This is a genomic window from Streptomyces roseus (assembly GCF_001044425.1).
Lineage (GTDB): Bacteria > Actinomycetota > Actinomycetes > Streptomycetales > Streptomycetaceae > Streptomyces > Streptomyces roseus.
In genome coordinates this window covers 100,253-157,923 of record NZ_LFML01000032.1, presented here as the reverse complement: position 1 = coordinate 157,923, position 57,671 = coordinate 100,253, and the positions used below count along the sequence as shown (strand labels likewise).

General features: G+C 71.6%; 47 protein-coding genes (1 of these 47 cut by a window edge). 28 read left to right on the top strand and 19 right to left on the bottom strand.

The annotated features are described in order from the left end of the window. Nucleotides 1-2,269 carry the 3' portion of a helix-turn-helix transcriptional regulator gene (locus tag ACS04_RS40015; RefSeq protein ID WP_078864560.1) on the top strand. 782 nt of this gene lie to the left of the window's left edge, so the window shows 2,269 of its 3,051 coding nt (coding positions 783-3,051); its start codon lies beyond the left edge, outside the window; its stop codon occupies nucleotides 2,267-2,269. Here the strand turns inward: ACS04_RS40015 and ACS04_RS08990 are convergent. The 3 genes from ACS04_RS08990 to ACS04_RS08980 form a co-directional block, all read right to left on the bottom strand. Next, the gene (locus tag ACS04_RS08990) at nucleotides 2,235-2,411 is read right to left on the bottom strand and encodes a DUF6191 domain-containing protein (RefSeq protein WP_245236333.1); all 177 of its coding nucleotides are present in this window, start codon (nucleotides 2,409-2,411) and stop codon (nucleotides 2,235-2,237) included. The genes ACS04_RS40015 and ACS04_RS08990 overlap by 35 nt on opposite strands. Before the next feature lie 37 nt (nucleotides 2,412-2,448). Continuing rightward, a complete protein-coding gene (locus tag ACS04_RS08985) occupies nucleotides 2,449-3,681 on the bottom strand; it encodes a PQQ-dependent sugar dehydrogenase (protein ID WP_245236327.1) in 1,233 nt (410 codons plus the stop codon). A gap of 160 nt (nucleotides 3,682-3,841) precedes the next feature. After that, nucleotides 3,842-4,849 carry an aldo/keto reductase gene (locus ACS04_RS08980; protein ID WP_048475993.1) on the bottom strand — a complete coding sequence of 336 codons (1,008 nt, stop codon included), beginning with the start codon at nucleotides 4,847-4,849 and terminating at the stop codon, nucleotides 3,842-3,844. A gap of 79 nt (nucleotides 4,850-4,928) precedes the next feature. Between ACS04_RS08980 and ACS04_RS08975 the strand changes: the two genes are divergently transcribed. The 6 genes from ACS04_RS08975 to serA all read left to right on the top strand — a co-directional run bounded on the left by ACS04_RS08975 (nucleotide 4,929) and on the right by serA (nucleotide 14,703). Beyond that, nucleotides 4,929-5,876: a 2-hydroxyacid dehydrogenase gene (locus tag ACS04_RS08975; RefSeq protein ID WP_048475992.1), complete on the top strand. Its 948-nt coding sequence runs from the start codon at nucleotides 4,929-4,931 to the stop codon at nucleotides 5,874-5,876. A gap of 354 nt (nucleotides 5,877-6,230) precedes the next feature. Then, on the top strand, nucleotides 6,231-9,095 hold the full coding sequence (locus ACS04_RS08970) for a putative bifunctional diguanylate cyclase/phosphodiesterase (protein WP_245236332.1): 2,865 nt from the start codon (nucleotides 6,231-6,233) through the stop codon (nucleotides 9,093-9,095). Nucleotides 9,096-9,299: 204 nt separating this feature from the next. Next, the gene (locus ACS04_RS08965) at nucleotides 9,300-11,186 is read left to right on the top strand and encodes an acetolactate synthase large subunit (protein WP_209441663.1); all 1,887 of its coding nucleotides are present in this window, start codon (nucleotides 9,300-9,302) and stop codon (nucleotides 11,184-11,186) included. Nucleotides 11,187-11,208: 22 nt separating this feature from the next. Beyond that, nucleotides 11,209-11,733: an acetolactate synthase small subunit gene (ilvN, locus tag ACS04_RS08960; protein WP_030159104.1), complete on the top strand. Its 525-nt coding sequence runs from the start codon at nucleotides 11,209-11,211 to the stop codon at nucleotides 11,731-11,733. Nucleotides 11,734-11,841: 108 nt separating this feature from the next. Then, nucleotides 11,842-12,843 carry a ketol-acid reductoisomerase gene (gene ilvC, locus ACS04_RS08955; RefSeq protein WP_048475990.1) on the top strand — a complete coding sequence of 334 codons (1,002 nt, stop codon included), beginning with the start codon at nucleotides 11,842-11,844 and terminating at the stop codon, nucleotides 12,841-12,843. A gap of 270 nt (nucleotides 12,844-13,113) precedes the next feature. After that, a complete protein-coding gene (gene serA, locus ACS04_RS08950) occupies nucleotides 13,114-14,703 on the top strand; it encodes a phosphoglycerate dehydrogenase (protein WP_048476016.1) in 1,590 nt (529 codons plus the stop codon). 96 nt (nucleotides 14,704-14,799) lie between these two features. Here the strand turns inward: serA and ACS04_RS08945 are convergent, their stop codons facing one another. Next, nucleotides 14,800-16,338 carry an MFS transporter gene (locus ACS04_RS08945; RefSeq protein WP_048476015.1) on the bottom strand — a complete coding sequence of 513 codons (1,539 nt, stop codon included), beginning with the start codon at nucleotides 16,336-16,338 and terminating at the stop codon, nucleotides 14,800-14,802. A gap of 89 nt (nucleotides 16,339-16,427) precedes the next feature. Here ACS04_RS08945 and ACS04_RS08940 point away from each other — a divergent pair, with 89 nt between their 5' ends. After that, nucleotides 16,428-17,027, top strand: a complete 600-nt coding sequence (locus ACS04_RS08940; RefSeq protein ID WP_048475989.1) for a TetR/AcrR family transcriptional regulator — start codon at nucleotides 16,428-16,430, stop codon at nucleotides 17,025-17,027. Between the two features lie 50 nt (nucleotides 17,028-17,077). Here ACS04_RS08940 and ACS04_RS08935 read toward each other — a convergent pair whose 3' ends face one another. Beyond that, nucleotides 17,078-18,319, bottom strand: a complete 1,242-nt coding sequence (locus tag ACS04_RS08935) for a helix-turn-helix domain-containing protein (RefSeq protein WP_048475988.1) — start codon at nucleotides 18,317-18,319, stop codon at nucleotides 17,078-17,080. Nucleotides 18,320-18,517: 198 nt separating this feature from the next. On the opposite strand from ACS04_RS08935, the gene ACS04_RS08930 reads away from it, so the two are divergent. Further along, nucleotides 18,518-19,444 (top strand): proline dehydrogenase family protein, encoded by a 927-nt coding sequence (locus ACS04_RS08930; protein ID WP_048475987.1) that lies wholly within the window; start codon nucleotides 18,518-18,520, stop codon nucleotides 19,442-19,444. Nucleotides 19,445-19,475: 31 nt separating this feature from the next. Next, nucleotides 19,476-21,107 carry an L-glutamate gamma-semialdehyde dehydrogenase gene (pruA, locus tag ACS04_RS08925; protein WP_048475986.1) on the top strand — a complete coding sequence of 544 codons (1,632 nt, stop codon included), beginning with the start codon at nucleotides 19,476-19,478 and terminating at the stop codon, nucleotides 21,105-21,107. Between the two features lie 80 nt (nucleotides 21,108-21,187). On the opposite strand, the gene ACS04_RS08920 is transcribed toward pruA, so the two are convergent. Next, nucleotides 21,188-22,114 (bottom strand): quinone oxidoreductase family protein, encoded by a 927-nt coding sequence (locus ACS04_RS08920; RefSeq protein ID WP_048475985.1) that lies wholly within the window; start codon nucleotides 22,112-22,114, stop codon nucleotides 21,188-21,190. Nucleotides 22,115-22,202: 88 nt separating this feature from the next. On the opposite strand from ACS04_RS08920, the gene ACS04_RS08915 reads away from it, so the two are divergent. Beyond that, nucleotides 22,203-22,634, top strand: a complete 432-nt coding sequence (locus tag ACS04_RS08915; RefSeq protein WP_048475984.1) for a MarR family winged helix-turn-helix transcriptional regulator — start codon at nucleotides 22,203-22,205, stop codon at nucleotides 22,632-22,634. 3 nt (nucleotides 22,635-22,637) lie between these two features. Here the strand turns inward: ACS04_RS08915 and ACS04_RS08910 are convergent, their stop codons facing one another. Then, the gene (locus ACS04_RS08910) at nucleotides 22,638-23,339 is read right to left on the bottom strand and encodes a nitroreductase family protein (RefSeq protein ID WP_048475983.1); all 702 of its coding nucleotides are present in this window, start codon (nucleotides 23,337-23,339) and stop codon (nucleotides 22,638-22,640) included. 77 nt (nucleotides 23,340-23,416) lie between these two features. Here ACS04_RS08910 and ACS04_RS08905 point away from each other — a divergent pair, with 77 nt between their 5' ends. Then, entirely contained in the window at nucleotides 23,417-23,962 is a 546-nt protein-coding gene (locus tag ACS04_RS08905) for a GNAT family N-acetyltransferase (protein ID WP_048475982.1), read from the top strand. Nucleotides 23,963-23,966: 4 nt separating this feature from the next. Here the strand turns inward: ACS04_RS08905 and ACS04_RS08900 are convergent, their stop codons facing one another. Beyond that, complete coding sequence (locus tag ACS04_RS08900) at nucleotides 23,967-25,994, bottom strand: phosphocholine-specific phospholipase C (protein WP_048475981.1); 2,028 nt, start codon at nucleotides 25,992-25,994, stop codon at nucleotides 23,967-23,969. A gap of 119 nt (nucleotides 25,995-26,113) precedes the next feature. Beyond that, a complete protein-coding gene (locus ACS04_RS08895) occupies nucleotides 26,114-27,130 on the bottom strand; it encodes an NADP-dependent oxidoreductase (RefSeq protein WP_048475980.1) in 1,017 nt (338 codons plus the stop codon). Between the two features lie 101 nt (nucleotides 27,131-27,231). Here ACS04_RS08895 and ACS04_RS08890 point away from each other — a divergent pair, with 101 nt between their 5' ends. From ACS04_RS08890 to ACS04_RS08875, 5 genes are all read left to right on the top strand, one after another. Next, the gene (locus tag ACS04_RS08890) at nucleotides 27,232-28,137 is read left to right on the top strand and encodes a LysR family transcriptional regulator (RefSeq protein WP_048476014.1); all 906 of its coding nucleotides are present in this window, start codon (nucleotides 27,232-27,234) and stop codon (nucleotides 28,135-28,137) included. A 261-nt stretch (nucleotides 28,138-28,398) separates the two neighbouring features. Next, nucleotides 28,399-28,527, top strand: coding sequence for a hypothetical protein (locus tag ACS04_RS40010; RefSeq protein ID WP_280920981.1), 129 nt, complete (start codon nucleotides 28,399-28,401; stop codon nucleotides 28,525-28,527). Between the two features lie 92 nt (nucleotides 28,528-28,619). Next, entirely contained in the window at nucleotides 28,620-29,660 is a 1,041-nt protein-coding gene (locus tag ACS04_RS08885) for a 3-isopropylmalate dehydrogenase (protein ID WP_048476013.1), read from the top strand. A gap of 243 nt (nucleotides 29,661-29,903) precedes the next feature. Then, nucleotides 29,904-30,989: a branched-chain amino acid aminotransferase gene (locus ACS04_RS08880; protein WP_048475979.1), complete on the top strand. Its 1,086-nt coding sequence runs from the start codon at nucleotides 29,904-29,906 to the stop codon at nucleotides 30,987-30,989. A 381-nt stretch (nucleotides 30,990-31,370) separates the two neighbouring features. Further along, nucleotides 31,371-31,805, top strand: coding sequence for a hypothetical protein (locus ACS04_RS08875; protein WP_048475978.1), 435 nt, complete (start codon nucleotides 31,371-31,373; stop codon nucleotides 31,803-31,805). Between the two features lie 79 nt (nucleotides 31,806-31,884). On the opposite strand, the gene ACS04_RS08870 is transcribed toward ACS04_RS08875, so the two are convergent. Further along, nucleotides 31,885-33,321 carry a cytosine permease gene (locus tag ACS04_RS08870; protein ID WP_048475977.1) on the bottom strand — a complete coding sequence of 479 codons (1,437 nt, stop codon included), beginning with the start codon at nucleotides 33,319-33,321 and terminating at the stop codon, nucleotides 31,885-31,887. Nucleotides 33,322-33,477: 156 nt separating this feature from the next. Between ACS04_RS08870 and ureA the strand changes: the two genes are divergently transcribed. The 6 genes from ureA (at nucleotide 33,478) to ACS04_RS08840 (ending at nucleotide 41,003) form a co-directional block, all read left to right on the top strand. Continuing rightward, on the top strand, nucleotides 33,478-34,203 hold the full coding sequence (gene ureA / locus ACS04_RS08865) for an urease subunit gamma (protein WP_048475976.1): 726 nt from the start codon (nucleotides 33,478-33,480) through the stop codon (nucleotides 34,201-34,203). Beyond that, nucleotides 34,200-35,933 (top strand): urease subunit alpha, encoded by a 1,734-nt coding sequence (locus ACS04_RS08860; protein WP_245236326.1) that lies wholly within the window; start codon nucleotides 34,200-34,202, stop codon nucleotides 35,931-35,933. Before ureA ends, ACS04_RS08860 begins: the two co-directional genes overlap by 4 nt. A 28-nt stretch (nucleotides 35,934-35,961) precedes the next feature. Further along, the gene (locus ACS04_RS08855; protein ID WP_048475975.1) at nucleotides 35,962-36,999 is read left to right on the top strand and encodes an agmatine deiminase family protein; all 1,038 of its coding nucleotides are present in this window, start codon (nucleotides 35,962-35,964) and stop codon (nucleotides 36,997-36,999) included. 29 nt (nucleotides 37,000-37,028) lie between these two features. Next, entirely contained in the window at nucleotides 37,029-37,637 is a 609-nt protein-coding gene (locus ACS04_RS08850; protein ID WP_048475974.1) for a TetR/AcrR family transcriptional regulator, read from the top strand. 296 nt (nucleotides 37,638-37,933) lie between these two features. Next, complete coding sequence (gene cimA / locus ACS04_RS08845) at nucleotides 37,934-39,568, top strand: citramalate synthase (protein ID WP_048475973.1); 1,635 nt, start codon at nucleotides 37,934-37,936, stop codon at nucleotides 39,566-39,568. Nucleotides 39,569-39,653: 85 nt separating this feature from the next. Beyond that, nucleotides 39,654-41,003: a hypothetical protein gene (locus ACS04_RS08840; RefSeq protein ID WP_048475972.1), complete on the top strand. Its 1,350-nt coding sequence runs from the start codon at nucleotides 39,654-39,656 to the stop codon at nucleotides 41,001-41,003. Nucleotides 41,004-41,052: 49 nt separating this feature from the next. On the opposite strand, the gene ACS04_RS08835 is transcribed toward ACS04_RS08840, so the two are convergent. Continuing rightward, complete coding sequence (locus ACS04_RS08835; RefSeq protein ID WP_048475971.1) at nucleotides 41,053-41,661, bottom strand: YceI family protein; 609 nt, start codon at nucleotides 41,659-41,661, stop codon at nucleotides 41,053-41,055. Between the two features lie 265 nt (nucleotides 41,662-41,926). Between ACS04_RS08835 and ACS04_RS08830 the strand changes: the two genes are divergently transcribed. After that, entirely contained in the window at nucleotides 41,927-43,510 is a 1,584-nt protein-coding gene (locus ACS04_RS08830) for an acyl-CoA carboxylase subunit beta (protein WP_048475970.1), read from the top strand. A 21-nt stretch (nucleotides 43,511-43,531) separates the two neighbouring features. Continuing rightward, nucleotides 43,532-43,735 (top strand): acyl-CoA carboxylase subunit epsilon, encoded by a 204-nt coding sequence (locus ACS04_RS08825; protein ID WP_048475969.1) that lies wholly within the window; start codon nucleotides 43,532-43,534, stop codon nucleotides 43,733-43,735. Between the two features lie 96 nt (nucleotides 43,736-43,831). On the opposite strand, the gene ACS04_RS08820 is transcribed toward ACS04_RS08825, so the two are convergent. From ACS04_RS08820 to ACS04_RS08785, 8 genes are all read right to left on the bottom strand, one after another. Further along, entirely contained in the window at nucleotides 43,832-44,413 is a 582-nt protein-coding gene (locus ACS04_RS08820) for a GTP-binding protein (RefSeq protein ID WP_037792108.1), read from the bottom strand. Next, nucleotides 44,394-44,954 carry a DUF742 domain-containing protein gene (locus tag ACS04_RS08815; protein ID WP_048475968.1) on the bottom strand — a complete coding sequence of 187 codons (561 nt, stop codon included), beginning with the start codon at nucleotides 44,952-44,954 and terminating at the stop codon, nucleotides 44,394-44,396. Before ACS04_RS08815 ends, ACS04_RS08820 begins: the two co-directional genes overlap by 20 nt. A 93-nt stretch (nucleotides 44,955-45,047) precedes the next feature. Beyond that, nucleotides 45,048-45,461: a roadblock/LC7 domain-containing protein gene (locus ACS04_RS08810; RefSeq protein WP_008739857.1), complete on the bottom strand. Its 414-nt coding sequence runs from the start codon at nucleotides 45,459-45,461 to the stop codon at nucleotides 45,048-45,050. Between the two features lie 10 nt (nucleotides 45,462-45,471). After that, nucleotides 45,472-48,687, bottom strand: coding sequence for a sensor histidine kinase (locus ACS04_RS08805; RefSeq protein ID WP_048475967.1), 3,216 nt, complete (start codon nucleotides 48,685-48,687; stop codon nucleotides 45,472-45,474). A 333-nt stretch (nucleotides 48,688-49,020) separates the two neighbouring features. Then, nucleotides 49,021-49,602: a GTP-binding protein gene (locus ACS04_RS08800; RefSeq protein ID WP_048475966.1), complete on the bottom strand. Its 582-nt coding sequence runs from the start codon at nucleotides 49,600-49,602 to the stop codon at nucleotides 49,021-49,023. Further along, nucleotides 49,583-49,978, bottom strand: a complete 396-nt coding sequence (locus ACS04_RS08795; protein ID WP_048475965.1) for a DUF742 domain-containing protein — start codon at nucleotides 49,976-49,978, stop codon at nucleotides 49,583-49,585. Before ACS04_RS08795 ends, ACS04_RS08800 begins: the two co-directional genes overlap by 20 nt. A 150-nt stretch (nucleotides 49,979-50,128) precedes the next feature. Further along, nucleotides 50,129-50,542 carry a roadblock/LC7 domain-containing protein gene (locus tag ACS04_RS08790; protein ID WP_008739864.1) on the bottom strand — a complete coding sequence of 138 codons (414 nt, stop codon included), beginning with the start codon at nucleotides 50,540-50,542 and terminating at the stop codon, nucleotides 50,129-50,131. Nucleotides 50,543-50,551: 9 nt separating this feature from the next. Beyond that, entirely contained in the window at nucleotides 50,552-54,301 is a 3,750-nt protein-coding gene (locus tag ACS04_RS08785) for a nitrate- and nitrite sensing domain-containing protein (RefSeq protein ID WP_048475964.1), read from the bottom strand. Between the two features lie 566 nt (nucleotides 54,302-54,867). Here ACS04_RS08785 and ACS04_RS08780 point away from each other — a divergent pair. From ACS04_RS08780 to gltX, 3 genes are all read left to right on the top strand, one after another. Continuing rightward, a complete protein-coding gene (locus tag ACS04_RS08780; protein WP_048475963.1) occupies nucleotides 54,868-55,050 on the top strand; it encodes a hypothetical protein in 183 nt (60 codons plus the stop codon). Between the two features lie 98 nt (nucleotides 55,051-55,148). Beyond that, complete coding sequence (locus ACS04_RS08775; RefSeq protein WP_048475962.1) at nucleotides 55,149-55,937, top strand: fumarylacetoacetate hydrolase family protein; 789 nt, start codon at nucleotides 55,149-55,151, stop codon at nucleotides 55,935-55,937. Continuing rightward, nucleotides 55,930-57,405 (top strand): glutamate--tRNA ligase, encoded by a 1,476-nt coding sequence (gltX, locus tag ACS04_RS08770; protein WP_048475961.1) that lies wholly within the window; start codon nucleotides 55,930-55,932, stop codon nucleotides 57,403-57,405. The genes ACS04_RS08775 and gltX overlap by 8 nt, the downstream gene beginning before the upstream one ends. Nucleotides 57,406-57,671: the final 266 nt, after the last annotated feature.

Genomic DNA, 57,671 nt, shown 5'->3' with positions numbered 1-57,671 from the left:
CCAGAGGAGCGGCTGCCACGCGGGACTCACCGAGTCCCTGCGCGACCTGCTGCTCGTCCGCGTCGAGGTGCTGCCCGAAGAGGCCCAGCGCGTGGTGCGGATGGTCGCCGAGGGCGGCTCCACCGTGGAGTACCCGCTGCTGCGCGCCGTCGCCGGACTGGGCGAGGACGAGCTGATCGAGGCCCTGCGGGCCGCCGTCGGCGCCAACATCCTCCTCGCCACCCCCGACGGGGACGGCTACCGCTTCCGCCACTCGCTGGTCCGCGAGGCCGTCAGCGACGACCTGCTGCCCGGCGAACGCGCCCGCGTCAACCGCCGCTACGCCGAGGCGATGGAAGCCGACGACTGGCTGATCCGCGCCGAGGAGCGGGTCATCCGGCTGGCCAACTACTGGTACTGCGCCAACGACGCGGCCAAAGCACTGCCCGCCGTGCTCGCCGCCTCGGTCGCCGCCCGCCGCCGGCACGCCTACTCCGAGCAGCTCAACCTGCTCGAGCGGGCGCTGGACCTGTGGGAGAGCGCGCCGCGGGAGATCCGCGAGGCCCTGCGCCCGGTCGACTACACCGACGTGTACCCGCCGTGCGGCTGCGACCCCGCCACCACCCCGCTGAAGCGGCTCGACCTGCTGGCCGAGGCGACCGTCGCCGCCCGCTTCGGCGGCGAACGCGAACGCGCCCTCAAACTCACCAAGACCGCGCTGCGGCTGCTGGATGAGGACCAGGACCCGCTGCGCGCCGCCTGGTTCTGGACCGAGCGCTCCCGGCTCGTCTCCAGCCTCGCCCGCGGCGACGGCTGGGAGGAACTCGCCAAGGCCCAGGAGCTGGTCAAGGGGCTGCCCCCGTCCCAGGTACACGCCGAGGTCCTGGTCCGGGCCGCGGGCTGGGGCATGCTCCACAGCCCGGGCCCCGGCAACCTCGAAGCCGCGGAACGCGCCGCGGCCTACGCACGCATGCTCGGGGCCGAGGAGATCGAGCTCAACGCGCGGATCACGGTCGGCAGCCTGCTCACCGACGCCGGCGACCCCGAACGCGGACTCGCCGAGATGCTCGTGGTCCGGGAGCGGGCCGCCGAACTCGGCCTCGTCATGCTGGCGGGACGCGCACATATCAATCTCACCTCTCAGCTGGAAAGCATGGGCCGGTCCCGCGAAGCCGTGGAACTGGCCGAACAAGGGGTCGAACTCGTCAAGAAGTCACGGCTGCTGGACACCGAGGCCTGGCTCAGCGGGAACATGGCGGAGAGCCTGTACAGCCTCGGCCGCTGGGAGGAGGCTGCCGAAGCCGCCCGGCGCGGTCTGCGCGTCGGCCAGAGCGCGGCCCCGCGCGGCTCCGCCTCCGCACGGCTGTCCTACCTGGCGCTGGCGCGCGGCGAACTGGCCGAGGCGAGCGCCCGGCTCACCGCGGCCCACGCCCACTTCGGCACCCACGACAGCCAGCCCCAGCACCGCATACCGCTCTACCGCCTCGCCGTCGGCATAGCCGCCGAGGAGGGCCGGATCGCCGACGTCCGCGCGGAGATCTCCGACGCGGTCGCCTACGGCTTCCCGCTCGGCCACCACCGCTACGCCTGGCCGCTGCTGCTCGCCGCCGCCTCCGCCGAGGCCGACGCCCGGGGCCTCCCGGTCGCCGACGCCGGCCGCGGAGCCGCCCTCGACGTGCTCCGCGCCGCCGCCCGGGCCCTGGCCACCCCCGCTCCCGTGTGGGCCGCGCACGCCGACTTCCTCCGCGCCGAACTGCTGCGGGCCGAGGACCGGGACACCCCCGCGGACTGGGCCGGCGTCGAGCGGGCCGTCCGCCCGCTGGAGCGCCCGTACCTGCTGGCCCGCGCCCGCCACCGGCTCGCCGAAGCGCTGCTGGCCTCCGGCGGCGACCGCGAGAGCGCCGCGGCCCTGCTCCGCGAGGCCTACGCCACCGCGGACCGCCTCGGCTCCCGCAGGCTCCGCGAGGACCTGGCCCTGCTCGCCCAGCGCGCCCGGCTCCCGCTCACCGGGGACGAGCCCGCCGCCCCGCCCGCACCGGCCCCGGACCCCGTCGAGTCCCTGGGCCTGACCAGCCGTGAACGGGACGTCCTGGGTCTGGTCGCGGCCGGCAAGAGCAACCGCCAGATCGCCGAGGAGCTGTTCATCTCCCCGAAGACGGCCAGCGTCCACGTCTCGAACATCCTGGCCAAGCTGGGCGTCGCCGGCCGCGGCGAGGCGGCCGCCCTGGCCCACCGGCTCCGGCTGTTCGAGCCGCTCACTCCCGCGGCGACGGCTCCGCCGGGCGTATGAGCACCTTGCCGGATTCCAGGTCTATGGGACCGCGTCCCGGATCGCCGTCGTTCACCTCGGTCCGGGACAGCTCCAGCCGCTTCTTCTCCTCGTCCGTGTGCTTGCGTCCCGGGCTGAAGAGCTCCTCGATCATGTTGAACACCGCGTCCACCGTGCCTTTCGCCCCCACCGGGGTTCGGTCACCGCACTGTCAGGGTCAGGATCCTGTCGTCGCCCGCCTCCGGCGACCCGCGGCCGTCCGTCTCGCTCGTGACCAGCAGCAATCTGTCCCCGCCGAGGGCGATCACCGTGCGCAGGCGACCGTACTTCCCCATCAGGAAGGCCTCCGGCTCGGCCACCGGAACCGCCCCGGCCAGCGGGATCCGCCACAGCCGCTCGCCCTTCAGCCCGGCCATCCACACCGAGCCCTGCGCCCACGCGATCCCGCTCGGCGAGGCCTCGTCGGTCTTCCACACGGCCACCGGATCGCGCAGGCCCGGCTTGCCCGCCTTCCCCTCGGCCTCGGGCCAGCCGTAGTTCACACCGGGCTCGATCAGGTTCAGCTCGTCCCAGGTGTTCTGGCCGAACTCGGACGCCCACAGCCGTTTGTCCTTGTCCCAGGCCAGGCCCTGCACATTGCGGTGCCCGTAGGAATAGACGACCGAGTCGGCCTCGGGATTCCCGTGCACCGGCTGCCCGTCCGGGGTCATCCGCAGGATCTTGCCGCCCAGCGACTTCCTGTCCTGTGCGAGCCCGGTGTCACCGGTCTCGCCCGTCCCCGCGTAGAGCATCTTGTCGGGGCCGAAGGCGATCCGGCCCCCGTTGTGGATCAGACCCTTGGGAATGCCCCGCAACACCGTGTCCGGCGCACCCAGTTGCTGCCCCGCGTCCCGCTGCTCGTCGTACCGCATCCGGGCGATGCGGTTGTCGGACTCCGTCGTGAAGTACGCGTACACCATCCGGTCCGAGGCGTACGAGGGCGACAGCGCGAGCCCCAGCAGCCCGCCCTCGCCGCCCGGGGCCACCCCCGGCACCTTGCCGATCTGCGTCACCGCGCCGGTCGCCGCCGCGACCCTGCTGATCGTCCCCTTGTCCCGCGAGGCGACCAGCAGATCCCCGCCGGGCAGCGGGGCCACCCCCCAGGGCGACTCCAGGTCCTTGGCGATCTCGCCCGTCACCGTCACGGAGCCCCTGGCCGGCGGCGCGGCCTCCGGCGAGCCGGACGGGGTGCCCGCGGAGCCGGACCCCGACGAGGCGGGGGCCGGGCCCGGTGGTGACGTGCCCGGCCTGGCGGCCGGATGGCCCGCCGGAGCGCAGCCCGCTGCGAGCAGCGCCCCGCAGCCCGCCAAGGCGAACACGGCCAGCACCGGGCGGTTCCGGCCGCGCGGACCCCCGTACCTCTCGGACGCCTGTGCCTGTCCGTATCCCATCATCCTGCTCCCCTCCGGTCGGCGATCGCGCCTTTCACCTGTCTCAACAGCTGCGGCGCTCCACGAAGTTCCGGCGCTCGTACACCCGATCGAGTGGTTGTCCCGGAGCCGGAACCGGCTCGCGCCAGGGCTCGGTCCCCGGCTCACGCGGTCCCGGGCCCCCTCAGTCCCAGGCTCCCACCGCCGCCGGCAGGGACGCGATCTCGGCCAGGTCCCCGGCCGTCAGCCGCAGCCGCGCCGCCCCCGCGTTCTCCGCCGCCCAGTGCGCCCGGTCGGCCCCCGGCACCGGCACCACCTGCGGCCCCTGCGCCAGCACCCAGGCCAGCGCCACCTGCGCGGCCGTCACCTGGGGCCCGTGCCGCCGCGCCACCCGCCGCAGCCCCGCCACCAGCGCCTGGTTCCCCGCCATCGACTCCGCCGTGAACCGCGGGTGCCGGGCCCGCACGTCCTCCCACTCGAAACCCTCGCCCGGCCGGAGCGTCCCGGTCAGGAACCCGCTGCCGAGCGGCATCGCCGCCAGGAACCCCACCCCGCGCGCCGCGCACCAGGGCAGCAGCCGCCGCAGGGCCTCCCGGGACCACACCGACAGCTCCGCCTGCACCGCACTCACGGGGAACACCTGCTGGACCCGCTCCAGGTGCCCCAGGGTCACCTGGTACGCCCGGTCCCCGCGCCGCCCCGCCCCCGGCCCGGCGCCCGCCCCCAGCGCGCAGAGCCCCAGAGCCCGCACCTTCCCGGCACCCACCAGCTCCGCCATCGCCCCCCAGGTCTCCTCCACCGGGACGTCCGGATCCACCCGGTGCAGCTGGTAGACGTCTATGACGTCCGTCCGGAGCCGGCGCAGCGAGGCGTCGCAGGCCCGCCGCACGTATCCGGGCCGCCCGTCCGCCACCACGTGCTGCTCGCCCGCCCGCAGCCCCACCTTGGCGGACACGAACGCCTCGGCCCGCCGCTCCCGCAGCACCCGCCCCAGCAGCAGCTCGTTGGTGTAGGGCCCGTACAGGTCGGCGGTGTCCAGCAGGTTCGCCCCGAGGTCCAGGGCCGCGTGCACCGTGGCCAGCGACTCCTCGCGGTGGCGCCGCGAGGGCGCGTACGCCCAGCTCATGGGCATGCACCCGAGCCCGACGGCGCCCACCGCCAGCGCACCCGCCCCGATCGACCTGCGCTCCACCCGTGCGTCCCCCTCCCGGTCCGGCAAACAAACTAACGGCTTGATCAGGATCCTTTGGCCTTGGCATAGCCTCCTGGTCATGGATGCAAAGACCCCGGACGTCTGGCTGCCGTTCCCCGCCGAGGAGATCGGGGACCTCCCCGACGCCTTCACCTACCGGCACTGGGACGGCGAGGACGCCTTCCCGGCCGACCCGTCGGCCTGCGTCTTCTACGTCACCCCGTACATGAAGTCCCCCGAGGTGACCCTGCGCCCGCTGCCCGGCATGCCGCACCTGCAGGTCGTGCAGACCCTGACCGCGGGCATCGACCACGTCCTGGGCGGCCTCGGCCTGCTGCGTCCCGGCGTGCGGCTGTGCAACGCGCGCGGGGTCCACGAGGCGAGCACCGCCGAGCTGGCGCTCACCCTCACCCTCGCCTGCCTGCGCGGGATCCCGGGGATGGTCCGCGGGCAGGACCGCGAGGAGTGGCGCGCCGGCTTCTACGACGCCCTCGCCGACAAGTCCGTGCTGATCGTCGGGTACGGGTCGATCGGCGCGGCCATCGAGGACCGGCTCGCGCCCTTCGAGTGCGCGCGGGTCGTACGGGTCGCACGCTCGGCGCGCACCACCGCGCGCGGGCCCGTACACGCTCACGCCGAACTGCCCCGGCTGCTCCCCGAGGCCGACGTGGTGATCCTCTCCACTCCGCTGACGGCCGCGACGCGGGGCCTGGCCGACGCCGCGTTCCTGGCGCGGATGAAGGACGGCGCCCTGCTGGTGAACGTGGCGCGCGGCCCGGTCGCCGACACCGGAGCCCTGCTGGCGGAGCTGGAATCGGGCCGGCTGCGCGCGGCACTCGACGTCACCGACCCGGAACCGCTGCCCGCCGGCCATCCGCTCTGGCATGCTCCGAATGTCCTGATCACGCCTCACGTGGGCGGCAGCAGCACGGCGTTCGCGCCGCGCGCGCGGCGCCTGGTGGCCCGCCAGCTCCACCGGTTCGCCGCCGGGGAGCCGGTGGAGAACACGGTCCTGGTCACCGACTGACGCGCGGTTCCCACGCTCCGCATCCGTCCGGACGCGCACGGTGGCAGCAACTCCCCGCGTGGTAACGGAGAGTAGACCATCTATGTCCCTGAGTGACGAAAGTGGTGTATCGTCCGGAACAAGGGGCTGCAGCGCGTTCGTCTGGCGCTGGGGAGTGATCGGACACTTTGGGGGGCGACGGGCGATGTACGGCCAATGGACGAAGGATCCGATGCGGCACAGCCGCCGGAGGCGGCGCAGCCGGGACTGGGCTGCGCCGGAACCAGCCGGCGAGGGGGACCGGTGAGTGCCCCGGGGGCGGCGCTGCTGACCGGCAGGCCGCCCGTCGCGGGCGGCGGAGCCCGGAGCCTGGCGATGCAGCTGTTCCTGGCCGTGATCAGCGGCGGATACGCCGTCGGCGCCGCCCTCGGCTGGGGCTCCGGGGAACTCGCCGCGATCATGGGCGACTTCGGGCTCAGTGGCGCCGCGCTACTCGCCGCCGTCTCCTGCTACACGTACGCGCGGACGATCGACAGCCGCGAGCGCCCGGCCTGGCTGCTCTTCGCGTTCTCCTCCCTCATGGGCGCCTGCGGCAACGGCATCTGGGGCTGGTACGAGGTGGTCCTCGGCGAGGCCGTGCCGAAGCCCTCGCTCGCCGACTTCGCCTTCCTCTGCTTCGCACCGCCCGCCATCGTGGGCCTGCTCGTCCTCGCCAAACGCCCCGTCACCCGCGCCGGCTGGGTCTGCCTCGGGCTCGACTCCTGGCTCATCGGGGGCTCCCTGCTCACCCTGTCCTGGAGCCTGGCCCTCGCCCACGCGGCGCGGACCGCCCAGTCCGGGGCCCCCGGCAGCGTCCCGCGCGCCGCGCTCTCGCTCGCCTACCCGCTGCTGGACATCGCGCTCGTCTCCATGGTGCTCGTCCTGCACTTCCGGCGCTCCGAGGCCAACCGCTCGGCCGTCAACACCGCCATCGCGGCCCTGGCCCTGACCGTGCTCAGCGACGCCCTCTTCACCTCGCCGCTGCTGAGCGCCGAATACCAGTCCGGCCAGCTGCTCGACGCCGGCTGGTTCGCCGGCTCGCTGCTGCTCGCGTACGCGCCCTGGGGGGCCCGGCGGGCCCACCCGGAGCCGGGGCCGCCGGGGCCCGGCCGCAGCGAGCGGCCGGTCAGCCGCCCCATCACCGGCTCGCTGCCCGCCCTCACGCCCTACCTCGCGGCCGCCGTCTGCACCCTGGGCATCCTGTACAACGTGGTGGACGGCCGGAAGGTCGACCGCGTGGTCGTCTTCACCGGCTGCACGGTGGTCCTCGCCCTCGTCATCCGGCAGGGCATCATGCTCATCGACAACATCGCGCTGACGCAGGAACTCGCCCAGAAGGAGAACCACTTCCGCTCCCTGGTCCAGGGATCCAGCGACGTCATCATGATCGCCGCCCCCACCGGCACCCTGCGGTACGTCAGCCCCGCGGCCGCCGGGGTGTACGGGCGCGAGGCCGAGGAGCTCGTCGGCACGGAGCTGGCCACCCTGATCCACCCGCACGACCTGGGCCGCGTGGTCCACGAGGTGCGCCGCTTCCTGGCCGCGCCGCCCGCCGAGGAGCCGACCACCCGCATCGAGTGCCGCTTCAAGTCCGGCGGCGGCGAATGGCTCAACGTGGAATCGACCGTCAACCGCCACCAGGGCGGCCTCATCCTCAACAGCCGCGACGTCACCGAGCGGGTGCGCCTCCAGGCGCAGCTCCAGCACAGCGCCGAGCACGACCCCCTGACCGACCTGCCCAACCGCGCGCTGTTCACCCGCCGGGTCCGCCAGGCCCTGACCGGGAGGCGCGCCGGGGACCACAGCACGGCCGTGCTCTTCATCGACCTCGACGGGTTCAAGGCGGTCAACGACACCATCGGCCACCAGGCCGGCGACGAGCTGCTGATCGAGGCAGCGCGCCGGCTCCAGGACTCGGTGCGCGCCGGGGACACCGCGGCCCGGCTCGGCGGGGACGAGTTCGCGGCGCTGATCCTGGGCGACGGCAGCCGCGACCGCAGCGCCCGCGAGTACCAGGTGCACGAGATCGCGGACCGGCTGCGCACCACCCTCTCCCAGCCCTACCGGATCGCCGGGAGCGACGTACGGGTCGCCGCCAGCATCGGCGTGGCCTTCGCCGACCCCGGCATCACCCCTTCGGACCTCATGCGCAACGCGGACCTGGCGATGTACCGGGCCAAGGCGGGCGGCAAGGACCGGGTCGAGCTGTACGCACCCCAGATGCAGGCCGAGATCGTGCGGAAGGCGGAGATCGCCGGGCGGCTGCGCACCGCGCTCCACGACGGGGAGTTCGCGCTGCTGCACCAGCCCGTGGTCTCGCTGGCGACCGGCGAGGTCACGGCCGTGGCGGCGCAGGCCCGCTGGCGCTCGGCCCAGGGGATCCTGTTCACCCCGGCGGAGTTCCTCCGGGTGGCCGAGTACAGCGAGGGCGCCGCGACGGGGGCCGACGGCCGCTCCCGCCTCCCCGCGGGCATGCCCGCCCGGGCCGCCGAACTGGGGCACTGGCTGCTGGAGGAAGCCGTGGCGCAGGCCGCCGAGCGGCACCGGATCGGGCACGACGTACCCGTGGCCGTGCGGATGAGCGCCCAGCGACTGCTCGACCCGGGGACGGCGCCGGCCGCGGCCGGGCGAGCCGCGCCGCCGCCCGGCTCCGTGGAGGCCCTGCTGGCCCGGCACGGGCTGCCGTCGGGGGCTCTCGTGATCGAAATGACCGTGTCGGACCCCAGAGTCCCCTTCGACGAGCTGGAGCGGCGCCTGGCGGCCCTGCGCCGGTTCGGGGTCCTGATCTCCCTGGACGGCTTCGGCAGCGGCTACGCGGCCATCAGCGCCCTGCGCAGGCTCCCCGTCGACATCCTCAAGGTGGACCGGGGCCTGGTCGAGGGCGTGGTCGAGTCCGCCCGCCTCCACAAGATCACCGCTGGTTTGTTGCGCATCGCAAATGATTTGGGCATGCAGTCGGTGGCTGACGGGGTGGACCTTCCCGAGCAGGTCGCCGCCTTGCGCGCGATGGGGTGCACACACGGCCAGGGAGTGGCCTTTTCCGGCCCACTCGACGAGTACAGGCTGCGCCGCGCCCTCGTGCGCGGTACGTTCCCAGTACCGGGCGCGGCGGCCCAGCCCGCCTTGGCCGGTGGTTCGCCCGGGGGCTCGATGGCCATCCGTAGAGGCTCACATAATGAGACGCCCGTCCCACCCGCTTGACATCCCCCTCCCGCCGGAGGGAGGGTCAGTGCCATGCGCACCCGAATTCTCGTACTTGGAAAGCGCGTCGGCTGAAGCTGGGACCAGCATGTCCCTGCTCCACACGCCCGACGCGCTCCCCTCGCTTGCCTCCCGGCACGAGGGGTTTTTTGTTGCACTGGCACACCTTCGAATCCTCGTAAAACCCTCAGCTTCGAGAAGAGAATGTCGATGACCGAGCAGGCCACCGGGGCCCACCATCCGCAGCCGCGGCCCCGTTCCGGCGGACACCAGCCCGCCGCAGTTGAGCACGTCACGGGTGCGCAGTCCCTCATCCGCTCTCTCGAAGAGGTGGGGTGCGACACCGTCTTCGGTATCCCGGGCGGGGCCATCCTCCCGGCGTACGACCCGATGATGGACAGCACCAAGGTCCGCCACATCCTGGTCCGCCACGAGCAGGGCGCCGGCCACGCCGCGACCGGCTACGCGCAGGCCACCGGCAAGGTGGGCGTCTGCATGGCCACCTCCGGCCCGGGCGCCACCAACCTGGTCACCCCCATCGCCGACGCGCACATGGACTCGGTGCCGCTCGTCGCGATCACCGGCCAGGTCTCCTCCAAGGCGATCGGCACCGACGCCTTCCAGGAGGCGGACATCGTCGGCATCACGATGCCGATCACCAAGCACAACTTCCTGGTCACCAAGGCCGAGGACATCCCGAAGACGATCGCCGAGGCCTTCCACATCGCCTCCACCGGCCGCCCCGGCCCGGTCCTGGTCGACATCGCCAAGGACGCCCTGCAGTCGAAGACCACCTTCTCGTGGCCGCCGTCGCAGGACCTCCCGGGCTACCGGCCCGTGACCAAGCCGCACGCCAAGCAGATCCGCGAGGCCGCCAAGCTCATCTGCCAGGCCAAGCGCCCGGTCCTGTACGTCGGCGGCGGCGTCATGAAGTCCGGCGCGACCGCCGAGCTGAAGGTCCTGGCCGAGCTGACCGGCGTCCCGGTCACCACCACGCTGATGGCGCTGGGGTCGTTCCCCGACAGCCACCCGCTGCACGTCGGCATGCCGGGCATGCACGGCGCGGTCACCGCCGTCACCGCCCTGCAGAAGTCGGACCTGCTGATCGCGCTCGGCACCCGCTTCGACGACCGCGTCACCGGCAAGCTGGACAGCTTCGCCCCGTTCGCCAAGGTCATCCACGCGGACATCGACCCGGCGGAGATCGGCAAGAACCGCGAGGTCGACGTCCCGATCGTCGGCGACGCCCGCGAGGTCATCGCCGACCTGATCCAGGCCGTCCAGGCCGAGCACACCGAGGGCAACGCCGGGGACTACACCGCGTGGTGGAAGGACCTCAGCCGCTGGCGCGAGACGTACCCGCTGGGCTACGAGACCCCCGGTGACGGCATGCTCTCCCCGCAGCAGGTCATCCAGCGCATCGGCGAGCTCGCCCCCGAGCACACCATCTACGCGGCCGGCGTCGGCCAGCACCAGATGTGGGCCTCGCACTTCGTCGACTACGAGGAGCCCCGCACCTGGCTGAACTCCGGCGGCGCCGGAACCATGGGCTACGCGGTCCCCGCCGCGATGGGCGCCAAGGTCGGCATGCCGGACCGCACGGTCTGGGCGATCGACGGCGACGGCTGCTTCCAGATGACCAACCAGGAACTGGTCACCTGCGCGCTGAACAACATCCCGATCAAGGTCGCGATCATCAACAACGGTGCGCTGGGCATGGTCCGCCAGTGGCAGACCCTGTTCTACAACCAGCGGTACTCCAACACCGTCCTGCACGCGGACGAGACGGGCCACGGCACGGTCGGCTCCCAGCTCGGCGAGTCCACCGCCCCCCGCAAGGGCACCCGCGTCCCGGACTTCGTCAAGCTGTCCGAGGCCATGGGCTGCGTGGCCCTGCGCTGCGAGGACCCGGCCGACCTGGACAAGGTCATCGCCGAGGCCAACGCGATCAACGACCGCACCGTCGTGATCGACTTCATCGTCCACGAGGACGCCATGGTGTGGCCGATGGTCGCCGCCGGCACCTCCAACGACGAGGTCATGGCAGCCCGGGGCGTCCGTCCCGACTTCGGCGACAACGAAGACGACTGAGCCGAGAGAGAGAACGCCTCACATGTCCAAGCACACGCTCTCCGTCCTGGTCCAGAACACGCCCGGCATCCTCGCCCGGATCGCCGCGCTGTTCTCCCGCCGCGGGTTCAACATCGACTCCCTCGCGGTCGGCGTCACCGAGCACCCCGACATCTCGCGCATCACGATCGTCGTGAACGTCGAGGACCTCCCGCTGGAGCAGGTCACCAAGCAGCTGAACAAGCTCGTCAACGTGCTCAAGATCGTCGAGCTGGAGCCGCACAACGCCATCGAGCGCGAACTCGTTCTGGTGAAGGTCCGCGCCGACAACGAGACCCGCTCCCAGATCGTCGAGATCGTCCAGCTGTTCCGCGCCAAGACGGTCGACGTCTCCCCGGAGGCCGTCACCATCGAGGCCACCGGCGGCGCCGACAAGCTCGGCGCGATGCTCAAGATGCTGGAGCCGTTCGGCATCAAGGAGCTCGTGCAGTCCGGCACGATCGCCATAGGGCGCGGCGGCCGGTCCATCACGGACCGCAGCCTGCGCGCGCTCGACCGCAGCGCCTGAAACACACCCTGACGCCGCGTTGCCTCTCGCATCGCGAGACCAGGAAACTTCCCTATCGTTCCCCGCCGTACGGTGGGAGCAACACCAGCGCACCAAGGAGATATCCCAGTGGCCGAGCTGTTCTACGAGAACGACGCCGACCTGTCCATCATCCAGGGCCGCAAGGTCGCGGTCATCGGCTACGGCAGCCAGGGCCACGCCCACGCGCTGTCGCTGCGTGACTCCGGCGTCGACGTCGTCGTCGGCCTCAAGGAGGGCTCGAAGTCCAAGGCCAAGGCCGAGGAGCAGGGCCTGAAGGTCGTCCCGGTCGCCGAGGCCGCCGCCTGGGCCAACGTCATCATGATCCTCACCCCGGACCCGCTCCAGGCCGAGATCTACGAGGAGTCCATCAAGGAGCACCTCGAGGAGGGCGACGCGCTCTTCTTCGGCCACGGCTTCAACGTCCGCTACGGCTTCATCAAGCCCCCGGCCAACGTGGACGTCGCCCTGGTCGCGCCGAAGGGCCCCGGCCACCTCGTGCGCCGCCAGTACGAGGAAGGCCGCGGCGTGCCCTGCATCGCCGCCGTCGAGCAGGACTTCTCGGGCAACGCCTTCGCCCTCGCGCTCTCGTACGCGGCCGGCATCGGCGGCACCCGCGCCGGCGTCATCAAGACCACCTTCACCGAGGAGACCGAGACCGACCTGTTCGGTGAGCAGGCCGTCCTCTGCGGTGGCGCCTCCGCGCTGGTCAAGGCCGGTTTCGAGACCCTGACCGAGGCCGGCTACCAGCCGGAGATCGCCTACTTCGAGTGCCTGCACGAGCTGAAGCTCATCGTCGACCTCATGTACGAGGGCGGCCTGGAGAAGATGCGCTGGTCGGTCTCCGAGACCGCCGAGTGGGGCGACTACATCACCGGCCCCCGCATCATCACCGACGCCACCAAGGCCGAGATGAAGCAGGTCCTCGCGGAGATCCAGAGCGGCGAGTTCGCCAACACCTGGATGGCCGAGTACAAGGCCGGTCTGCCGAAGTACAACGAGTACAAGAAGGCCGACGAGGCGCACCTGCTGGAGACCACCGGCAAGAAGCTGCGCAAGCTCATGAGCTGGGTCGACAGCGACGAGAGCTGATCCGCACGCGGCGGGGCCGGGACGAGGGTCCAGGCCCCGCCGCGCACGACCGGCCGGATCGGCGGCTCCGTACGCGGCGCTTGTCCACCCCGGCCAACCCCGGAAGGGTGATCCTTCCGGACAGGCGGAATTCCCTGCGGAATCCGCCACTACACTGCTCAACACAACGCGTCAGGCCCACAGTGTCGTGCGTCTTCCACGCGGCTACCCCCTCCACCGCCTGCGGCCGTCGGGACGGCCGTCCGCACTGGACTTGTGAGGATGACCCACGTGAGCTCGAAACCTGTCGTACTCATCGCCGAAGAGCTGTCGCCCGCCACCGTCGACGCGCTCGGTCCGGACTTCGAGATCCGGCACGTCAACGGAGCCGACCGCGCGGAGCTGCTCCCCGCGATCGCGGACGTCGACGCCATCCTGGTGCGTTCCGCGACCAAGGTCGACGCGGAGGCCATCGCCGCCGCGAAGAAGCTGAGGGTCGTCGCGCGCGCCGGCGTCGGCCTCGACAACGTCGACGTCTCCGCCGCCACCAAGGCCGGCGTGATGGTCGTGAACGCCCCGACCTCCAACATCGTCACCGCCGCCGAACTGGCCTGTGGCCTGCTCGTCGCCTCGGCCCGCAACATCCCGCAGGCCAACACCGCCCTGAAGAACGGCGAGTGGAAGCGGAACAAGTACACGGGCGTCGAGCTCAGCGAGAAGACCCTCGGCGTCGTCGGCCTCGGCCGCATCGGCGTCCTGGTCGCCCAGCGCATGTCGGCCTTCGGCATGAAGATCGTCGCGTACGACCCCTACGTACAGCCCGCGCGCGCCGCCCAGATGGGCGTCAAGATGCTGACGCTGGACGAGCTCCTCGAGGTCGCCGACTTCATCACCGTGCACCTCCCCAAGACCCCCGAGACCCTCGGTCTCATCGGGGACGAGGCCTTGCACAAGGTCAAGCCGTCCGTCCGCATCGTCAACGCCGCGCGCGGCGGGATCGTGGACGAGGCCGCGCTGTACTCGGCCATCAAGGAGGGCCGCGTCGCCGGCGCCGGCCTCGACGTGTACGCGAAGGAGCCCTGCACGGACTCCCCGCTCTTCGAGCTCGACCAGGTCGTCTGCACCCCGCACCTCGGCGCGTCCACGGACGAGGCCCAGGAGAAGGCCGGAATCGCGGTCGCCAAGTCGGTGCGCCTGGCGCTCGCGGGCGAGCTCGTACCGGACGCCGTGAACGTCCAGGGCGGTGTCATCGCCGAGGACGTCCGTCCGGGCCTGCCGCTCGCCGAGAAGCTCGGCCGCATCTTCACCGCCCTCGCGGGCGAGGTCGCGGTCCGCCTCGACGTCGAGGTCTGCGGCGAGATCACCCAGCACGACGTCAAGGTGCTGGAACTCTCCGCCCTCAAGGGCGTTTTCGAGGACGTCGTCGACGAGACGGTCTCCTACGTGAACGCCCCGTTGTTCGCGCAGGAGCGCGGCGTCGAGGTACGTCTGACCACCAGCTCGGAGTCGCCGGACCACCGCAACGTGGTGACCGTGCGCGGCACCCTGTCGGACGGTCAGGAGGTGTCGGTCTCCGGCACGCTCGCCGGCCCGAAGCACCTGCAGAAGATCGTCGGCATCGGCGAGTACGACGTGGACCTGGCGCTCGCCGACCAGATGCTCGTCCTGCGCTACACCGACCGCCCGGGCGTGGTCGGCACCGTCGGCCGCATCCTCGGCGAAGCCGGCCTCAACATCGCGGGCATGCAGGTCGCCCGCGCCGAGGAGGGCGGCGAGGCGCTCGGCGTCCTCACCGTCGACGCGGAGGTCCCGGTGAACGTCCTGGCGGAGATCTCCGCCGAGATCGGCGCCGTCTCGGCGCGTACGGTCAGCCTCGCCTGACCCGCACGGCACAGGGAAGGGCCCGGGGAGCTCCCCGGGCCCTTCTGTCTTTTCCGCCGCCGCTCGCCCCCGCCGTACGGGTTGGGCGTACGGGGTTCAGGCCGCGAGGGCCGGCCCCTGGCCCGCGGGCTCCCCGGCGGGCGGTACCGCGGTGGCGCCGGGCCCCCGCAGCAGGGCGGCGGCGAGCAGGGCCGCCGCCAGCAGCAGGGCGGCGCCGCCCCAGGCCGCGTACTGCATGCCGTGGACGAAGGCCTCGCGGGCCAGGGCCAGCAGCTGCTGGCCGGCGGGCCCGCCGAGCTGCCCGGCGGTGGCCACGGCCCCGCCCAGGGTCTCCCGGGCGGCGGGCTCGGCGCCCGCCAGGTCGGAGCGGTAGACGGCGGTGCCGAGGCTGCCCAGGACCGCCATGCCGAGCGCGCCGCCGAACTCCTGTCCCGTCTCCAGCAGGGACGCGGCCGAGCCGGCCTTCTCCGCGGGGGCCGCGCCCAGCGCCATGTCGGAGACCAGGGACATCACGGTGACGATCCCGCAGGCCAGTAGGCCGGCGCCCGTCAGCAGCAGCCACAGGGAATCGCTGCCGACCAGCCCGATCAGGGCGAACCCGGCGGCGGCGAGGGCGAAGCCGCCGGCGATGACGCGGGCGCGGTCGGTCTTCCGGGCCAGGGCCGCGCTGACGGGGGCGGCGACGCCGACGAGGAACGAGGGCGCGAGGCTCCACAGGGCGGCCTCCAGCGTGCCCATCCCGAGCACCGACTGGAGGTACTGCGTGGTGAAGTAGGCCGAGCCCATCATCGCGAAGGCGGCGACGGTGTTCAGGGCGATCCCGGCGCCGAATCCGCGGCCGCGGAACAGGGCCCGGCCGATCATGGCGTCGTCACGGGTGCGCTGGCGGCGGACGAAGACGTACCCGAAGGCCAGGCCCACGGCGACGGAGGTGGCGTGGAGGGGCTCCAGGCCCTCGGCGGCGATCTCCTTGAGGCCGTAGACGACCGGGAGCACGGCGGCCGCCGACAGCGGGACGCCCAGCACGTCGAAGCGGCCGGGCGCCGGGTCCTTGAACTCCGGGACCAGCACCGGGACGAGGGCCAGCAGGAGCAGCATCGCGGGCACGTTGACCAGGAAGACCGAGCCCCACCAGAAGTGGTTCAGCAGCACGCCGCTCATCACCGAGCCGAGGGCGATGCCGCCGGCCATGGCCGCGGACCAGATGGCGATGGCCCGGCCGCGCTGCCCGTCGTCCTGGAAGAGGTTGCGCACGAGGGCCAGCGTGGAGGGCATCAGGGTCGCGCCGCCGATCCCGAGCAGTACGCGGGCCGCGATCAGCATCTCGGCGCTGGTGGCGTACGCGGCGCAGACGGAGGCGGCCCCGAAGGCGGTCGCGCCCATCAGCAGCAGCTTGCGGCGGCCGATCCGGTCTCCGAGCGAACCCATGGTGATGAGCAGGCCGGCCAGCGCGAAGGCGTAGCTGTCGAAGATCCAGAGCTGCTGGGTGGCGCTCGGGTCGAGCTCGCGGGTGATCGCCGGGATGGCGAAGTAGAGGACGGAGACGTCCATCGAGACCAGGAGCAGCGGCAGCAGGAGGACGGTGAAGGCGATCCATTCCCGGCGACCGGCGGGACGTGCGGCGGAGTTCGTCATGAGCAGCAATGTACAAGCGTCATAAACGTCTGTCTAGTACGACTGTATGGAACGGTCGTATAGGACGGTTGTCTTGGTACGGTGAGGGCATGGGACACCGCGAAGATCTGCTCGAAGGCGCCAAGAAGTGCCTGGCCGAGAAGGGTTTCGCGCGGACGACCGCGCGCGACATCGTCAACGCCTCCGGCGCGAACCTGGCGTCGATCGGCTACCACTACGGCTCGAAGAACGCCCTGCTCACGCAGGCGTTCCTCGCGATGGTCGAGGAGTGGGGCGACTCCTTCACGCCGGACGTCAGGGGAGCGGGCGGCTCGCTGGAGCGCTTCCGCTCGGTCTGGGACGGGATGAGCGGACAGCGTGACCGGGCGGCCCCGATGTGGGCGGCCAGCCTGGAGATCGCCATGGACCGCGACGGGTTGCCGGAGCTGCGCGAGATGGTCGTGGCCTCGGAGGACGAAGGGCGCAAGGGGCTGACCGAGATGTTCACGGGCATCCCGGAGGAGCAGCTCGAAGAACGGGACGTCCGGACCCTGGGCGGGCTGTACCAGGTGCTGGTCGCCGGAATGATGGTGCAGTGGCTGTACAACCCCGAGAACGCGGTCACCCCCGAGGAGTTGACCGAGGGGATGCGCCGTGCCGCGCAGATGATGCTGAGCGGCGAGGACGCCGGCGCCGACACCCGCGCCTGAGTCGATCCGCTGCCCGGCTGCTGCGGCTGTCCGGGCCGCCGTACCGCCGTTCAGCCGTACAGGCGGGCCGCCTTGAGGGCCATGTGGAGCAACAGCCGGTCCTCGCCCTCGTCCAGGTCCAGGCCGGTCAGCTGCTCCACCCGGGCGAGCCGGTAGTAGAGGGTCTGGCGGTGGATCCCCAGGGCCGCCGCCGCGCGCCCCGCCTGGCCCGCGCAGTCCAGGAACAGCTCGGCGGTACGGGCGAGTTCCCGGTGCGCGGGCTCCAGCAGGACCCGCGTCGCCGGGTCGCCGGCCGGACCCGCGGCCGCCAGGGCCGCCAGCATCCGGTACGGGCCGATCGCCGACCACCGGGCCACCGGCCCGAACCGGGGCTGCGCCGCGGCCGCCTGCGCCGCCGCCGAGGCCTGCGACCAGGCGTCGGCCAGCTCCGCCAGCCCCCGGCGGGGCTCCGCGATCCCGGCGCTCGCGCCGCCGCCCGCCAGCAGCCGGGTCGCGACGCCCTCGGCGGGTACGAGCACCTCGGCCGAGCGGAGCCTGACCAGCACGGCGAGCGCCTGCCCGGCCCGCCGGGCAGGCCGGTTCCCGGAGGCGGCGCCGGAGCCCGGGCCCGGCCCGGACCCGGAGCCCCCCTCGGCGCCGTCCCCACCGGCCCGGCCGTCCTCGTCGCCGCCCCCCGGCCAGGGAACCGTGCACACGGCGGCCGTGCCCGGCACCGACGCGGGCGCCTCGCCGGGCCACGGCAGCACGCACACCACCGCGTGCAGCCCGTCGGCGCCGGGCCCCAGCGCCGACCGCAGCGCGGCCAACGCCATGTCCTGCCGCCAGCCCCGCCCGGCCACGAGCACCGCCCGGAACTCCCGCGACAGATCGGCCCCGGCCTTCGCCTCCTCGGCGAGCAGGACCCCGATCCGCTCGGCCACCTCCATGGCCGCCGCCAGGGCGTCCGGACCGGGGCCGGGCTCTTGGTCGAGGAGCCACACGTACCCGTGCACGATCCCGCGGTAGCGCACCGGCAGGCAGATCCGCCCCCGGAAGACCCCCGCGTCGGGCGCCGCCGGGATGCGCACCGGCCCGGTCGCCCGCGCGATGCCGAAGCCCTCGAACCAGGCCCGCACGGCCGCGGTCGACTGCCGGGTCAGGATCGACCGGGTGCGGACGGGGTCCATCGCGAGGTCGTCCTCGCTGTCGTGCGCGCCGAAGGCGATGAGGCGGAAATCCCGGTTCTCCAGCGTCGCCGGGGCGCCGAGGAGCGCCGAGATCTCATCCACCAGGTCCTGGTAATCGCCCTTCACCCGGACATTCTCCCACCTGCGGAACCGGTCTTCAGACAGATGTATGAGATCGGGGACACGGATGCGTGACAGCTGTCGATGGCAGAGGATCAAAGCGATCCTTAGGTTTCACGGTGGTTTTACTTGCGTTTTCTTTACGGCCCCGCCCACCCCTTCGCGGACCGTACGACTGCTTCTGCCACCTGTTGGAGGTGCCCCGTGCTGGGTCCCGCGATCCTCGCCGCTTCGCGCAGCGACAAGATGCGCCGAATCGTCTCTGCCGCCCCGGTGACCAAGCCCGTGGTGAACCGGTTCATCCCCGGTGAGACGGTCGACCAGGTCATCCCGATCGTCGTGGACCTCACGGACAAGGGCCTGGAGCTCACGCTCGACGTGGTGGGCGAGGACATCACCACCGTGGAGCAGTCCCACGCCGCGCGCGACGCCTACCTCGACCTCATCGAGCACCTGGCGGGCCTGGGCCTGGGCGAGAAGGCCGAGATGTCGGTCAAGCTGTCGATGTTCGGCCAGGCGCTGGAGGGCGGCCACGAGCTCGCGCTCGCCAACGTCCGCCCGGTCGTCGAGGCCGCCGCGGCCATCGGCACCACCGTCACGCTGGACGCCGAGGACCACACCACCCTCGACTCGATGTTCGCCATCCACGAGGAGCTGCGCCGGGACTTCCCCCAGACCGGCTGCGTGATCCAGGCGTACCTCTTCCGCACCGAGGGCGACGCCCGCCGCCTGGCCGCCGCCGGCAGCCGCGTCCGCATCGTGAAGGGCGCGTACAAGGAGCCCGCCGAGGTCGCGTACCAGGACAAGGCCGAGATCGACAAGGCGTACGTCCGCATCCTGAAGACGCTGATGGAGGGCGAGGGCTACCCGATGATCGGGTCGCACGACCCGCGCCTGATCGCCATCGCGCAGGAGCTCGCCCGCACGGCCGGGCGCAAGCTGGACGAGTACGAGTTCCAGATGCTGTACGGCATCCGCAGCGAGGAGCACCTGCGGCTCGCCGCCGAGGGCCACCGCATGCGCGTCTACACCGCGTACGGGACGGACTGGTACGGCTACTTCATGCGGCGCCTCGCCGAGAAGCCGGCCAACCTCCTGTTCTTCCTCCGCTCGATGATCACCAAGAACTAGCCCAGAACCAGGTCAAGGAGTTACCAGCCCCATGGATGCTGTGACCCAGGTCCCCGTGCCGGTCAACGAGCCGGTCCACTCGTACGCCCCCGGCACCCCGGAGCGCGCGCGCCTCGAGACGCAGCTGAAGCAGCTGTCCGAGAACCCGATCGACCTGCCGATGACGATCAACGGCGTCAAGCGGATGGGCGGCGGCGAACGCTTCGACGTCGTGCAGCCGCACGACCACAAGTCGGTCATCGGCACGTACGCGAACGCCACCGAGGCCGACGCCCGGGAGGCCGTCGACGCCGCCCTGGCCGCCGCCCCGGCCTGGCGCTCCATGTCCTTCGACGACCGCGCCGCGATCATCCTGCGCGCCGCCGAGCTGCTGTCCGGCCCGTGGCGCGAGAAGCTGGCCGCCTCCACCATGCTGGGCCAGTCGAAGACCGCGCAGCAGGCCGAGATCGACACCCCGTGCGAGCTCGTCGACTTCTGGCGCTTCAACGTCCACTTCGCCCGCCAGATCCTGGCCGAGCAGCCGGTCGCGAACTCCGCCGGCGTGTGGAACCGCAGCGACCACCGCCCGCTCGAAGGCTTCGTCTACGCGATCACGCCGTTCAACTTCACGGCCATCGCCGGCAACCTGCCGACCGCCCCCGCCCTGATGGGCAACGTGGTCGTGTGGAAGCCGTCCCCGACGCAGACCCACTCCGCGGTCCTCCTGATGGAGCTCCTGGAGGAGGCCGGCCTGCCCAAGGGCGTCATCAACCTGGTGACGGGCGACGGCATCGCCGTCTCCGAGGTGGCCCTGAACCACCCCGAGCTGGCCGGCATCCACTTCACCGGCTCGACCAAGACCTTCCAGTACCTGTGGAAGACGGTCGGCAACAACATCGAGAAGTACAAGTCCTACCCGCGCCTGGTCGGCGAGACCGGCGGCAAGGACTTCGTCGTCGCGCACCCGTCCGCGGACCGCGCCGTCCTGAAGACCGCCCTGACCCGCGGCTCCTTCGAGTTCCAGGGCCAGAAGTGCTCGGCGTCCTCGCGCGCCTACATCCCGGCCTCGATCTGGAACGACGGCTTCAAGGAGGCCTTCGCGGCCGAGGTCGACGGCATCACCATGGGTGACGTCCGCGACCTGACCAACTTCATCGGCGCCGTCATCGACGAGCGTTCGTTCGCCAAGAACAAGGCCGCGATCGACCGTGCGATCGCCGACCCGACCTGCGAGATCATCGCCGGCGGCACGTACGACGACTCGGAGGGCTACTTCGTCCGCCCGACCGTCATCGCGTGCACCGACCCGGAGAACGAGGTCTTCACGACCGAGTACTTCGGCCCGATCCTGGCGGTCCACGTCTACGAGGACGCCGAGTTCGACGCGATGCTGGCCCAGATGGAGTCGGTGTCGGCGTACGCCCTGACCGGCTCGATCATCGCAGCCGACCGCTACGCGGCCGCCGACGCGATGGAGAAGCTCCGCTTCGCGGCGGGCAACTTCTACATCAACGACAAGTCGACCGGCGCCGTGGTCGGCCAGCAGCCCTTCGGCGGCGGCCGCGCCTCGGGCACGAACGACAAGGCGGGCGCCGCCTCGAACCTGATGCGCTGGACCTCGACGCGCTCCATCAAGGAGACGCTGGTCACGCCGACGGACTACGCGTACCCGCACATGGGCTGATCCGGCCCCTGCTGAACCCCGCCCCCGTTCCGGTACCCCCAAGTCCGGATCGGGGGCGGTCCCAGTTCCGCCCCCGCCGGTCAGGGGACCAGGACCACCTTGCCGAGGTTGCGCCGCTCCTCGATCAGGGCGTGCGCGCGGGCCGCCTCGGCCAGCGGGATCCGCCCGTGCACGGCCGGGCGCAGGGAGCCGTCCGCGTACGCCTTCCACAGCGCGCGCCGCCAGCCCTCGTACACCTCGGGCCGGCCCTGGGCGACGGCCCGGATCTGGAATCCGATCACCGAGGCGCCGCGCACCAGCAGTTCGTACGCCTCCACCGAGCCACCGCCGGAGCCGTACGCCACCAGCCGGCCACCGGTGGCCAGGGCCCGCACGGCGGGGCCGAGCAGTTCGCCGCCGACCCCGTCGAGGACCACGTCGTACGGGCCGCCCCAGGCGGCCGGGTCCGCGTACAGCACCACCTCGTCGGCGCCGAGGCCCCGGAGGAACCCGGCCTTGTCGGGCCGGGAGACGGCGGCGACCACCCGGCCCGCCCCGCCCGCCCGGGCCATCCGGAGGGCGAGGCTGCCGACCCCGCTCGCGGCGGCCGTCACCAGGACGGACTCCCCGGGGCGGATCCGCCCGGCCTCGCAGGCGCCCCGGGCGACGAGCCCGCTGCGCACGAGCGCGACGGCGTCCACGGAGCTCGCCCCGGCGGGGACGGCGGAGGTGAAGGGGGCCGCGAGCAGCGCGTACTCGGCGTACCCGTGGCCGAAGCACAGCCCGGTGACGCGGTCGCCGAGGGCGAAGGCGCGCACCCCGTCGCCGAGCGCGGCCACGGTCCCGGCGACCTCGCCGCCCAGCGCCACCGGCTCGGCGCCCTCCCACACCTTGCGCACGACGGGCAGCGTGACCCCGACGGCCTCGACCGCGACGAGCAGCTCCCCGGGGCCGGGGACGGGTACGGCCACGTCCTCGGCGAACAGCACCTCGGGGCCGCCGTTGACCTCGTGGCGGATGCGCAGCACAGGACCTCCCGGACGGAGTCAAATTCATTGGGGATCCCAACGATATACGAGATCGTGGGGAACTCCAATGAATTGTTAGGCTGGATCCATGACCTCGGCCCTCGCACACATCCAGTCCCTTCCCAGCTGGCTCGCCGGGCGGGTCGCGGCGCGCGGCCGCGCCTTGGTGGCCGAGGCGCTGGCCGCGGAAGGGCTGAAGCCCGCGCACCACGCCGCGCTGGCAGCGACCGCGCAGTACGGCCCGGTGGCCCAGGCCGACCTCGGCCGCGTGCTCGGGATCGACCCGAAGGACCTGGTCGGGCTCCTGAACCACCTGGAAGGCGCGGGCCTCCTCCTGCGGGCCCCGGATCCGGCGGACCGCCGCAAGAACGCCGTCACCCTCACCCCGGCGGGCGGGGCCGCCCTCACCCGCTGCGCCGCCCTGGCCGAGACGGCGAACGCGGAGTTCCTGTCACCCCTGACCCCGGCGCAGTGCGAGCAGCTGACGGCTCTGCTGACCCGCCTGCACGAGGCCCCGTAGGGCTCATACCTCGGTCATGACCTGATCCAGGGATTTGCGGACCAGGTCCGGGACCTCGCAGTCCTCCGCCGGGTAGCCGATCGGGATGACCGCGAACGCCTTCTCGTTCTCCGGGCGGTGCAGGGCCTGCGAGAGGAAGCGCATCGGGCTCGGGGTGTGGACCAGGGCCGCCAGGCCGCTGAGGTGGAGGGCGGTCAGGAGCATGCCGACGGCGATGCCGACCGACTCGTCCACGTAGTAGTGCTTGCGCTTGGCGCCGTCCGGGCCCAGCCAGTACCGCTGCTGGAAGACGACGAGCAGGGCCGGGGCGTCGGTCAGGTGGGTCTTGACGGCGTCCGTGCCCAGGGGGCGCAGGGCCGCCAGCCACTCCTCGCCGAGGCGGCCGTCGTACGAGAGCGACTCCTCCCGCTCGGCGGCCTCACGGATCCGCCGGCGCACCTGCGCGTCCTTGACCAGCACGAAGGTCCACGGCTGCTGGTGGGCCCCCGACGGGGCGGTCGCGGCGCACGCGACGGCGTCCTTGACGACCTGGTCCGGAACGGGGTCGGGGGAGAAGTGCCGCACGGTCCGCCGCTCGTCCATGCGCTCCCTCAGCCACGCGGAGCGCGCGAGGGATTCGGCGCTCGGCAGCCGGTCGGGCCGGTAGGCGACGGGGCGGTACGGCTCGCCGTGGGTGGGGGTCCACTGTTCGGTATCGGGCGACATGGGCCGAGTCTGCCGAGGAGGACCCGCCGGCGGACAGGAGCGTCCCGGTCGATTCGTGGCGGGGAGACACTGGTTCCATGACCGGTACGCGGACACGGCTCGCCCACACCTCGCAACTGGACCCCGGGACGCGGGAGCGGATCCGGGCCCTGCTCGACGCCGCGTTCGAGGGCGACTTCGGCGACGAGGACTTCGAGCACGCGCTCGGCGGCATGCACGCCCTGATCCACGAGGACGGCGAACTCGTCGCCCACGGGAGCGTGGTGCAGCGCCGGGTCCTGTACCGGGGCCGGGCGCTGCGGGCCGGATACGTCGAGGCCGTGGCCGTACGGGCCGACCGGCGCCGCCGCGGCCTCGGCGGGCTGGTGATGGGCGCGCTGGAGGGGGTCGTCGAGCGGGCCTACGTTCTCGGCGCCCTGTCGGCCTCCGCGGCGGGGGCCCGGCTGTACGAGGGGCGCGGATGGGCCGCGTGGGGCGGGCCGATCGGAGCCCTGTCGCCCGCCGGGCCGGTGCGGCTCGCCGAGGAGGAGGGCTCGACGTACGTCTGGTTCCCGCCCGGCGGGACCCTGGAGGACCCCGCCGGGCGGCTCGACTTCGACTGGCGCGACGGCGACGTGCTGTAGCGCGTCAGCCCGAGACGCTGGGCGCGCCCGTCTCGATGTGGCCCGTGTAGCGACGCGACCAGGTGCCGTCGTTGTCCGCGAGGATCGTGAAGTCGTACCAGCCGTTGTGGTAGGCGACCGCGTTGAAGAAGTCCTCGCGCGAGGAGTTCGCCGGGACGGTGTACGTCCACGGCCCGTCCGAGCGGTACGCGTTCGAGCGGATCGTGAAGGTCACCGGCGCGGCCGAGCTGTTCGTCATCGTGAAGTAGATCGCCGTCTTGCCCGTGCCCGGCTCCACCGCGAAGCGGGCCGCCACCTCGACCGCCTTGCCCGCCTTCGACGCGTCGCCGATGAACCGGCGCAGGAAGCGGTTCGGCCCGTACATCGAGATGTCGTACTTGCCGGAGCCGCTGCCCAGCCCGATGTTGAAGTAGTCCGTCGCCGTGCCGGCCGGATCCACCGTGTACTGCCAGGCCGCCGTGTCCCGGTACTGGTGCGGGTGGATCGAGAAGTGCGCCGCCTGCTTCGCCTGCGCGCCCTGGTTGGTCATCGAGAACCAGGCCAGGATCTTGCCGGCCGCGCCGAACTCGAAGCGGTCCAGGTTGCCGTTGACCTGGTACGGGACCGCGCGCGCCGGGCGGGTACCGGCCTCCTGCACCGGGAGCGCGTTGTCCTGCGGTGCCGGGTTGGGCAACGGACCGCAGGTCGCCTGGCCGATGACCTTCGCGGTCGGGGGGAGACCGGTCGGCACCCCGTACACCGGGCGCGCGAAGTCGAAGACGCCGGTCAGGTCGCCGGTCACCTTGCGGCGCCAAGCGCTGATGTTGGGGCAGGTCGCCGGGGTGCCGAGGGCCGCCGTCCATGTCTCCATGAACCGGAGCACCGACGTGTGGTCGAAGACCTCCGAGCTCACCCAGCCGCCGCGCGTCCACGGGGACATGACGATCATCGGGACGCGGAAGCCGAGGCCGATCGGCGTGCCGTCGATGTACTCGCCCGGGGTGCCGGGCGGGGCGATCGGCGGCGGGACGTGGTCGAAGAACCCGTCGTTCTCGTCGTAGTTGAGGAAGAGGACGGTGGAGTCGAAGACCTCCGGGTTCGCGGACAGCGCCCGGTAGACCAGGTCCACGAAGTGCGCGCCGTCGCCGGGCGGGGCGTAAGGGTGCTCCGAGAAGGCCTCGTTCGCGACGACCCAGGAGACCTGCGGCAGGGTGCCCGCGACGACGTCCGCGCGGATGGCGGCCGCGATGTCGTCGGGGGTGGAGCCGGTGACCTTCGGGACGGAGCCCATGCCGCGGTCCCACAGCGGGTTACCGGGCGCCGCGTCCGTGAACTTCTTGAAGTAGGCCAGCCCGTTGTCCCCGTAGTTGTCCTGGGCGTTCTGGTAGACCTTCCAGCTCATGCCGGCCCGCTGGAGGGCCTCCGCGTACGTCTCCCAGGTCAGCCCGGACTCGTCGCCGCCGTCCTTGCTGCCCGCATCGACCTTGCCGCTCCACAGGAAGGTGCGGTTCGGGCCGGTCGCGCTCAGCGTGGAGCAGAAGTAGGCGTCGCAGATCGTGTAGTTGTCGGCGAGCCCGTAGTGGAAGGGTATGTCCGCGCGGTCGAGGTAGCCGAGGGTGCGGGTGTTGCCGACGCCGGTGACCCAGTTGTCCATCCGGCCCTTGTTCCAGGCCGCGTGCTGCGAGGACCAGCTGTGCGGGAGGTCGCCGTTGCACTGGGCGAGGGTTTCGCCGTCGACACCGCCCGCCGCGGGGGTGGAGCTGAGCTTCCACGGGTACTGGCGGCCGCCCCAGTTGGGCTGGTTGAACGTGCCCCAGCCGCCCGGGATGTTGCCGGCGGCGCGGTCGCCGAAGCCGCGGACACCCTTCAGCCTGCCGAAGTAGTGGTCGAAGCTGCGGTTCTCCTGCATCAGGATCACCACGTGCTTCACGTCGGTGATCGTGCCGGTCGCGGCGGCAGCGGCCGCCGACGTCGGCGCGATCGCCGGCAGGGCGGCCCCGGCCACCAGCCCGGCGCCGATTCCCACGAAACCTCTGCGGCTGATCGGTGTCACTGGCTACTCGCCTCCAACTCAAGTGCCCCGCTGGCACATTGACGGAAAGAGTGGCGGGCGCCGGGCCAAAGGTCTACATCCGTGCGGTAAGAAGTCGGTGAACATCCGGTTGGCTGGATTCAGTCCGCGAGACGGACCAGCGTTTTGCCCAGATTGTCGCCGTGCAGCATGCCCAGGAAGGCCTCCACCGTGTGATCAATTCCCTGGAAAACGGTGGTGTCCGTGCCGATCCGGCCGCTCTGCAGGTATGGGACCAGGAAGTCCTCCATCTCGTCCTGCAAATTGGTGTGATTGCGAACCAATACCCCTTCCAGGCGCAACGACTTGTGGACGATCTCGAAGAGGTTGCGCGGCGCGGCGGGCGAGCGGTCCCCGTTGTACATCGAGATCCCGCCGACCCAGGCGATCCGCCCGTACTCGCGCAGCACGTCGATCGCGCCCGCCAGGTGGTCCCCGCCCACGTTGTCCACGTACACGTCGATACCGTCGGGCGCGGCCTGCGCCAGCTGCTCGCCGACCGGGCCGTCGTGGTAGTCGAAGGCCGCGTCGAAGCCGAGCGCGCCGGTGAGGTGGTTGACCTTCGCCGCCGAGCCCGCGCTGCCGATGATCCGGCCGGCGCCCAGCAGTCGCGCGATGTGCCCGGTGGCGGTGCCCACCCCGCCCGCGGCGGCCGAGACGAAGAGGTCCTCGCCCTCGCGCAGTGCCACGGTCCGGGTCAGAGCGGCGTACGCGGTCAGGCCGGTGCCGCCGAGGATGCTCAGGTACGCCTCGAGCGGGACGCCCGCGTGGCCGCGCAGCTTGCGGGTGCCGTCCGCGCCGAGCGTCACGAGGGCGTGGGTGCGCCAGCCCGCGCGGTGGAAGACCAGGTCGCCCTCGCGCAGCCCCGGGTCGCGGGAGGCGAGCACCCGGCCCACCGCGCGGCCCTCCAGCGGGGTGTGCAGCGCGAAGCCGCCCTCGCCGCCGTCCATCAGCCCTCGGTGGTACGGATCCACCGAGAGCAGCAGGTTCTGCACCAGGGCGGTCCCCGCGGCGGGGGAGGGGACGGCGGCCTCGACGTACGCGAAGTCGGCCGCGACGGGGAAGCCGGCGGGGCGGGCGATCAGGTGGACGGCGTGGGCGGTGTGGTTCGTGGTCATGGCGAGGACGCTAGGAAGGAATCACCGGCCCGGGCAGGGGGTTGCGCTCATGGAAGCCGCACATCCATGAACACCGCTCATAGAACGAGGTGAGGGCCGCCGTGGCCGAGCTCGCTCCGCACGAACTCCGCGTGCTGGTCGCCGTCGCCGAGACCGGTGGCTTTTCCGCCGCGGCCGTGCGGCTGGGCCTCACCCAGTCGGCCGTCTCGCACTCCGTGCGCGGCAGCGAGGGCAAGGTCGGCGCGGTCCTCTTCGAACGCGGGCGCACCGGAGCCTCGCCCACCCCGGCGGGGGAGCGGGCCGTCGGCCTCGCCCGCCGCATCCTGCGGCTGTACGAGGTACTCGGCGCGGAGGTGCGCGGAGCCGGCCGGGAGGGCTCGCAGGCCGTCGGGGGCGTGCTGCGCATCGCGGCGTTCCGCAGCGCGGCCCTGCACCTGCTGCCCCCGGCCCTGGAGCGGCTCACGGCCCGCCACCCCGGTATCCGCCCCGAGGTCCGGGTGGTGCGCGAGCTGGGGGACGGCACCGCGGGGGAGGTGGCGGCGGGCCGCGCCGACCTCGGCATCGCGACGCTGAACGGGACCGGGACCGGGGCCGCCGAGGCCGGTGCGGGGGCCGGTGCGGCGGCGCTGCTGACCGGGGTGCTCCGGGAGGAGGCGTACGCCCTGGTCCACCCGGCCGGACACCCCGACCCGAGGACGCTGCCCCTGCTGGACTGGGACGAGAACTGCGGCTCGTACACCCGCGACTGGTGGCGGGCGCAGGACTGGATCCCGCGCGCCACCGTCAAGGCGGAGGACGACGCGATGGTGCTGACCATGGTCGGGCGCGGGCTGGGCATGGCGATCCTGCCCGAGCTGTCGCTGCGCGAGGCCACGGACGCCGTCGACGTCACCGGACTGGGTCCTTCGGGGCCCGTGAGACGCGTGGGATACGTCACCACGCCGGAATCCGCGTCGACTCTCGCTGTACGGGCCCTGATCAGGGAACTTCGCTCCGAGACGGCCTGAATCGGAGCCCTGCGCAGGGGCCTTTCGAGGGCTCGTCCGTCTCAGATAGTAGGAAGCCCGACTAATTGCGGAGACATACAACGGGAGCTGCCCTAGCTTTGTAGGAGCCGAACGTCTCGCCGATCCGGCGAATGGCGGTCGAGAGCGCGCGCCCTCGGGCAGGCAACCCCTGCCGCGCACCGCTCCCCGCCTCTTCCGGCGCCTTGAAGGAACCCCTCATCCGTGGCCCCGCCACGCCGTGATCTCAAGGAGTCGATCACCATGACCGCATCCACCGCAGCCCGCCGCGTCCGCCACTCCTCCTCCGCCGACGCCGACCGCAAGAACGCCGCTGCCGCCCTCCAGCGCGCCCTCGACCGCCGGGACAACGGCGGCTCGACCGGCCACTGAGCACCCCGCCGAGCCCGCCGGCCCTCGGCCGTATTGGTCCACATGGTGGACGCAGCATGACCGAGGGCTGGGACCGGGAGTACGGTTCCACCATGTCGACCAGCATCAATCTCGCAGTGATCCCCGGTGATGGCATCGGCCAGGAAGTCGTGGCTCAGGGCCTCAAGGTCCTTACCGCGGTCCTGCCCCAGGATGTGAAGCTGGAGACCAAGGAGTACGACCTCGGCGCGCAGCGCTGGCACCGCACCGGTGAGACCCTCCCGGACGCGGAGCTCGAATCCCTCAAGCACCACGACGCGATCCTGCTGGGCGCCATCGGCGACCCGTCGGTCCCGTCCGGCGTGCTGGAGCGCGGCCTGCTGCTGAAGCTCCGCTTCGCCTTCGACCACTTCATCAACCTTCGTCCGTCGAAGCTCTTCCCGAACACGGCCAGCCCGCTGGCCGGCCGTCCGGAGATCGACTTCGTCGTGGTCCGCGAGGGAACCGAGGGCCCGTACACCGGCAACGGCGGCAGCCTGCGCACCGGTACGCCCGCCGAGGTGGCCACCGAGGTCAGCATCAACACGGCGTACGGCGTGGAGCGCGTCGTCCGCGACGCGTACGAGCGGGCCGACTCCCGCCCCCGCAAGAAGCTGACGCTGGTCCACAAGAACAACGTCCTCGTGTACGCCGGCCACATGTGGAAGAACATCTTCGACAAGGTCGGCCAGGAGTACCCCGAGGTCACCACCGACTACCTGCACGTCGACGCCGCGACGATCTTCTTCGTCACCCAGCCCGAGCGCTTCGACGTCATCGTCACGGACAACCTCTTCGGCGACATCCTCACCGACCTGGCCGCGGCCGTGACCGGCGGGATCGGCCTCGCCGCCTCCGGGAACATCAACCCGACCGGCGCCTTCCCGTCCATGTTCGAGCCCGTCCACGGCTCGGCCCCGGACATCGCCGGCACCGGCAAGGCCGACCCGACCGCGACGATCCTCTCCGTCGCCCTCCTGCTGCGCCACCTCGGCTTCGAGGACCAGGCCGCCCGCATCGAGGACGCGGTCAGCGCCGACCTCGCGGAGCGCGACGGGACCTTCCGCAGTACCGAGCAGATCGGCGACGCGCTCGCCGCCCGAGTAGCCGGCTGACCCGGCAGCTCCACCTCCAGGAAGCCGCCGGGTCGCGCGCACGACGCACCCGGCGGCTTTTCCTGTGCGGCCCCGGGTGCCACCATCTCCCCTGGGCCGCATTCACTCCGCTTCACCCCGCTTCTCCGCAGGCACCTCGCGAGCGATAATCGAACGCGAGACCGCGGAATGCGGGAAAGCTCGGACGTCCTGGTACGCCGTGAGCGCGGTCCGCCCTACAAAACCGGTGAAGGACAAGCACTCATGACGACGCCCACGATCGAGCTCAAGCCCTCCTCGAACCCGCTGTCCGATGCGGAGCGCGAGGCGATCCTGGCCAGCCCCGGCTTCGGCCGCCACTTCACCGACCACATGGTGACGATCAAGTGGACCGAGGGTCGCGGCTGGCACGACGCAGAGCTGGTCCCGTACGCGCCGCTGTCGATCGACCCGGCGAACATGACCCTGCACTACGCGCAGACGATCTTCGAGGGCCTCAAGGCCTACAAGCAGCCCGACGGCACGGTCGCCACGTTCCGCCCGCGGGCCAACGCCGAGCGCTTCCAGGCCTCCGCCCGCCGCATGGCGATGCCCGAGCTGCCCGCCGACCTCTTCATCGAGGCCTGCGACGCGCTCATCAAGCAGGACCGGGCCTGGGTGCCGGAGTCCGGCGAGGCCTCCCTGTACCTGCGGCCGTTCATGTTCGCGTCCGAGGTCGGCCTCGGCGTGCGCCCGGCCAACGAGTTCCTCTTCATGGTCATCGCCTCGCCCGCCGGCGCGTACTTCCCCGGCGGCGTCAAGCCGGTCTCCGTCTGGCTCTCCGAGGAGTACGTCCGCGCCGTCAAGGGCGGTACGGGGGCGGCCAAGACCGGCGGCAACTACGCGGCCTCGCTCGTGGCCCAGGCCCAGGCCGCCGAGCACGGCTGCGACCAGGTGGTCTGGCTCGACGCCGTCGAGCACCGCTGGATCGAGGAGATGGGGGGCATGAACCTGTACTTCGTGTACGGCGACCGCATCGTCACCCCGGAACTGACCGGCTCGCTCCTGCCGGGCATCACCCGCGACTCCCTCCTCACCATCGCCCGCGACCTCGGCTACACCGCCGAGGAGGGACGCATCTCCACCGAGGACTGGAAGCGCGACAACGAGAACGGCACCCTGACGGAGGTGTTCGCCTGCGGCACCGCCGCCGTCATCACCCCGGTCGGCTCGGTCAAGTCCGAGCGCGCCAACTGGACCCAGGGCACCGGCGAGCCCGGCGAGGTCACCATGAAGCTCCGCAAGGCGCTGCTGGAGCTTCAGACCGGCCGCACCGCCGACACCCACGGCTGGATGCACCCGCTCGGCTAGTCACCGGCGCGCACGGAGAAAAGAGGTCCCGGCCGGCAGGCCGGGACCTCTTCACGTGCCCCGGGGCCCGGCCGGCGCGGGTGGTCGTCTCACCCGTCCGGAGCACCCCTTGGCGGTACGCCGACGCCGCCGCGCACCGCAGCGCGCCCGGGGCGCGGTGCCCGCCGGCGCCCGTGTCCGCGGGCCCTTCCGGCTCCGTCCGGCGCCGCGTCGGGCCGCCCGGACCCGGTCCGCCTGGAGATGCGGCGGAGGTACGGGCGTGCGACGTTGATCGCGCCCGCCCTCGCGGCGCCGGACAGCGGCTCCGGGCGGCACATCGCGCCCCAGCGGCGTGAACCTCTCGTGCGCCGGCCGCCACGGCCGGCGGGAAGGCGGATTCCCATGAAGCGGTTCGTTGCCTCCAGCCTGCTGTGCGCGGCCGTGGTCCTCGGCGCCTCGGCATGCTCCAGCAGTGACGACACAACGCCGCAGGAGGCAGCCTCGTCGGCCAGCGCGGCGCTGTGCACCAACCTGGTCCAGCTGAAGTCGGACAATGCCGCGCTCAAGGCGCTGAACCCGGCCACGGCCACCAAGGACCAGCTGAAGTCGGCGTACGACGCAGTCCAGAACGACTGGAAAAAGGTCAAGGAGAGCAGCTCGGCCCTGAAGTCGGCCGAGAAGGAGGCCGTGACGACGGCCGCGGAGGACCTCAAGAAGGCCTACGAGAACCTGCCGGGCGACACCACGGGGAAGGACGCGATCACCCAGCTCCAGCCGCAGATCCAGGCGCTGGACACCGCGGCCGCCCAGGCGACCACCGCGAACAACTGCCGCTAGCGCGCGGCGGCGGCGGCCGCGCGGGCCCCGGGGGAGTTCCCCCGGGGCCCGCGCCGTGCACCGGTCCCGGCGCCCGCCGTCACTCGGCGGCGACCGCCACCTTGCCCGCCGCGTCGGCCGGCGTCGCCGCGCCGGCCGACGCGGTCCGGTACGTCAGGGCCGTGTAGACGAGGCCGCCGGCCAGGCCGGAGAGGACGAAGGAGCAGTCCACGCCGCCGGTCAGGGCGAGCAGCGGGCCCTCGTAGAAGGGGGTGGTCACCGCGAGCAGGCCGACGGCGGCGCCCACGGCCCAGGAGGCGGTCGCGGCCACGTTCCATCCGGCGCGGTACCAGTAGATCCCGCCCACCGAGCGGCGGTTGAAGACCTGGAGCGCGTCGGCGTCGTACTGCCCGCGGCAGCGGACGTGGCCGATCAGCGTGATCACGGCCCAGGGGGTGCCGATGGCCGTCAGCAGCAGGACGAACGAGGTCATCGCGGACTGCACGTCCCACTCGAAGGAGCCGATGAAGACGAAGGCGGTGGCGACGGCGGCCGCGACCAGCGTGGCCTTGGCGCGGGTGGCCCTGGGCACGATGGCGTCGAGGTCGAGGCCCATGGAGTAGAGCATCAGCCCGGCGTTGCCCACCGAGCCGGCCGCGGCGGCGGAGAGCAGCGGGAGCAGGTACCAGAACGGCGCGGCCTCGACGAGGGGCCCGGCGTAATCGGCGCCGGCCCCCGCGGCGAGCGCGGTGTAGGTGCCGAACAGCTGCGGGATCAGCAGGCCGATCAGCAGACCGAGGGCCGTGGACCAGAACACCTTGCGGGAGCCGTGCTTGCGGGGGGAGATGTACCGGGTGTAGTCGCCGAGCAGGGTGATGAAGGCGACGGGACCGCTGAGCCCGGCGGCGACGGCGGCGAGCAGCCAGGTCGGCCAGAAGGACCCGAGCAGGTACGAGGTCTGCGGCGGGGCGGCGGTGGTGAAGTCCGGGGCGTACGCGATGAGGCCGACGGCGAGCAGGACCACCATGCCGATGGAGAGCACCTTGCTCATGCGCAGCAGCAGCCGGTAGCCGAAGACGGCCCCGACGACGGTACAGGCGGCCAGCACCCCGTACATCGCGGCGCGCGTCACGCCGGTGTCGGGCAGTCCGGTGAGCCGGGACAGGACGCCGGCCATGACGTCGCCGCCGATCCACAGGGTGAGGGCGGTGTAGCCGAGGGCGAGCAGCAGGCCGACCACCGAGCCGACGAGCCTGCCCCGGACGCCGAACTGGGCGCCGCTGGAGGTGGAGAGGTTGGTCGCCGTGCGCAGGGACACCAGCGCCAGCGGCGCGGTGAAGGCGATGCCGACGAGCGTGCCGGTCACGATGGCGGTGACCGAGGGCCACAGGCCCAGTCCGAAGGACGGGGGCAGCCAGCCGAACACGATCACGCCGAGGCAGAGATTGGAGCCGAGCAGGATCGAGATCAGGTCACGGGGACCGCTCGTCCGCTCCTCCTCGGGGATGGTGTCGACTCCGCGCTGTTCGATGGGCATGGGGGGACTCCCTTGGCAGGGCGGGGGGTGGTTCACATGTGTTTGAGCGACACTCAATGTGACCTAAGCCCAGGTCCCAGGTCAATGCTTCATTGCAGAGAAATGAAGAGTTAGAGTGATGCTCTAACCCATCGACTCAAAAGGTGGTGGATCGGCGTGCGGCTGACCCCTACGGAGCGCGACCGGCTGCTGCTGCGCAGCGCGGCGGAACTGGCCAGGGCCCGGAGGGCCCGCGGACTCAAGCTCAACGTCCCGGAGGCCACCGCGCTCGTCGCGGACACGGTCTGCGAGGCCGCGCGCGACGGCAAGCGGCTCGCGGAGGCCATCGAGGAGGCCCGCAGCGTGCTCGGCCCGGCCGATGTGCTGCCCGGCGTGGCCGACGTGGTCACCGAGGTGCACGTGGAGGCCGTCTTCGACGACGGCTCCCGCCTCGCGGTGGTCTCGGCCCCGATCCGGGGCGCGGTGCCGCTCGGCGAGGACGCCCCGGGCGCCGTCGTACCGGGCCCCGGCGCCCCCCAGCCGGAGCCGGCGCTGCACCTGCGCGTGCGCAACACGGCCTCCGTACCGGTGAGCGTCACCTCCCACTTCCACTTCTTCGAGGCGAACCCCCGCCTCGACTTCGACCGCGCCGCGGCCTACGGCATGCGGCTGTGCGTGCCCGCGGGCTCGTCCGTACGGTTCGACCCGCACGGCGAGGCCGAGGTCGGCCTCGTCCCCATCGGCGGCGACCGCATCGCGATCGGCTTCGCCGGGCTGGTCGACGGGCCCCTGGACGCCCCCGGGGCCAAGGACGAGGCCCTGCGCCGCGCCGCGGCCTGCGGCTACCTCGGTACGGGACCCGGCGCCCCGGCGCACGACACGGCAGACGGAGAGCAGGCGTGAGCAAGCAGACCAGGCACAGCGACCACTGTGCGCCGGGCAGCCGGCACATCGACCCCCACGAGTACGCCTCCGTCTTCGGCCCCCGCGCCGGCGACCGGGTCCGGCTCGGCGACTCCGGGCTCACCGTCCGCGTCGAGCACGACGCGCAGAAGCCGGGCGACGAGTTCCTGGCCGGCTTCGGCAAGACGGCCCGCGACGGGCTGCACCTGAAGGCCGCGGCCGTTCGGGAGACCTGCGACGTCGTGATCAGCAACGTGCTGGTCATCGACGCCGTCCTCGGCATCCGCAAGGTCTCGATCGGCATCCGCGAGGGCCGTATCCACGCCATCGGCAGGGCCGGCAACCCGGACACCCTCGACGGGGTCGACGTCGTGGTCGGCACCGGCACGAGCATCGTGTCCGGCGAGGGCCTGATCGCCACCGCCGGCGCCGTCGACACCCACGTCCACCTGCTCTCCCCGCGCGTCATGGAGGCCTCGCTCGCCGCGGGCGTCACCACGATCATCGGCCAGGAGTTCGGCCCCGTCTGGGGCGTCGGCGTCAACTCCCCCTGGGCACTGAAGCACGCGTTCAACGCCTTCGACGCCTGGCCCGTCAACATCGGCTTCCTCGCCCGCGGCTCCTCCTCGGACGCCGCGCCCCTGGTCGAGGCCCTGGCCGAGGGCGGCGCCTCCGGCTTCAAGGTCCACGAGGACATGGGCGCGCACACCCGCGCCCTGGACACCGCCCTGCGCGTGGCCGAGGAGCACGACGTACAGGTCGCCCTGCACAGCGACGGCCTCAACGAGTGCCTGTCCGTCGAGGACACCCTGCGCGTCCTGGACGGCCGCACCATCCATGCCTTCCACATCGAGGGCTGCGGCGGCGGACACGTCCCCAACGTGCTCAAAATGGCGGGCGTACCGAACGTCATCGGCTCCTCCACCAACCCGACCCTGCCCTTCGGCCGGGACGCGGTCGCCGAGCACTACGGCATGATCGTCTCCGTCCACGACCTCAAGCCGGACCTCCCCGGCGACGCCGCCATGGCCCGGGACCGCATCCGTGCGGGCACCATGGGCGCCGAGGACGTCCTGCACGACCTGGGCGCGATCGGCATCACCTCCTCCGACGCCCAGGGCATGGGCCGCGCCGGCGAGACCATCCGCCGCACCTTCGCCATGGCCGCCAAGATGAAGGGCGAGCTCGGCCCCCTCGAAGGCGACGGCGAGGGCGACGACAACGCCCGCGTCCTGCGCTACATGGCCAAGCTGACCATCAACCCGGCCATCGCCCACGGCCTGGCCCACGAGATCGGCTCCATCGAGGTCGGCAAGCTGGCCGACATCGTCCTGTGGCGCCCCCAGTTCTTCGGCGCCAAACCGCAGCTGGTCCTCAAGTCCGGCTTCCCCGCGTACGGGGTCACCGGCGACCCCAACGCGGCCACCGACACCTGCGAACCGCTGGTCCTCGGACCGCAGTTCGGCTCGTACGGAGCCACCGCCGCCGACATCTCCGTCGCCTTCGTCTCCGCCGCCGCGGCGGCGCTGGGCGGCGACGAGATGCCCACCCGCCGCCGCCGCGTCGCCGTCCGCGGCACCCGCGGCATCGGTCCCGGGAACCTCCTGCTCAACTCCCGGGTGGGCGCGGTCGACGTGGACGCGCGCACCGGGCTCGTCACCCTCGACGGCGACCCGCTGCGCTCCGAAGCGGCCGACTCGGTCTCCCTCAACCGCCTGTACTTCCTGTGAACCAGCACAGCCCTCTAAGGACCCTGCCATGACTGCAAAGCCCACGGACCACGGCTTCCGGATGCCCGCCGAGTGGACGCCCCACGAGCGCACCTGGATGGCCTGGCCCAGCCCCAACCCGACCTTCACCAACGAGCGGGAGCTGGCCGAGGCCCGCGAGGCCTGGGGCGCCGTCGCCCGCGCCGTGCGCTCGTACGAGCCGGTGACCCTGGTCGTCTCGCCCGGTGACGCCGAGAGCGCCCGCGCGCTCGTCGGCGAGGACGTGCAGCTGGTGGAGCGCGAGCTCGACGACGCCTGGATGCGCGACATCGGCCCCACGTTCGTCACCAACGAGGCCGGCGAGCTGGCCGCGGTGGACTGGACCTTCAACGGCTGGGGCGCCCAGGAGTGGGCCCGCTGGGAGCACGACTCCAAGGTCGCCCGGCACGTCTCGGACCTCGCCGGCACCCGTACGTACAGCACCCCGCTCGTCAACGAGGGCGGCGCGATCCACGTGGACGGCGAGGGCACGGTGCTCCTGACCGACACCGTGCAGCTGGGCGCCGGGCGCAACCCCGGCTGGACCCGCCAGCAGGTCGAGGAGGAGATCCACGCCCACCTCGGCACCACCAAGGCCATCTGGCTGCCGTACGGCCTGGCCGGCGACTACGGCACCTACGGCACGCAGGGCCACGTGGACATCGTGGCCGCCTTCGCCCGCCCCGGCGTGGTCATGGTCCACACCCAGCCCGACCCGGCCCACCCCGACCACGAGCGCTGCAAGACCATCGCCGCCATCCTGCGCGCCTCCACCGACGCGCAGGGCCGCCGGCTCCAGGTCGTGGAGGTCCCGGCGCCGACCGTGCTGGAGGAGGACGGGGAGTGGGTGGACTACTCCTACATCAACCACTACCTGTGCAACGGCGGCGTGGTGCTGTGCTCCTTCGACGACCCGCGCGACGAGGAGGCCGCGGAGATCTTCCGGGGCCTGTTCCCCGAGCGGACCGTGACCCTGGTCGACGCACGTACGATTTTCGCCGGGGGTGGCGGTATCCACTGCATCACCCAGCAGCAGCCGAAGGTCTGACCTGCGGCGGAACGACGAAGGAGTGGCCCATGGCGGCGGGTGGAGTACGTGCGGTGCGGAAGAACGCGCCGCCGCGCGAGGACGTACTCGTCGCCGCCATGGCCACGATCGCCGAGCGTGGCCTGGAGGGCCTGACCATGGCCGGGCTCGGCCGACAGGTCGGCATGAGCAGCGGCCACCTCCTCTATTACTTCGGCAGCAAGGACGAGCTCCTGCTGCAGACGCTGGAGTGGAGCGAGGCCGCCCTGGGCGCCCGGCGCCGGGCGCTGCTGGCCCGCAGCGGTTCGGCGCGCGAGCGGCTCCAGGCCTACGTGGACCTCTACGTGCCCGAGGAGGCCCGGGATCCGCACTGGACCCTGTGGCTGGAGGTCTGGAACCGCTCGCAGAACGCCGGTCCGCAGGAACGCGAGCGGCAGGCCGCCATCGAGGGCGCCTGGCACCGCGACCTGGTGGCCCTGCTGGCCGAGGGCATCTCGCGGGGGGAGTTCCGGCCCGTGGACCCCGACCGCTTCGGCGCCCGGCTGCGGGCCCTGCTCGACGGGTTCAGCATCCAGGTCGCCGTCGGCCTGCCCGGGATAGGGCGGGGGGACATTCTGGCCCACGTCTCGGAATTCCTCGACGAGGCTCTCGTATCGTGAGACGCGGTGCTCCCGCGGTGAGACGGTGTGACACACTGCGGACGTGCCTGCTCAGCTCATGATTATGGACAGCAGCGCGCCGGTCCGCAGTGGCCGCTGAACCGCGGAAGAACTTCGCGGAAGCGGCCGCAGTGCCCCAGACCCGCGCGCAGACCTCTCGCACCCGCGAGGGGTCTTTTCGTTTCCCGGCTCCACTCCTGCCGGAAGCGGCCCGCGCGCGATGATTGGGGGCAGTGGCGGCAGCCCGCTCTCGGGCGGGCAGTCCGGAACCACTCATCCGACAGGAGTCACTCAGCATGACGACGACAGAGGCGACAGGGCCGGCGGCTCAGCACCCCGCCGACGACGCAGACAGCTTCCACGTCTTCGACACCACCCTGCGCGACGGCGCCCAGCGTGAGGGCATCAACCTCACCGTCGCCGACAAGCTGGCGATCGCCCGGCACCTGGACGACTTCGGAGTGGGCTTCATCGAGGGCGGCTGGCCCGGCGCCAACCCCCGGGACACCGAGTTCTTCGCCCGCGCCCGCGCCGAGATCGACTTCAAGCACGCCAAGCTGGTCGCCTTCGGGGCGACCCGGCGGGCGGGCGGCTCGGCCGCCCAGGACCCGCAGGTACGGGCTCTGCTGGAATCGGGCGCCCCGGTGATCACCCTGGTCGCCAAGTCCCACGACCGGCACGTCGAGCTCGCCCTGCGCACCACCCTCGAAGAGAACCTGGAGATGGTCCGCGACACCGTCTCCCACCTCGTCGCCCAGGGCCGGCGCGTCTTCGTCGACTGCGAGCACTTCTTCGACGGGTACCGGGCCAACGCCGAGTACGCCAAGTCGGTCGTGCGCACCGCCCACGAGGCCGGCGCCGACGTCGTCATCCTCTGCGACACCAACGGCGGCATGCTCCCCGCCCAGGTGACCGCGGTCGTCGCGACCGTGCTCGCCGACACCGGCGCGCGCCTGGGCATCCACGCCCAGGACGACACCGGCTGCGCCGTGGCCAACACCCTGGCCGCCGTCGACGCGGGCGCGACGCACGTCCAGTGCACCGCGAACGGCTACGGCGAGCGCGTCGGCAACGCGAACCTCTTCCCCGTCGTCGCCGCGCTGGAGATCAAGTACGGCCGCCGGGTCCTCCCCGAGGGCGCGCTCGCCGAGATGACCCGCATCTCGCACGCCATCGCCGAGGTCGTCAACCTCACGCCCTCCACGCACCAGCCGTACGTCGGCGTCTCGGCCTTCGCGCACAAGGCCGGCCTGCACGCCTCGGCCATCAAGGTCGACCCGGACCTCTACCAGCACATCGACCCCGAGCGGGTCGGCAACACCATGCGGATGCTGGTCTCCGACATGGCCGGCCGCGCCTCCATCGAGCTCAAGGGCAAGGAGCTCGGCGTCGACCTCGGCGGGGACCGTGCGCTGGTCTCCCGGGTCGTCGAGCGCGTCAAGGAGCGGGAGCTCTCCGGCTACACGTACGAGGCCGCCGACGCCTCCTTCGAGCTGCTGCTGCGCGCCGAGGTCGAGGGCCGCGCCCGCAAGTACTTCCGTACCGAGTCCTGGCGGGCCATCGTCGAGGACCGTCCCGACGGCACCCACGCCAACGAGGCCACGGTCAAGCTGTGGGCCAAGGGCGAGCGGATCGTCGCCACGGCGGAGGGCAACGGCCCGGTCAACGCCCTGGACCGGGCGCTGCGGGTGGCCCTGGAGCGGTTCTACCCCCAGCTGGCCAAGTTCGAGCTGGTGGACTACAAGGTCCGCATCCTGGAGGGCAAGCACGGCACGGAGTCCACGACGCGCGTCCTGATCGCAACGACGGACGGCACCCGCGAGTGGTCCACGGTGGGCGTGGCCCCCAACGTGATCTCCGCGTCCTGGCAGGCCCTGGAGGACGCCTTCACGTACGGACTGCTCCACGCGGGCGTCGAACCGGCCGAGTAGCCGCGGGGCGGGAGCCCCGACGGCGGCCGGTGGGCCTTATGTCCACCTCACACAGAAAAGGGGCGGTTCCGGTAGCGTCTTGACCATGAGGACCAGGCTGATATCCGTACGTCCCGGTCGACTGCTGGCCGCGCTGCTGCTGGCCCTGTCCGCGACCGCGCTGGTCGCCGCCCCGCAGGCGGCGGCGGCCACCGGCCCCGCCGCCGTGGCCGAGGCCCTCAAGCAGGGCCCGGTGTACGTGGACCCCCGCGCCGCGGCGCAACTGCCGAAGGAGCAGGCGGACGCGCTCACCAAGAAGATCAAGGACGCCGGCAAGCCGGTGTTCGTCGCCGTGCTGCCCGCCGGCTCCGAGTTTCCGGCCGACAGCGTGCTGCGTACGGTCCGGACCGAGACCGGCATCACCGGGCTGTACGCGATCCGGCTCGGCGACGGCTTCAACGCGGGCGCCGACCGCGCGGTCATGGCGCCGACCGCGGTGCGCAACCTGACGGACGCGGTGAAGGCCGGCGGTCCCGTGGACGCGGCGACGGAGATCAACAACTTCGTCGACCAGGCGCTGACGCAGGTCAAGGGCCGGGCGCCGGCCTCGTGGGGCGACACGGGCGCGGACGCCGGGACCCCGGTCGGCGGTCTGGTCGCGCTCGGCGCGGTGGCCGTGATCGGCGGCGGCGGTGCGTACGCACTGGTGCGCCGGAACCGGAAGAAGAAGGAAGAGGCGCGGCGCGAGGCGATCGAGAAGCTGCGCGTGGTCGTGGACGAGGACATCACGGCCTTCGGCGAGGAGCTCGACCGGCTGGACTTCCACCCCGGTGAGCCCGGCGCGGACGACGCCATGCGCGGGGACTACGAGAAGGGCCTCGACTCGTACGAGAAGGCCAAGGAGATCATGGCCTCGGTCCAGCACCCCGAAGAGGTCAAGGGGGTCACCCAGGCCCTGGAGGACGGCCGGTTCGCGCTGGCCTGCCTGGACGCGCGCCGTCGGGGGAGGCCGCTGCCCGAGCGCCGTTCGCCCTGCTTCTTCGACCCGCGGCACGGGCCGAGCACGCAGGACGCGCAGTGGTCGCCGGCCGGTGGGGCGGAGCGCACCGTCCCGGTGTGCGCGGCGGACGCCGTGCGGCTGCGTGACGGCAAGGACCCGATGGTCCGGACGGTCGACACGGAGTACGGCCCGCGTCCGTACTACGACGCGGGCCCGGCGTACGGCCCGTGGGCCGGTGGATACTTCGGCGGCGGCATCCTGCCCGGTCTGCTCGTGGGCACGATGCTCGGCTCGATGATGTCGAGCCCCGCCTACGCCTCCGACATGGGGGGCGGTTACGACGGCGGGGACTTCTCCGGCGCCGACTTCAACCCTTCCGACTTCGGGGGAGGGGACTTCGGCGGCGGTGGCGGGTTCGACGGCGGCGGCGGGTTCGACGGCGGGGGCGGCTTCTAGGGGCTGTGCCCCACGGCGCCGCCCCCGGGACCCGGCGGCGTCAGGCGGTTCAGGCCTGCTTGATGGCCGAGATGTCGAAGGTCAGCTTGACCTTGTCGCTGACCATGACGCCCCCGGCCTCCAGCGCGGCGTTCCAGGTCAGGCCCCAGTCGGAGCGCAGGATCTCGGCGGAGCCCTCGAAGCCGACGCGCTCGTTGCCGTAGACGTCGGTGGCCGAGCCGTTGAACTCCAGGTCGATGGCGAGCGGGCGGGTGACGTCCTTGATGGTCAGTTCGCCGGTGATGCGGTACGCGTCGCCGCCGAGCTGGGCCGCCCCGGTGGAACGGAAGGTCATCAGCGGGAACGCCTCGGCGTCGAAGAAGTCGCCGCTGCGCAGGTGGCCGTCGCGGTCGGCGATGCCGGTGTCCACGGAGGCGATCTTCACCTCGATGGAGGCGGCGGAGCGGGCCGGGTCGCTGCCGTCGAGCTGGAGGGCGCCGGAGTAGTCGGTGAAGGTGCCGCGGACGTTGGTCACCATCGCGTGGCGGACGGTGAAGCCGATGCTGCTGTGGGCGGCGTCGATGACGTACTCGCCCGTGAGGGCCGCGAGGGCGGGGTCGACGTCGACGGTGGCGACGGTGGCGGTGGCATCCTGGCTGCGGCGGTTGAAGAGACCCATGATGTGCTCCCTGGTGCTGGGGGGTCCGGCGTGCCCCATGTTGGTTGAACTTTCAACGAGAACGACGCTAGACCTATTCCGTTCAAATTTCAACATCTCGGGGTCGTGTGTCGGCGTTTTGTGGAACCTCCACAAAGGAGAGGGGTCCGGCCTGGTGGTCTCCGCGCATCACGGGGCGGTTCTGTCCGGCCCGGACAGCGGAACACTTCCGAGACTGTGCGGAATCAACGGAGGTTTTTCTCCGACCGCTTCGTAAGGTCGATACATGACCGTTGTGGACCAGACTCCGAGCGAGCCGACGGACGCCCGCGGGCGCGTGGCCGAGCTGCACTCCCTGCGCGAGCAGGCGCGGCGTGGACCCAGTGACCGGGCGACCGAGGCGCAGCACGCCAAGGGCAAGCTGACCGCGCGCGAGCGCATCGCGCTGCTGCTCGACGAGGGTTCCTTCAAGGAGGTCGAACAGCTGCGCCGCCACCGGGCGAGCGGCTTCGGCCTCGAGAGCAAGAAGCCCTACACCGACGGTGTCATCACCGGCTGGGGCACGGTCGAGGGCCGCACGGTCTTCGTCTACGCGCACGACTTCCGCATCTTCGGCGGCGCCCTGGGCGAGGCCCACGCCACGAAGATCCACAAGATCATGGACATGGCCATCGCGGCCGGTGCCCCGCTGGTCTCGCTGAACGACGGCGCCGGCGCCCGTATCCAGGAGGGCGTCTCCGCCCTCGCCGGCTACGGCGGCATCTTCCAGCGCAACACCAGGGCCTCCGGCGTCATCCCGCAGATCTCGGTCATGCTGGGCCCGTGCGCCGGTGGCGCCGCGTACTCCCCGGCGCTGACGGACTTCGTCTTCATGGTCCGCGAGACCTCGCAGATGTTCATCACCGGCCCCGACGTCGTCCGCGCCGTCACCGGTGAGGAGATCTCCCAGAACGGCCTCGGCGGCGCCGACGTGCACGCCGAGACCTCCGGCGTCGCGCACTTCGCGTACGACGACGAGGAGACCTGCATCTCCGAGGTGCGCTACCTCATCTCGATGCTGCCCTCCAACAACCGCGAGAACCCGCCGGTCCACGAGACCTCCGACGCCGCCGACCGGCGCTCGGACGTCCTGCTCGACCTGGTGCCCGCGGACGGCAACCGCCCGTACGACATGCACAAGGTGATCGAGGAGCTCGTCGACGAAGGCGACTTCCTGGAGGTCCACGAGCGCTGGGCCCGCAACATCATCTGCGCGCTGGCCCGCCTCGACGGCCAGGTCGTCGGCATCGTCGCCAACCAGCCCGCCCACCTCGCCGGCGTCCTCGACATCGAGGCCTCCGAGAAGGCCGCGCGCTTCGTCCAGATGTGCGACGCCTTCAACATCCCGATCATCACGCTGCTGGACGTGCCCGGCTTCCTGCCGGGCGTCGACCAGGAGCACGGCGGCATCATCCGCCACGGCGCCAAGCTGCTGTACGCGTACTGCAACGCCACCGTCCCGCGGATCTCGCTGATCCTGCGCAAGGCCTACGGCGGCGCGTACATCGTCATGGACTCGCAGTCCATCGGCGCGGACATCACGTACGCCTGGCCGACGAACGAGATCGCGGTCATGGGCGCGGAGGGCGCCGCCAACGTCATCTTCCGCAAGCAGATCGCGGAGGCCGAGGACCCCGAGGCGATGCGCGCGCGCATGGTCAAGGAGTACAAGGCCGAGCTGATGCACCCGTACTACGCGGCCGAGCGCGGCCTCGTCGACGACGTCATCGACCCGGCGGAGACCCGCGAGACCCTGATCAGCGCACTGGCGATGCTCCGCAGCAAGCACGCCGACCTGCCGTCCCGCAAGCACGGCAACCCGCCGCAGTAGAGCGAAGGAGACCTGCCACCCATGACCAAGACCGCCGACACCCTGCTGCGCGTCGAAAAGGGCAACGCAGCCCCCGAGGAGCTGGCCGCGATCACCGCGATCCTGCTCGCCCGCGCCGCGTCCACCCCCGAGAGCCCCGCGGTGCACCGCATCGGCTCCCAGGCCGGCTGGCGCCGCCTGGAGCGCACCCCCGGCTTCCGCGCCCCGCACAGCTGGCAGGGCTAGCCCAGAAGGCCGGTCCCACCGGTCCGCGCGCGACACAGTGAAAGGCCCCCGCACTCCGAGGAGTGCGGGGGCCTTTCACTGTGCCGGTCGCGGTGCCTACCGCAGGCGGGCCATGAGGGCGTGCTCGACCAGGGTGATGAGCGCGCTCTTGGCATCCGCGCGGTGGCGGGCGTCGGTGGTGATGATCGGGGCGTCCGGCCCGATCTGCAGGGCCTCGCGGACCTCCTCCGGCGTGTACGGCTGGTGGCCGTCGAAGCCGTTGAGGGCGATGACGAACGGCAGGCCGCTGTTCTCGAAGTAGTCCACGGCCGGGAAGCAGTCCGCCAGGCGCCGCGTGTCGACGAGTACGACGGCACCGATGGCGCCGCGGACGAGGTCGTCCCACATGAACCAGAAGCGGTCCTGGCCCGGCGTACCGAAGAGGTACAGGATCAGGTCCTGGTCCAGGGTGATGCGGCCGAAGTCCATCGCGACCGTCGTGGTCGTCTTGTCCCCGGTGTGGGTCAGATCGTCGATGCCGGCCGACGCGGACGTCATCACGGCTTCGGTGCGCAGCGGGTTGATCTCGGAGACCGCGCCGACGAACGTGGTCTTGCCCACGCCGAAGCCGCCCGCCACCACGATCTTCGCGGAGGTGGTGGAGCGAGCCGCTCCGCCGTTAGAGCTTGCGAAGTCCACTGAGCACCCTTTCGAGCAGTGTCACATCTGGCTGGCCGCCGGCAGACTCGTCGCCGCCGGGCTGGTGAATGGCGACAAGGCCCGCCTCCGCCAGGTCGGCGACGAGGATGCGGGCGACACCAAGAGGAATGGAGAGAAGTGCCGAGATCTCCGCGACGGATTTGATCTCCTGGCACAGGCGGCAGATGCGCTGGTGCTCGGGCAACTGCCCTTGCAGGCGCGCCGGATCCGCCGTGGTACTGACCAGCGCCTCGATGGCGAGCTGGTAGCGCGGCCGGGTACGGCCGCCGGTCATCGCGTACGGACGCACCAGCGGGTTGTGCGCCTTGGGGGCCTGCTGCTGCGGAGCCCGAAGGGGCTGCTGCGAGGGCCGGTGGGGCGGCTGGGCCTGCTGGGGCTGGCCGTACGGCTGCTGCTGGTAGGGATTGTGCTCCGGAACCTGCCGGCTCGGAGCGGAGGGGAAGTTGAAGCGGTTCTGGTCGTGCTGCCCACCCTGCGGCTGCTGCGCGCCGCCATAAGGATGTCCTCCGGGTGTTGTCACGTCTCCTCCTCCGACTCCAAGAACGCAGTACTCCCTGTGGAACCGCGCCACCGCACCCTATGGTGCGATGACGCGAAACGCACTGCCTGTTTGCTAGTTGAGAAGACTTCCCTGCAGCTCCGAACGCAGTTCCGGGGTGAGGACACTGCCTGCTCGGTCCACGAGGAGGGCCATCTCATAGCCCACGAGGCCGATGTCGCACTCGGGGTGCGCGAGCACCGCGAGGGACGATCCATCGGAAACGGACATGAGGAAAAGGAACCCGCGGTCCATCTCGACGACGGTCTGGTTGACGGCGCCACCCTCGAAGATGCGGGAGGCTCCTGCGGTCAGCGACGTCAGACCGGAGGCCACGGCCGCCAGCTGGTCGGCGCGGTCGCGCGGGAATCCGTCGGACATCGCCAGAAGGAGGCCGTCGGCGGAGACCACCACCGTGTGGGACACCCCGGGGGTGTTGTCCACGAAGTTAGTGATCAACCAGTTCAGGTTCTGTGCCGCCTGGCTCATCGGGCTCACACTAACGCTCCTGGTCATAGCTGTTACTTGACTGCTCAGAACCCGCGCTGCGTCCCTGCTGGACACCGCGCCGCAGATTGCTCAACCTGCCGCGGACGTCCTCCGGTGCGCGGGAGACCTGGGGGCCGCCCTGCGGGGTCGTCTCCGCCGCGCCCTCGACCAGGTTGGCCTTGGGCACGCGCCGAGGGAGACCGGACGGAGTGACCCCGCCCGCCTTCGGCTCACGGAGTTTGGCGGCCTGCTGCCAGCGCTCGTCGTTGTTCGAGCGCCAGTCGTCGCCGCCGTCCGCACCCTCCGGGGCCTGCTCCGCCCCAGCGGGCCGCTGCTGTCGCTGCGGCCGCTGTGCGAAGAGGGATCCGGAGGACTCCGCTTCCTTCTGCGCCGGCTGCCACTGCTGCTGGCTGCCGCGGCGCGGCAGGCCCGCTCCGGTCACTTGGTGGCCGGTGTCGGCAGCGGCGCCCGGACGGTCGAAGCCTACGCGGTCCGGGGCGGGTTCGGGAGCGGACCGGGGTTCCGATTCGGTCCCGTAGTCCTGCTGGTAGCCGCCGGAATAGCTGGTCTGTTCGGGCCACTCCGCCTGCGGGGACTGGGATGCGTAGCCGGCGTCGTACGCCGGGGCGTCCTGCCGGCCATCCTGGTATCCCGCTTCCGGATAGCCGTAGTCCTGCTGCGGGTACGCCTCGTAGCCCTGCTGGGCCGCCTGGGCCGCCTGGGCCTGCCGGGAGTCGTACGAGCCGTCGTAGCCCTGTTCCGGCTGCTGCTCGTACTCCTGGTACGGCTGGTACCCGTGCTCGGGCTGGGGTTCCGCATACTCCTGCTCGGCGAACTCGCCCTGCTGCTCCTGCCCGTAGCCCACCTGGGCTTCGAGCGCGGCCCGGCGCTCCTGCTGGGCCAGGGAGCGGCCGACCGGGTTCAGCCCGTTGCCCTCGCCGCCCTGCTGACCGGCGCCGCCCGCCTCGTAGCGGGAGTCGTCGAAGCCCAGCTCGGCGGCCGTGCGCATCGGGACGGGCTGCTGGATCTGCTGCTGCGGGATCATCGAGGAGACCGTGAAGTCGTCGTCCGGGATCCCCTCGCCACCACCACCGTGGGTGATCGCGTCCGGGAGCATGACCAGCGACGTGGTGCCGGCGGCCTCGCCCGAGGGGCGCAGCTGGACCCGGATGCTGTGGCGGTCCGCCAGCCGGCCGACCACGAACAGGCCCATGCGCTGGGAGATCGCGGCGTCCACGGTCGGCGGGTTGGCCAGCTTGTGGTTGATGTCCGCGAAGTCCTCGGCGGTGAGGCCGATGCCCTTGTCGTGGATCTCCACCATCACGCGGCCGTCGGGCAGACGCGTGGCATTGACGCGGACCTTGGTCTGCGGGGAGGAGAACGTCGTGGCGTTCTCCAGGAGCTCGGCGAGCAGGTGCACGAGGTCGGTCACGGCCTGGCCGTGGATCTCGGCCTCGGAGACGCCCGAGAGCTCGATGCGCTCGTACTGCTCCACCTCGGAGGAGGCGGCGCGCAGGACGTCGACGAGGGGCACCGGCTGGTCCCAGCGGCGGCCCGGTTCCTCACCCGCGAGGATGAGGAGGTTCTCGCCGTTGCGGCGCATACGGGTGGCCAGGTGGTCCAGGCGGAAGAGGTTCTCCAGCTGGTCCGGATCGGCCTCGTTGTTCTCCAGGTCGGTGATGAGGGTCAGCTGGCCCTCGATCAGCGACTGGTTGCGTATGGAGAGGTTGGTGAAGATCGCGTTGACGTTGCCCCGCAGGAGGGCCTGTTCGGCGGCGAGCCGGACCGCTTCCCGGTGGACCTGGTCGAAGGCGCGGGCGACCTCGCCGATCTCGTCCTGGGAGTTGATCGGGATCGGGGCGACACGGGTGTCGACCTTGCCCGGGTCGGTGCGCGAGAGCTGGTCGACGAGCATCGGCAGGCGCTGCTCGGCGACGTCGAAGGCCGCGGAGCGCAGCCGGCGCATCGAGTTGCTCATCTGGCGGGCCATCAGGGCGGCCAGGATGAACGCGGCGAGCAGGGCGACGACCACGATGGCGCCGGTCAGGATGGCGTCGTTGCGGGCCTCGTCGGAGACGGCGACCGAGTCGGTCACGGCCTTGCCGAGGAGCTCCTTCTCGATCTCGGCGTAGCCCTCGAACTTGGCGGTGGCGCCGGCCTGCCAGGCCTGGGGCGTGGTGCCGTTCGCGATGACCTTGTTCTTGCTCTCGCCGCTGGCTATCGCCTCGGTCATGCCGGTGAGGGCGGAGTTGTTGACGATCGGCGGCGCCTTGAAGGGGGTGCCGGCCTGTTCGGCCGCCCGCTTGGCCAGCGCGAGCTTCTCCGCGCCCTCCTGGGACTTCTTGCCCATGACCTCTTGGAGGCGCTTGACGTCGTCCTCGGTGCCGGCGGCGACGTACTCGCCGATCGCGATGTCCTCCAGGTAGGCGTACGAGGAGAAGGCGACGAGCTGGGCCTTGCGGATGTCCTCGTTCTCGTTCGGGCGCACCAGGAGGTGCGTGCCGACCGAGCGCTGGAGCGAGTTCGCGGCTTTGGCCAGCTCGACCGCGTAGACCATGCGGCCGTAGCTGGTGACGTTGCCGGTGCCCAGGCCGAGTTCGTTGGAGAACGTCATGAGGTAGTGCTGGACCAGCACGTACCCCTCTTCGGTGGGGATGGGGCCGTTCGCGCTCGGCGGGTTCTTCTTCGCCGTCTCCTGCACGGCGTACGCCGACTGGCGGACGGCGGCGAGCTTGGGCTCCTCCTGGTGGAAGAGCTCAAGGCGGCGCTCCAGCCCCGAGTTCGAGGGGAGGTCCTTCGCGGCCTGGGCGAACTTCTCCTTGGCCGCGTCGGTGGCGGCGTACGCCTTCGTGACGGCCTGGTTGTTCCGGTCGCCCTTGAGGAGGGGCTCGGCCGTCAGGTCGCGCTCATTGAGGAGGGCCTGGCCGTATTCGGCCGCCGCCTGGACGATGCGGGCCGTCTTCTCGGCGTCCTTGGCCTCGTTCCAGCGGTCGACGGATCCCTTGACCTGGAAGCCGCCCATCACCAGTCCGACGAGGACGGGGACGAGCAGGATCGCGTTCAGCTTGGTGGGCACACGCCAGTTGCGGGGGGAGAACCTGCTGGTGCTGCCGCTCTTCGCCGGCGGGTCGACGGGTACGTCGACGGGCGACGTCCCCCCACGCTGCGGCGGGGTGAAGTTGCCGCGCGCGGGTTCATCCGCGGGGCTTGAGTTGCTTCGCCTCACTCGACCAACAACCTTCCGGCGGTGCTACTAGCTAGTTGGTTGAATTCCAGCACGCTCGACGGCCGTGTTCCAAACAGTTGGAATCAGCCATTCCCCGAGCCTTATGTCACGCATAAAACGGACATAAAGAGCGAGCTGCGGCAAAAATGGAGCCGGTTGTGAGCGCAGCGGCATCACCCGACCGCACCCTGTGTCCAAGTGGCTCCAATTCACTGTCGAAACGTTATGAACCGACAGGGCGGGCCGTGTCCTATGACACAGCCCGCCCTCTCTACGTTGTGAAGAACCCGTGGTACTTGGGTGGTGCCCCTTGAGAGCCGTCGCCCGGGTGTGTTACTTGAGTCGGGCCATGAGGGCGTGCTCGACGAGCGTGATGAGCGCGCTCTTGGCGTCCGCCCTGTGGCGGGCGTCGGTGGTGATGATCGGGGCGTCCGGTCCGATCTGCAGGGCCTCGCGCACCTCTTCGGGGGTGTAGGGCTGGTGTCCCTCGAAGCCGTTGAGGGCCACGACGAACGGCAGCCCGCTGTTCTCGAAGTAGTCGACCGCGGGGAAGCAGTCGGCGAGCCGGCGGGTGTCCACGAGCACGATGGCACCGATGGCGCCGCGAACGAGGTCGTCCCACATGAACCAGAAGCGGTCCTGTCCGGGGGTTCCGAACAGGTACAGGATGAGGTCCTGGTCCAAGGTGATGCGGCCGAAGTCCATGGCGACCGTCGTGGTCGTCTTGTCCCCGGTGTGGGTCAGATCGTCGATGCCGGCGGACGCGGACGTCATGACGGCCTCGGTGCGCAGCGGATTGATCTCCGAGACGGCCCCGACGAACGTGGTCTTGCCCACGCCGAACCCGCCCGCCACCACGATCTTCGCGGAGGTGGTGGAGCGGGCGGTTCCGCCATTAGAGCTTGCGAAGTCCACTGAGCACCCTTTCGAGCAGCGTTACATCCGGCGTGCCGCCGGCCTCTCCATTGCCCGGCTGGTGGATGGCCACCATTCCGGCCTCGGCCAGGTCGGCGACGAGGATCCGGGCGACACCGAGCGGCATCGACAGCAGTGCGGAGACCTCCGCGACCGACTTGACCTCGCGGCACAGCGTGCAGATGCGCTGGTGCTCGGGAAGCAGGCCGGACAGGTGCATCGGATCGGCCGTGGTGCTGACCAGCGCCTCTATGGCGAGCTGGTAGCGGGGCCGGGTCCGGCCGCCGGTCATCGCGTACGGGCGAACGAGCGGCTGATCGCCTTCCGAGTACGACGAATCGCCGTACGAGTCGGAGTAGGCGGGGGGCGGGGTCATTGATCCTCCGGGCTGGACAGCAGTGGTCAGCGTGCCGTCTGACGGGGCGGCCGGTGGGGGGACGGTATGACGGCCTGGCGGTGGTACTGGGTTCCGGGGCGGGCCCCCGGTCCCCCGGCCGGAAGTACCGTCCGGCCGGGAGATGTGGCGTCAGATGAGCAGGCTTCCCTGCAGTTCCGCGCGCAGGTCCGGGGTCAGGACGCTGCCGGCGCGGTCCACGAGGAGGGCCATCTCGTAGCCGACGAGGCCGATGTCGCACTCGGGGTGCGCGAGCACGGCCAGGGAGGATCCGTCCGAGACGGACATGAGGAAGAGGAATCCCCGGTCCATCTCGACGACGGTCTGGTTGACGGCGCCACCCTCGAAGATGCGGGAGGCTCCTGCGGTCAGCGACGTCAGACCGGAGGCCACGGCCGCCAGCTGGTCGGCGCGGTCGCGCGGGAAGCCTTCGGACATCGCCAGAAGGAGGCCGTCGGCGGAGACCACCACCGTGTGGGACACCCCGGGGGTGTTGTCCACGAAGTTGGTGATCAACCAGTTCAGGTTCTGTGCCGCCTGGCTCATCGAACTCAACTAACGCTCCTGCTGGTAAGTGGGGTCGATGTGGTAACTGCCGGTCGCCGGGCCGTTGTTGCCGGCCTGACGGCCCTGCTGGATACCCCGTCGGAGGTTGGTCAGACGGCCGCGGACGTCGTCCGGAGCTCGCGAGACCTGCGGGCCCGACTGTGCGTCGGACTGCTGCTGCGCGGTGCCGGCCACGAGGTTCGCCCGCGGTACCCGGCGGGGCAGCCCCGAGGTGGTGATGCCGCCGGCGGCGGGCTGGCGCACGCGCTCGGCCTGCCGCATCAGCTCGTCGTTGGGCGAGGACCGCCAGCTGACGGTCGGCGAGCTGCCGGTCGTCGCCTGGGCGGGCTCGGCCACGGGCTCCTGGCCGCGCTGCGGCAGCGGCTGCTGCAGGCGCTGCTGGGGAGCCGGAGCCGGGACGCTCTGCTGCGGCTGCTGGGGAACCGGCGCCTGCCCGGGGGCCTGCGGGCCCTCCTGGTGGAACCAGTTCGACTCCAGCGTGTCGAAGATCGGGCTGCGCTCGTTGCCGGAGCTCGGGGCAGGCGGCAGTGCCTCCGGCTGATGGGCCTGCGGCAACTGCGGAGCCTGGGGCTGCTGAGGCTGCTGCGGCGCGAATCCGCCGACACCGGGACCGCCGGGCCGCGGGGCCTGGAAGTCCGGACGGGCGAACTGGCCCGTGGTGGAGGGGTCCACGCCACCGCGCGGCTCCGGGCGCTCGAACTGCCCGGTGGTGGACATGTTCTGGCCGGCCGGGGGCAGGGGGGTCCGTACGTCGGGACGCTCGAACTGGCCGGTGGTGCTCTGGCCGGCCGGCGGGCGCGGGGCGTTGAAGTCCGGACGGGCGAACTCGGCCGTCGAACCGGGGCCCGAGAGCTCGTCGTGGCCGCGCGGGACCTCGTGGCCGCCGTGGCGCGCCTGGTCGGCGCCCCAGCTGGTGGTCTGCGGGATCCCGGCGGGACCGCCGCCCGTACCCGGAAGCTCCGGACGCGGGGCGCCACCGCGCGGCGGCAGCTGCGGCCGGGAGCCGCGCGGCGGGCCGGCGGGGGCCTGCACCGAGGGGACCGGGCCCGTCGGGGCGGGCTGCTGCTGCGGGTTCTGGGGACCCTGCGGGTTCTGCGGGCGCTCGAAGCCGTTGCCCTGCGGGAACCCGCCCTGGCCGGAGCCCGCGGGCGCGGGCATCGGACGGGAGCCGGGACCGCCGGCCGGACCGCGGCCCGGCAGCGGTGCGCCGCCGCCGAAGGCGCCGTCGGCGAAGCCGCCCTGGCCCTGGGAGGTCGGGGCACCCGGCATGCCGGTCGTCCCCGGACCGCCCTGCGGGCGCGCGTTCGGGCCGCCCTGCTGCGGACGCGTACCGGGACCGCCCTGCGGGCCGGCGGAGCCGTCGCGACCCGGCAGCGCGGCACGCTGGCCGCCGCCGGAGACCTGGCCGCGCTGCTGGCCGGCGCCCACGGGCTGGCGTGCGCCGCCACCCGGGACCGAACCCTGCGCGGAAGCACCCGGGCCGCCCGGCATGCCCTGCGGGGCACCGGAGCCCGGCGCGCCGGGGCCGCCCTGGCCCGGCATCGGACCCGGCTTCTTGCCGCCCTGGGCGACGTCCACCGGCAGCATGACGAGAGCCGTCGTACCGCCCGAGTCGGAGGGGCGCAGCTGGATGCGGATGCCGTGTCGCAGGGACAGGCGGCCGACCACGAACAGACCCATGCGGCGGGAGACGGAGACGTCCACGGTCGGCGGCGACGCGAGCCGCTCGTTGATCGCGGCGAGGTCCTCGGGGGAGAGGCCGATGCCGGTGTCGTGGATCTCGACGAGCACGCGCCCGTCGGGCAGCGCGTGACCGGTGACCTTGACCTTGGTCTGCGGGGAGGAGAACGAGGTGGCGTTCTCCAGCAGCTCGGCGAGGAGGTGCACGAGGTCGTTGACGACGCGGCCGGCGACGTCGGTGCCGGGCACCGACGCGAGTTCGATGCGCTCGTACTGCTCCACCTCGGACGCCGCGGCGCGGAGCACGTCGACGAGCGGGACGGGGCGGGTCCACCGGCGGCCCGGCTCCTCGCCCGCGAGGACGAGGAGGTTTTCGCCGTTACGGCGCATACGGGTCGCGAGGTGGTCGAGCTTGAAGAGCGAGGACAGCTGGTCCGGGTCGGCCTCGCGCGACTCCAGCTCGGAGATGAGCGAGAGCTGGCGCTGGATGAGGCCCTGCGAACGGCGCGAGAGGTTGGTGAACATCGCGTTGACGTTGCCCCGCAGGAGGGCCTGCTCGGCGGCGAGGCGGACGGCCTCGCGGTGCACGTCGTCGAAGGCCGCGGCCACCTGGCCGATCTCGTCGCGGGTGTGCAGGCCGACGGACTCCACGGAGGTGTCCACGTCCTGCGGGTCCGACTCGGAGAGCTGCTTGACGAGCTCGGGCAGACGGTCCTGGGCGACGCGCGTGGCCGTGTCCTGCAGGCGGCGCAGCGAGCGGATCATGGACCGGGCCATGACGAAGGCGCCGACGAGCGAGACACCGAGGACGAGGAAGATCAGGGCACCGTTGATGATGGCGTCCTGCTGCGAGGAGTTCTTGAGCTCGCGGGCCTTCTGCTCCATGTCCTCGAGCAGGGTCAGCTCGATGACCTTCATGGCCTGGATCTTGTTGTCGTCCGCGTCGTACCAGTCGAGCCAGGACCGGTACTGCGTCTCCTTGGCGAACTGGCCCTGGGTCGACAGGACGCGGCGCGCGTAGTGGTCGGACTTGCCGATTTCCGCGTTGCCGTCGCCGAGCGCGGCGAGGAGCTCCTCGGGCTTGCCCTGGTAGACGAGCTCGAAGGTCTTCTTGGACTGGCTCTCGCCGCGGAGCGCGGAGAGGGCGTACAGGCGGTCGTTCTCGGTCAGCGTGGTCCCGGTCTGGCCGCTGTCGGGGAGCGAGGCGGCGATGACTGCGCGCTGGATCGAGGCGTACTCCTTGGCGGAGGAGAAGGCCGCCAGGGCGCGCGTGCGCTTGATCATCTCCGGGTTGGAGGTGGCCTGCGCCATGTCCTGGGAGAGCGAGAGGAGCGAGACGATCAGCGCGTTGTACTCGGTGACGGTCTGCTGGGCGCCGTTCTGGTAGGCCTTCTTGCGGATTTCCTCGATGCCGGTGAGCTGGCGGCCGATCTGCAGGATGTTGTTGCGGATCGACTTGAGGGTCTCGTCCTTGTCCTCCGCGCTGTCGACCTTGTCGGTCGCGGCTTCGAAGGCCTTCGCGGCGGCGTCGGTCTGGTCGCGTACACCCACGACGAGGCTGTTGGGCTTGCCCGACCTGTCGGCCGACAGCGGACCCGCCGACTTGTCCCGCTCCTCCTGGAGCATGGCGGCCAGGTTGGTGGCCTGCCGGGTCATCGTCGTGAGCAGCTGCATGTGTTCCAGCTGGCTGATGTCGTTGAGCGAGTCGTTGATGCGGAAGCCACCGAGCGTGGTGGCGGCGACGACGGGCAGGGTCAGCAGCGACACGAGTCGCGTGCTGATGCGCCAGTTCTGCATGGCGAAGCGCGCACCGGGGCCGCTGGGGGCCTTCGGTATCGCCACGTCCTTGTCGGCCGGCTCTTCGCTCTTCGTCTTGCCCCGGGGCTTGAGGCGAGCCTTCCCCTTCACCGCGTTCACCGTGGTGGAGGAGTCGGGGCCGGCGCCTTCGACAGCCGGCCCGCGGTTCTGGGCGTGCTGGGGCGAGGAGCCACGGTCGGTCCCGCCGCGCGGCTCCTGCTCCGCCGCAGCGCTGCCATCCCTCTTGAATCGTCCCTGCACTAGCGTCGCAACCTCTGGACCAGGCGTCCCGCCGGGCGACCGGTGGGACGGTGTCGAGTCGTGGGGCGTTCCCGCCCCATGGTGGTCGTCGGTGACCGGCGCGTCTCCCTCTCCTTGCCGCCGCGCGCGGCGCTGTCTCGCGCCACCTGCGCGCCGGCTGTTTCCCGCGGCGGTCCCGCGAATTCCAGCACAGTGGCGGATCTCCAACAAGGTGCGCGTGTCGGCCCGGAGCATCGGTGACGGAATGCGATGGGAAGGTGACGCGATGTGGGCCGTCTTTCGGGATGAAACGGACTTACGTCGACTAAACGCGGCGGCTGGCAAGGTGTCCCAGTCGAGATGATCAGCAGCGGAATGGCTGATTCAGTGGCGCAATGTCCCTTTCGCCCCCGGAAATTGACTGCCCGTTATGCCTGAATTGCCGGGTCACGGGTGAGCAAACTCACACAGCCATGGCCATTACTTCCCGGTTGAGCCGGGGAATCGGATGTTTAGCCTTGCCCTTTACAGGGTTGAAGGATCCGACAACCCCCCACCCGACGACCGAGCCGAGGGCCCGAAACACCGTGAAGACGACGATGATGTTCCGCAACATAGCCAACCCCCGCCGCACCACCCTCGCGCACCTCAAGGACGCCGAAGAGCTGCAGGCGGTCGAGGCCCCGGAGCACGCCGTCGAGCTGCCCGCCCAGACCGCGAACCCGCGCCGCACGATCCTGATGGACGCCCCGGTCGCCGCGGCGCAGTAACCCTCCCGGCAAAAGGAGCGCGAAGCGCCGCTGCCCGCCGCGTTAGCCTGGACACGCAGACTCCAGCCAGCGGAAATACAGAGGGGCAGACGCAACACGTGCGCATCGCCAGGTTCTCCATCGACGGCAATGTCGCGTTCGGCGCGGTCGAGGGCAGCACTGCCCCCGGCGCCGAGGGTGAGCTCGTCCTCGACATCATCAAGGGCATCCCGTTCGCGGACTTCGAGCTGTCCGGCACGAAGGTCCCGCTGAGCAAGGTCCGGCTGCTGCCGCCCGTGCTCCCCAACAAGGTCGTGGCCATCGGCCGCAACTACGCGGAGCACGCGGCGGAGCTCGGGAACACCGTCCCCGAGACGCCCATCACCTTCTTCAAGCCCTCCACCTCGGTGGTCGGCCCGGGCGACCCGATCACGTACCCCTCCTTCTCCCAGGACCTCCACCACGAGGCGGAGCTCGCCGTGGTCATCGGCCGCATGTGCCGCGAGGTCCCCAAGGAGCGCGTCAAGGACGTGATCCTCGGCTACACCTGCGCGAACGACGTCACCGCGCGCGACGTCCAGCAGCGCGAGAAGCAGTGGGCCCGGGCCAAGGGCTTCGACAGCTCCTGCCCCCTCGGCCCCTGGATCGAGACCGACCTCGACCCGGGCGACCTGACCATCCAGTGCACCGTCAACGGCGAACAGCGCCAGCTCGGCCGCACCAGTGACATGGTCCGCTCCATCGAGGACCTGATCGTCCACATCACCGAGGCCATGACGCTGCTCCCCGGCGACGTCATCCTCACGGGGACCCCGGCCGGAGTCGGCCCCCTCAACGTCGGCGACGAGGTCGCCGTCACCATCGAAGGCATCGGCACTCTCACCAACAAGGTGATCAAGCGTGGCTAACGCGAACTACCGCGTCCGTTTCTGTCCCTCCCCGACCGGCAACCCCCACGTGGGCCTGGTCCGTACCGCCCTGTTCAACTGGGCGTTCGCCCGGCACCACGGCGGTACGTTCGTCTTCCGCATCGAGGACACCGACGCGGCGCGCGACTCCGAGGAGTCGTACGAGCAGCTGCTCGACTCGCTGCGCTGGCTCGGCTTCACCTGGGACGAGGGCCCCGAGGTCGGCGGCCCGCACGCCCCGTACCGCCAGTCCGAGCGCATGGACATCTACGCGGACGTGGCCCAGCGCCTGCGTGACGGCGGCTACGCGTACGACTGCTACTGCACCACCGAGGAGCTGGACGCGCGCCGCGCCGCCGCCCGCGCCGCCGGCAAGCCCTCCGGGTACGACGGCCACTGCCGCAATCTCACCCAGGTGGAGCTGGAGGCGTACCGGGGCGAGCACCGCCCCTCGATCGTGCGCTTCCGGATGCCCGACGAGCCGATCACCTTCACCGACCTGGTCCGCGGCGAGCTGACCTTCACCCCGGAGAACGTGCCGGACTTCGGCATCCTGCGGGCCAACGGCGCGCCGCTGTACACGCTGGTCAACCCGGTCGACGACGCGCTGATGCAGATCACGCACGTGCTCCGCGGCGAGGACCTGCTCTCCTCCACCCCCCGCCAGATCGCGCTGTACAAGGCGCTGATGGAGATCGGCGTCGCCACCGCCGTCCCGCAGTTCGGCCACCTGCCGTACGTGATGGGCGAGGGCAACAAGAAGCTCTCCAAGCGCGACCCGGAGAGCTCGCTCAACCTGTACCGCGAGCGCGGCTTCCTCCCCGAGGGCCTGCTGAACTACCTCTCGCTCCTCGGCTGGTCCTTCTCCAAGGACCAGGACGTCTTCTCCATCGAGGAGATGGTGGCGAAGTTCGACATCGACGGCGTGAACGCGAACCCGGCGCGCTTCGACCTCAAGAAGGCCGAGGCGATCAACGCCGACCACATCCGCCTGCTGGACCCGAAGGCCTTCGCCGACGCCTGCACCCCGTGGCTGCGGGCCCCGCACGCCAACTGGGAGCCCGAGGACTTCGACCCCGAGGCCTGGGCGGCCATCGCGCCCTACGCCCAGACCCGTGTGACCGTCCTCTCGGACATCACCGCCAACGTCGACTTCCTGTTCCGCAAGGAGCCGGTCGAGGACCAGGCGTCCTGGGACAAGGCGATGAAGGGCGAGCCCGCGGCCCTGCTCACCACCGCCCGTGCCAACCTGGAAGCCGCCGACTGGAGCGACCCCGAGTCCCTCAAGCAGGCCGTCCTGACCGCCGGCGAGGCCCATGGCCTCAAGCTGGGCAAGGCCCAGGCCCCGGTCCGCGTGGCCGTCACCGGCCGCACGGTCGGCCTGCCGCTCTTCGAGTCCCTCCAGATCCTCGGCAAGGAGCGCTCGCTGGCCCGCATCGACGCGGCCCTGGCGAAGCTCGCCGCGTAGGCACCACCCGTACGTCCTCTCGGGGGGCGGCGGCCGGGACACCCCGGCGGCCGCCCCCCGAGGCGTTGTCCGGGCGCCTGCGGACGGCCGCGCGCGGATCCGTGTCCGCGGCGCGGACATCCGCGAACCCCTTCGGCCGCGCCCCGCGATGTCGTAGCGTCGCAGGTATGCCGATCCGCGCCGTGCTGTGGGACATCGACGACACCCTGTTCGACTACACCGGGGCGGACACGGCCGGCCTCGCGCGCCGGCTCGCCGAGGAGGGC

Coding starts and splice junctions, on each gene's coding strand:
- ACS04_RS08965 (WP_209441663.1), top strand. CDS start 9,300: ATGTCGATGACCGAGCAGGCCACCGGGGCCCACCATCCGCAGCCGCGG.
- ACS04_RS08830 (WP_048475970.1), top strand. CDS start 41,927: ATGACCGTTGTGGACCAGACTCCGAGCGAGCCGACGGACGCCCGCGGG.
- ACS04_RS08835 (WP_048475971.1), bottom strand. CDS start 41,661: ATGGGTCTCTTCAACCGCCGCAGCCAGGATGCCACCGCCACCGTCGCC.
- ACS04_RS08970 (WP_245236332.1), top strand. CDS start 6,231: ATGCAGCTGTTCCTGGCCGTGATCAGCGGCGGATACGCCGTCGGCGCC.
- ACS04_RS08875 (WP_048475978.1), top strand. CDS start 31,371: ATGAAGCGGTTCGTTGCCTCCAGCCTGCTGTGCGCGGCCGTGGTCCTC.
- ACS04_RS08795 (WP_048475965.1), bottom strand. CDS start 49,978: ATGACCCCGCCCCCCGCCTACTCCGACTCGTACGGCGATTCGTCGTAC.
- ACS04_RS08810 (WP_008739857.1), bottom strand. CDS start 45,461: ATGAGCCAGGCGGCACAGAACCTGAACTGGTTGATCACTAACTTCGTG.
- ACS04_RS08975 (WP_048475992.1), top strand. CDS start 4,929: ATGGATGCAAAGACCCCGGACGTCTGGCTGCCGTTCCCCGCCGAGGAG.
- ACS04_RS08905 (WP_048475982.1), top strand. CDS start 23,417: ATGACCGGTACGCGGACACGGCTCGCCCACACCTCGCAACTGGACCCC.
- ACS04_RS08840 (WP_048475972.1), top strand. CDS start 39,654: ATGAGGACCAGGCTGATATCCGTACGTCCCGGTCGACTGCTGGCCGCG.
- ACS04_RS08940 (WP_048475989.1), top strand. CDS start 16,428: ATGGGACACCGCGAAGATCTGCTCGAAGGCGCCAAGAAGTGCCTGGCC.
- ACS04_RS08790 (WP_008739864.1), bottom strand. CDS start 50,542: ATGAGCCAGGCGGCACAGAACCTGAACTGGTTGATCACCAACTTCGTG.
- pruA (WP_048475986.1), top strand. CDS start 19,476: ATGGATGCTGTGACCCAGGTCCCCGTGCCGGTCAACGAGCCGGTCCAC.
- ACS04_RS08885 (WP_048476013.1), top strand. CDS start 28,620: ATGTCGACCAGCATCAATCTCGCAGTGATCCCCGGTGATGGCATCGGC.
- ACS04_RS08880 (WP_048475979.1), top strand. CDS start 29,904: ATGACGACGCCCACGATCGAGCTCAAGCCCTCCTCGAACCCGCTGTCC.
- ACS04_RS08915 (WP_048475984.1), top strand. CDS start 22,203: ATGACCTCGGCCCTCGCACACATCCAGTCCCTTCCCAGCTGGCTCGCC.
- ACS04_RS08825 (WP_048475969.1), top strand. CDS start 43,532: ATGACCAAGACCGCCGACACCCTGCTGCGCGTCGAAAAGGGCAACGCA.
- ACS04_RS08895 (WP_048475980.1), bottom strand. CDS start 27,130: ATGACCACGAACCACACCGCCCACGCCGTCCACCTGATCGCCCGCCCC.
- ACS04_RS08945 (WP_048476015.1), bottom strand. CDS start 16,338: ATGACGAACTCCGCCGCACGTCCCGCCGGTCGCCGGGAATGGATCGCC.
- ACS04_RS08910 (WP_048475983.1), bottom strand. CDS start 23,339: ATGTCGCCCGATACCGAACAGTGGACCCCCACCCACGGCGAGCCGTAC.
- ACS04_RS08855 (WP_048475975.1), top strand. CDS start 35,962: ATGACTGCAAAGCCCACGGACCACGGCTTCCGGATGCCCGCCGAGTGG.
- ACS04_RS08870 (WP_048475977.1), bottom strand. CDS start 33,321: ATGCCCATCGAACAGCGCGGAGTCGACACCATCCCCGAGGAGGAGCGG.
- ACS04_RS08850 (WP_048475974.1), top strand. CDS start 37,029: ATGGCGGCGGGTGGAGTACGTGCGGTGCGGAAGAACGCGCCGCCGCGC.
- ACS04_RS08985 (WP_245236327.1), bottom strand. CDS start 3,681: ATGATGGGATACGGACAGGCACAGGCGTCCGAGAGGTACGGGGGTCCG.
- ACS04_RS40010 (WP_280920981.1), top strand. CDS start 28,399: ATGACCGCATCCACCGCAGCCCGCCGCGTCCGCCACTCCTCCTCCGCC.
- cimA (WP_048475973.1), top strand. CDS start 37,934: ATGACGACGACAGAGGCGACAGGGCCGGCGGCTCAGCACCCCGCCGAC.
- ilvN (WP_030159104.1), top strand. CDS start 11,209: ATGTCCAAGCACACGCTCTCCGTCCTGGTCCAGAACACGCCCGGCATC.